This window comes from Flavobacterium hercynium, from assembly GCF_002217285.1.
GTDB lineage: Bacteria > Bacteroidota > Bacteroidia > Flavobacteriales > Flavobacteriaceae > Flavobacterium > Flavobacterium hercynium.
In genome coordinates this window covers 1-57,671 of record NZ_MUGW01000010.1, presented here as the reverse complement: position 1 = coordinate 57,671, position 57,671 = coordinate 1, and the positions used below count along the sequence as shown (strand labels likewise).

The window sequence follows — 57,671 nt, the reverse complement described above, 5'->3', positions numbered from 1 at the left end:
CCTGATGTTCGTTGTCTATTATTTCTTGAGACGATAATAGATAATACGGATATTCGTGCATATCTGATCCGAGAAAAAAGAAAGTGATCTCCTCACCGGCGTATTCTCTCCAATACGTTCCGTCTACATATTCAAGCAGACTAATTAGAGCTGGTGGAATTTCTGGATATATTTTTTTAAGTTCTTCAATGTTTTTTTCTGCTAAGCCATGTTTTATTGTCTCAAAATGTTCCCATAACTCTTTTCCATCATTATCAAAATAAGCCTTCTTAAGACCTGTTATGTAATTTTCTGTCGTCAGATTCATTTATCTATTATTTGTTTTGTTTTTTCTTAGCTAATATAAAAAAACTTTGTTTAAAACAAGGACGTAGAAATACGCGTTAATATTCAAAAAAAAAGATTTCCAATAATTATTAATTATCGGAAATCTAATTTAAAAATTTTATTTATGTTGGAGATTATAGTAACTTTTACTTTTACTTTTTCCAGTAAGGATGAATTATTTTATTTTGTTTTTTGCTTACAACTAATAATATAATGGTTGCAACTAAGAGAATGATGCTTGCCTGAATACTGCCTTCAGGACCAAATGCACCACCTGTTATATATTCGGAACCGTGTAATTTTGCTTCTATCAAACTGCTTGTTTTTTCATTTCCAGATGTGATTGCGCCATAAATTCCCGATTGTGTAAAATTCCATGCAAAATGTAAAGCGATAGGCAACCATAAATTACGGCTATAAATATAAGCTGTACCTAATAAAAAACCAGCCATTGTAATACATAAAACTGATAAAAAACTACTATGCGGATTGGCTAAATGTAAAGCTCCGAATAATAGCCCAGATAATGCAAGAGAAAGATAGCTTCCAAGCTTTTCTTCTATAATTCTAAATATAATACCGCGCACTAAAATTTCTTCAATAATAGCAACAGTAAACATAAGGGCAAACGGAATAAGAATATGTGATATAGGATTTACAGTAACAATGGTATAACTTCCGTTTAGGTAAATGATTAAAATGATCAATGATTGTAAGACGAAACCAACTAAAATCCCCAAAATTAGATTTTTTGCAAGTCCATTTGCTGAAAATTCAGTTACAGCTCTTTTTTCATAGTTTCTAAAGAATAAAATATAACTGATTACCGCCGCAGAGGATACAAAGAGTCCCTTAAGTAAATTTCTTAAATTTTTATCCAGAGGAGTTAACCCAAGTAATTTTGAAGCAATCTGTTGTCCTATAACAACAACTGCCATGAAAACAAGTAAGGCAAGTATTATTTTTGTGATAGGTGAATTGAATATTTTTTGTTTGGTAGTTAAGGTTTCCATTTCGATTTGGTTTAAAGATTAATTTAAAGCAAATGTAGAAGGGATGAAAAACAAAAAATAGAATGAAATTTGCCTTCTTTATAATTTTTGAAATTGTTTTGGCAAAAATCCCGTCTGATTTTTAAAAGTTCTGATAAAATGACTTTGATCTGCGAATCCGCATTCTAGGCCTATTTCGGTTAAATTAGTATGGTTCGATTGAATAAGCGAGAGCGATCGGTTTATTTTGATACGGCGCATGTATTCACCCAAAGTGCATCCAAAGTATTTTGGAAAATGTTTTGAGATAGTAATAGGATTAAGTTGCAATACCTGAGCCAAATCATGCAGATTAGGATTTTCATTCCAGCAATCATTTAATAATTCCTGTAGACTTTTTACCCAAAAGGGACTTTTTTCTAATTTCGATAAATGTTGATGTGAGTTGGATAATTGTGAAAAAAGCATAGTTATGGTGTCGTTAGAAAAAGTATCAGCAACAAATGTTTCCTTATAAATTTTCAGAATCAAAAATTTGGTCAAGGCTTCATTTTGTAATGATTTCTCAATTACCGCTTCAGATATTTGAAGTTCTTTTAATAGATTTTCTTCAATTTCGATGTTAATATTTTTTGATGGAAAGAGTGTATTCTGATTTAAATGTAGTTCATCACTATGATAAAATAGTAACGAACCGGCACCAACTGTTTCGCTAAAATTTTTACGTTTTTCCGTCGTTCCTCCTTTTAAGAAAAGTGTAATATGTGCATTATTATGCGAATGCCAGCCCTCATATACCTTGTTTTGGTACTCGGTTTCTATAACCGAAATTCCTTGTGTGGTGTTAAAGTTGTTTTTAGTATTACCTAAGTATTTCTCTTTTTCAAGTTCGTACATTCAGAGATTAATTGTGTGGTATTGGAAGAACCAAAGTACTAATTTATTTCGCAATGTAAAGTCAAAATAGGAATATAATTCAGGGAAGTTTTCAGAGCTCTAACTGTAGTATTTTATTAGTCATTTGCAATAAGTCTTGCTATGATTCCTCTGTTTTTCTTTAAAAAACAAATTAGATTATCTATTCTCCTTAAGAATATTTACTTTTATGAATGCAAAAGAGTTGGTTATTTCTGAATCGACAGTTAAAGTATTTTTAAATGAAGTGTAAAATAGGATTCGTTGTGCTGGCAATCATTCATTTGTTTGTATTTGAAACGGCAAAAGCGCAACAAAAAATTACAATTGTAGCGGCGGCTAATCTTAAAGTAGCTTTAGATTCTGTGAATACTATTTTTAAGAAAGACAATCCAGGAGTAAATCCTCAAATTATATATGGTGCTTCGGGTAAATTGTTTGAACAGATAAGAAAAGGTGCTCCGTTTGATGTATTCTTTTCAGCCGATATGGAATACCCTGAGAAACTGCAGGAGAAAAAAATGACAGCTTCTAAAACTAAAATGTATGCGGTTGGAAAACTAGTGATCTGGAGTAAAAAAACAGATCCTAATGTAAAAAAAATGAACAGTTTTCTAGATGCCGGAATTAATAAAATAGCCATTGGAAACCCAACGACAGCACCTTACGGTGAAAAGGCTGTAGAAAGTTTGAAATTCTATAAAATATATGATAAAGTAAAAAGCAAACTTGTGTTTGGCGAAAACATTACACAAGCCACTCAGTTTGTAACCACAGGAAATGCCGATATCGGAATTACAGCTTTATCGCTTGTTTTAACGCCCAATATGAAGAAAGAAGGCGGTAAGTATTACATTATTCCTCAGCAAAGTCATTCTTCGTTAAAACAAGGCTGTGTGATTCTGAAAAAGGCGAAGGGAAATGCAAATGCATTGAAATTTTATAATTTTATAGCTTCGAAAAAAGCAACAGCAATTTTAAAATATTACGGATACGACACCAAAACAAAATGAATGTACTACAAGGAATTATAACCGAAATTAAGTCACACGAAGGTTTGTCACTGGTGAAAGTAAAAGCGAATGATTTTGTTTTTTCGTCGATTGTTTTAGATACGCCTGAAACTGCGGGTTATTTGAAATTGGATAATGTCGTTAAAATTATTTTTAAAGAAACGGAGGTCATTATTTCAACAGCTTTAAATCCAAATATTAGTATTCAAAATCAACTGCTTTGTCGTGTTGAATCCATTAAAAAAGGTGTTATTTTGAGTCAGGTTACTTTAATGGCTGGTAAACAAACAATAGAATCGATCATCACAACGAATGCTTGCGAGCAATTAGCATTACACGAAAATGACAACGTAATGGCATTAATAAAAACCAATGAAGTAAGCTTATCTGCTCATGATTAATTTAAATCCTTTATGGCTCACCGCAAAACTGGCTCTGATTACAACGGTAATTCTGTTTGTCGTTGCTATTCCGTTGAGTTATTGGCTGGCATACAGCCGTTTTAGATTCAAAGCTGTCATTGAGGCATTAATTAGTTTGCCCTTGGTTTTACCGCCTTCTGTTTTAGGATTTTATCTTTTAATCGCTTTTAGTCCGGAGAATAGTTTTGGAAAGTTTTTAGCAGATTACTTAGACCTGCGACTGGTTTTTACGTTTCAGGGATTAATTATCGCCTCGATTTTATACAGTTTGCCTTTTATGGTCAATCCTATTTTATCGGGTTTTAAAAATCTTTCGCCAGCTTTGCAGGAAGCTTCTTTTACTTTAGGGAAATCAAGATTGACAACCATTACCAAAATCCTGCTTCCTAATATTCGCGCTTCACTTTTTACAGGAATCATCATGACATTTGCGCATACTTTAGGAGAATTTGGCGTTGTTTTGATGGTTGGGGGAAGCATTCCGGAAGAAACTAAAGTTGTCTCCATTGCGATTTATGAAGAAGTAGAAGCCATGAATTATCATAATGCGAATGTATATGCTGGAATATTGTTTGTGTTCTCCTTCGTTATTTTGTTAGCGGTACATTTAATTAATAATAAATCCAGAAAAACCACTCTTTACTAATGATACAGTTTAGTGCCTATAAAATGTTGCAAACGGCTGATGGTGAACTTCCTTTAGATGTAAATTTTACTATCGAAAAAGGAAAGTTTATTGCTGTCTATGGAAATTCGGGAGCCGGAAAAACTACCATTTTGCGCATTTTAGGGGGATTAACAGCTGCAGAACAAGTCAACATAAAAGTAGATGATGTGACTTGGGATGATGCTGAAAAAAAGCTTCACTTGGCTGTTCAAAAACGATCTATTGGTTTTGTGTTTCAGGATTTTGCTTTGTTTCCTAATTTAACGGTAAGAGAAAATCTGGAGTTTGCATTATCTAAAGGAGATTCCAAAGAAATCGTTTCGGAATTAATTGATTTGATGGAATTGCAATCCCTTCAGGATAATAAACCGGAACGTTTATCGGGCGGACAAAAACAGCGTGTAGCGTTGGCAAGAGCAATTGTTCGCAGACCGAAAATTCTATTGTTAGACGAACCTTTATCGGCTTTGGATGATGCGATGCGATTCAAGCTTCAGGATTATATTCTCAAAATTCATCAAAAATATGAGTTGACTACTATTATGATTAGTCATTCTATAGCTGAGATTTTTAAACTTTCAGATCATGTTTTGGTGATCGACAAGGGAAGAATTACGAAAGAAGGAACACCGGAGAATGTATTCTCAGAACAAAAAATAAGTAGTAAATTTCAGTTAACAGGTGAAATAATCAGTATCAAAAAAAGTGATATTGTTTATGTCGTTCAGGTTTCTTCAGGAAATACTATTGTAAAAGTAATTGCGACGGAAGAAGAGGTAGCAAATTATACAATAGGACAAAAGGTTCTGGTGGCTTCAAAAGCATTTAATCCGATAATTCAGATTTTATCTTAAAAAGCATTCTAATATTTTGCTATATTTATGCTCTGCGAAAGCTTTTTTCTTAGCATATGATCCAAATCATAAAATTTATTATGGAATAGCGCTTTTTTTGCAGAAAATAACCAAGAACATTTTTTTTAACTAGCAGTATTCATTTTAAAACATACTGAAAATACCTGAAAAATATGAAAGTAAAATTTGCAGTATTTATGTTGTTTCCGTTACTCGGATTTTCACAGCAAACTCCAACAAGTGCAAACGATTCTTTAAAAGCCTCTAATGTTTTTATGCTCGGTGAAGTAATTGTAACACATCATCAAAACAAGGATACTTTGAACAGAGTAACTTCTGCAAAAATGGAATCTCAAAATAGGGTAGATGTTTCCAGAGCTTTGAATATGCTTCCCGGAGTTACGCTTACAGCATCAGGACCCAGAAATGAATCTATGGTTTCGATACGCGGATTTGATTTAAGACAGGTTCCGGTTTATATGGATGGTATTCCGGTTTATGTTCCGTATGATGGTTATATAGATTTGGCACGATTTACGACTTCTGATTTGGCTGCCATTGATGTTTCAAAAGGTTTTTCATCGGTGTTGTATGGACCAAATTCTTTGGGAGGAGCCATTAACCTTATTTCAAGAAAACCTTCAAAAAAACTCGAATACGATGGCACTTTGGGAGCCATAAATGGTAATGGTTATCGAGGAAATATTAATATCGGTTCTAAGTTGGGCGATTTTTATGTTCAGGGAGGTTATTCGTATTTAGACAGAAAATCTACCAGAATGTCATCGGATTTTATTCCTGTAAAAAATGAAGACGGCGGACAACGTGATAATTCGTATCGGAATGATCAAAAAATAAGTTTTAAAGTAGGATGGACGCCAAGCAAAAAAAGTGAATATGCAATAGGCTACATCAATCAGCAAGGCGAAAAAGGAAATCCTGTTTATGCTGGAAATGATGCTAAAAATTCTCTTCTGGCAAATCCTCGTTTTTGGCAATGGCCGGTCTGGAATAAAGAGAGTTACTATTTTATTTCGAATTCTAACCTTGATGATCAGAATAGTTTTAAAACAAGAATCTACTACGATAATTTTAAAAACACGCTTAATAGTTTTGATGATAATACGTATTCAACGCGAACAAAAGGATATGCTTTTCAGAGTCTTTACGACGATTATACGTATGGAGGAAATGTAGAATACAATACGCAGCTTATTCCCAAAAATGATTTAAAAATTGCGGTACATTTTAAAGAAGATGTGCATCGTGAACACAATCTGGGAGAGCCTGTTCGTCATTTTAATGATAATACCATTTTATTTGGTATCGAGGATATTTTTAAAATTTCAGATAAACTAACTGTAATTCCCGGAGTGAGTTACAATATTAGAAAAAACCTTCAGGCAGAAGATTATAACAGTACGACCAAACTGATTTCTGATTATCCTGCTGCCGGAGCAAGTGATGCGTACAATATGCAAATTGGTGCTTTTTATCAGCTGAATACGCTTCAAAAATTAGGGGCAACAGTTTCGCAAAAGACACGATTCGCCACCATCAAAGATCGTTATTCGTACCGAATGGGAACCGCGATTCCAAATCCGGATTTAAAACCGGAAACAGCATTGAATTATGAAGTAAATTATACCGCTCAGTTTTTTGAAAAAGTAACTTTCCAGACTGCTTTGTTTTACAGTTCTCTGACTGATGCTATTTTAAGCGTCAGCAATGTGCAACCCGGAAAAGCACAGATGCAGAATTTTGGTAAAGCAGAATATCGCGGCGTCGAAGCCCAAGTGAATTATTCCATTTTAGAAAATCTGTCTTTCAATGTTAATTATACTTATTTAGAAAGAAAAAATGTGACTAATCCGAGTATTTATTTTACGGATGTTCCCAATACAAAAGTAATGGGAACACTAGAATATGCGCCTGTTTCTATTGTGAAGTTAATAGCAAACACAGAATTCAATTCGTCCAGATTTAGTACCAGTTATGGTACCCGAGTTGCGGATTATACCTTGTTAAACCTGTATGCTTCAGCAAAAATCTTGAAAAACTTTAGCCTTGATGCGGGAATAAGCAATATATTCGACAGAAATTATAGCCTTGTTGAAGGATTTCCAGAAGAAGGCCGTAATTTTTTTGTAACGCTTCGTTTTTTTAATCGATAAATCGCATGCAACTCTTTCATTATAAAAAGATAATCTTGTTTTTAGTTCTAGCAACTGCGGGAATACTTATTGCAGCTGCAGACATTAATCCGTTTTATACGGATCCGTACAAACTGGAATATCCCGATTATTTTGGTAATAGAATTAGTATTCCAGCCGATAATCCCACTACGAAACAAGGTGTTTATTTAGGGAGAATGTTGTTTTACGAAACCAAATTATCGTCGAGCAAAACAATTTCCTGTGCCAGTTGCCATCAGCAGAAATTAGCTTTTGCAGATTCAAAAGCTTTTAGTTCCGGTATAAACGATATGCCGACCAAGCGTAACTCGATGTCGTTGTCGAATCTTTTGTGGGTGAGAAACTTTTTCTGGGACGGCAGAGCAAAAGGTTTAGAACAACAAGCTACTTTTCCGCTAAATGATCCGCACGAAATGGGTAATTATTTGGAACAGGCTGTTAAGGATCTTCAGAGAACTAAAGAATACCCGCCACTTTTTAAAGCCGCTTTTGGTACAACAGAAATTACAGTAGATCGTTTGACAAAAGCAATTGCACAGTTCGAACGTACGTTGATTTCAGCGAATGCGCCATATGATAAATACCTTAGGGGAGAATACAAACCGACTCCAGAAGAATTAAACGGAATGGAGTTGTTTATGAATTCGCCGGTACCAAGTAAAAATAGTCGAGGTGCTAATTGTGCACAATGTCACGGTACGCCAAAAATGTACATGGAATTGTTTCACAATAATGGTCTTGATTCTATTCCCAAAGATATAGGACGCGAAGAAATTACGGGAATGGAAAATGACAGAGGAAGATTTCGTGTGGCAACACTTCGGAATATTGAACTCACAGCGCCATACATGCACGATGGAAGATTTAAAACGCTTGAAGAAGTTCTGGATCATTATAACGAACACATTCTTTCTAGCAGAACATTAAGCTTATCTTTACAAGATCGGTCTAATGTCGAAAAAGGAAAAACGCTGGGATTAACAGCTCAGGAGAAATCAAACATTATTAGTTTTTTAAAAATGCTGACCGATACTGATTTTGTTAACGACCCTAGATTTGCTAATCCGCATTTGAAGAAAGTAAAGTGAAGAAGTAAAATTAAGAGGTACTACTAATTATTGATGTAAAAGTTCCGTAGGAACGACATATTTTGTAGCGGCGGATTTTAATCCGTCAATTGTATGGCGATCATAATTAAAGTTCCATAGGAACGACCGATTTTTTCCAATAGGAAACCTAACAGGTTTTTAAAACCTGTTAGGTCTGATGTTTAAATAAACTGACAACTTTAATTATAAAAAATAAATCAAAATGAAGAAAAATATTTTTGCACTAACTCTATTATTATCAATGTTTTTTACAACCTTTTCAACCACTTTATGGGCACAAAAAGCAACTAAAGAAGCAGCTGTAAAAGTAGAAGGAGAAGTGCTCAAAACATTATCATTAACTCTTTCGGATTTAGCGAAGTTACCGCATGTAGAAGCGATTATGAAGGACCGTGACGGACAGTTACAGCATTATTCTGGAGTTCCTGTATTTGAAATATTAAAACAAGCCGGAGTTACTTTGGGCAAAGAACTCAAAGGAGAAAATTTAACGAAATACATGCTGGTAAGAAGCAGTGATGGTTACGAAGTTGTATTTTCGTTAGCTGAATTAGATCCTGTTTTTACCAACAGAGTTATAATTTTGGCCGATCAAAAAGACGGAAAGCCTTTGGCGGATCGAGTTGGTCCATTTCGTTTAGTTGTTCCGGATGAAAACAGACCTGCGAGAAGTGTACTTGAAGTCTCGAATTTAATCATTCGCTTTGCGAAAGAATAAGGAATCAGATTAAAAACTAAGAGCAATTTTTACACCTTCAATCTTAATTTAGTAGGCGGATATCCAAATATCCGCTTAAAAGCAATACTAAAATTAGAAACATTCTGGTAACCGGATAAATGACTTATTTCCTGAATAGAAAGCGAAGTATCAGTCAAATAATGTCTTGCCTTATTCATTCTGATTTCCTGTAAATACCCAAAAACAGTATCTCCAAAAACAGTTTTAAAACCTTCTTTCAATTTGGTTTGATTTACGCCAACTTTGCGTGCAAGATCTACAATCGTAAACGGATTATCAATGTTTTCTCTAATTAACGATGCCGCAAATTTTATCTTTTCGATATCATTTCCTGCAAGTTGCGCAACTTCTTTTTTGCTATCCAGACCATGATGGCTTAAAGCAATAAGCTCGTAAACCTTGGATTCCATGTAGATTTTTCGGGTAAGACCTTTGTAAAAACAGTTTTTAATATCCTGAATTACGCCAAAAATTTTAGCACTGATTTTAATCTCTCCTTTGGCTAATGTAGTACTGGTATTGTTGTGAATGTTATCAATAAATTGATCCATTGCTTTAGATTCTCCTTCATACTTGGTAAGTACATCAAGCGGAAGGTGAACATCAAACGTATTATAGATGATGTTTTTTTTGAAGTCAATTTTAGCGTGGTTATCTTCTTGAGACAGAAATGTAATGTTTCCAGACATGGGTGCTGCAAAACCAGTAATCGAACTCGGATTGATGTACCCAATTTTTTGATCGGAAAGATTAAAATGCATTTCTAATAACGAAGTTTCTCCTCTTCCGGAAATGGCAACATCATCATGCAATTGATAATTTCCCTGCAAAATTGATAACTCGTCAGTAATAGTGTGTTCGTGATAAAGAATATCGCCTTTTGGAGTAACAAACCGGATATCTTTTTCGCCTTCAATTTGTATTTCTGAAAGTCCTGTTTGAAGCTTTTCATTAGTTTCCAGAAAGTCGGCAAAATCATTTGAATCTATTTTAAATGCCATTTCTTATACTTCTAAATTCATAATTAATACTTCCACTTTCATAAATGCATCCATTACTAATCAAATACTTTTGCAGTTGCAAATATAATTTATAATAAGTTTAAATAAAAACAGCTTGACACTTAAATTGAATCTTATTTTTATGTTCCTGACTGGTTTTTTCTACGGAAATGCCTGCCCGGTATACATTCATGTCGAGGACAATCTCGGAAACTCATTATCAAATATAACAATTCTTGTAGATAATAAAGCTATTGGAGTGAGTAATAGTGCCGGTATTCTTGAACTTTCACTGGAAGAAGGAATCCACCATATAGAAGTACTAAAAAACGATGGACTAAAAACATTTCAGACTGTTTCTGTTGTTTGTGGTGAAAAGAACCATTTCAAATTTACTTTAAATACATCCAATGCTGATTCAGCTAAGCTAAGCGAAGTTCTCGTACAAAGCAAAACTGTAAAAAAACAGATTGAAGAATCTCCTTTTTCTGTTCAGGTTATTGATTTTAAAAAGCAATATGACAAAGCAGGTGATGTTGGTGATTTTTTAAACAGAGCTTCGGGTGTTAAATTAAGAACAGAAGGAAATATTGGTTCTCAGGTACAAATCAATTTGGGAGGTCTGCAAGGAAAAGCAGTACGTATTTTTAAAGATGGAATTCCGATTGAATTGTTCGGACATGGTTTTAGCCTTGGCACAATTCCGGTAAACATGCTCGACAGAGTTGAAATTTACAAAGGTGTAATGCCTATTTATCTGGCTTCTGATGCTTTGGGAGGCGGTGTAAATATGGTAACCCGAACATCTAATAAAGATTTTGCAGAGGTGTCGTATGAGATGGCTTCATTTAACACACACAGAGTGACGGCAAACTTATATCTTCAGAATAAAAAGAATTTCTACGGAGGATTTAACGGATCGTTTAATTTTTCGGATAACAATTATAAAGTAAATGTGCCAGTACAGAATAGCACTAACGAAGAGTTTAAAAATGTCAAACGTTTTAACGACATGACGAGATCGAGTTACGGTGAAGCTTTTGTGGGATTAAAAGACAAATCTTGGGCAGATGATCTTCGTTTGACTTTAATCTATTCTAATTTTTACAAGCAGATTCAAAATGATGCTCAAATGGTTAATGTTTATGGAGAGGCATTTTCTAAGGAGCAGAATTATACCGGAATGATCAATTACCGTAAAAAGTTTTTTGATGATAAACTAAAGGTTAGTTTCTTAACCAATTACAGTCACTTTAACACCAGATTCATTGATACAGCAAGAGTTCGCTACAATTGGGATGGCGAAATTATTGGAGAAAATTTACAGCCGGGTGAAATTAGAACTGGAAATAATCAGCGAATGAAATACAATTTTGTTTCATCGAGATTGAATATGGAGTACCAACTTTCAGATCGTAATTTCTTAGAATTTAGCGAATTGTTTTATTCTCAAAGAAGAAAGGGAAGTGATCCGCTGGGAGCTATTTCGGTAATAGAAGGTGTCGATGTGTTAACCGTTCCTGCTACGTACAGAAAAGATAATATGGCTTTGGCATGGCGTTCTCTATGGCTGGAAAATAAATTAGAAAGTATTGTTGCAGGTAAATACTATCATTACAATACACAAGGTTACACAACAGATAATTACGGATTTGCCTGGAAAGCTTCTAAAGATGATAGTCAGTTTGGGTATTTAAGCGGATTGAAATGGGCTGAGAAAAATTATTTAGTGAAGTTGTCTTATGAATATGCAACGCGTCTTCCTGATGAATTTGAAGTTTTTGGTGATGCCAGAATGGTAAAAGAAAACCTGGATCTTGATCCGGAGAAAAGTCATAACTTAAATCTAAACGGACAATATACTATTGATAAAGAAAACAGCAGTCTGGTATTTTCTGCTAATTTGTTTTACAGAAAAGTAAAAGATATTATTTTCCTGCAGCTTGATATTCCGTTTAGCCGATACATCAATTATGAAAGTTCTGAAATAAAAGGTTTTGAGTTTGAAACTAATTATACACCTGTAAAATGGCTTACAACAGGATTCAACGCAACGTATCAGGATATTAGAAGAGTTGGAATCCAGGAAACAACTTTTAAATATTTAAACGATTCGAGAGTTCCTAATATTCCGTTTTTGTTTGGAAATTTTTGGGCAAACACTTATTTCAGAAATACGTTTAAAGACGGTGATAATTTAAATTTCACATGGAATGCCAATTACACACACCGCTTTTTTCTGGTAGCCATTCCAAAAAGTCAGGAACCTTCTTTATTTGAACCTGTAAAAGATTTTCAGACTTCATTGACCATTCCAAAAGACGGCAGGTTAGGTCAGTTTTCTAATGATATTGGTGTTTCCTATCATTTTGCGGATCAGAAAACAACTGTTTCAGCAGAATGCCGAAATATTGGAGACGTAAGATTGTATGACAATTTTAATGTTCAAAGACCCGGAAGATCCTTCCACCTCAAACTAGTTTATAATTTTTTTTAAATCAACCCTATAATTCACATTAAATATGAAAAGAAGCAACTCACTTCGTTCAGTAATGGCAGGAATAGCCGCTACGATGCTTTTATTTTCTTGCAGCAGCAATGACGATAACAAAGAAGAAATTGAGCAACCAGAAGAACCAGGTACAGAGCAACCGGTAGATGTTTTACCAAAAGATGAAACTTGGGTTATTTACAATGGTTCACCTGATTGGTCTGGTGGTATCTATGCATTAAACGACAATAAATCAAGAGTAATCAACCTTTCAGGATTGTCATTTTTACAATTGAAATCTTCATTAGGAGGAAGAGCACTTGGTAAAACTTTGTATAAAGTAAACGATGTTTCGAACACGAAACAGGGAATCAACAAAATGGGATTCAATGCAGCTGGAAACATTGTTGATCAGGGATTTTTACCGTCTCTTTCTAATGCTTACGAAAGTAACTTCTTAGTAGTAAGTGAAACAGAAGGATACTACTGGGATAAAGTAAGAGGTGGATTGAAATTGCAAAAATTCAATCCAACCACAATGGAAAGAACAGGCGAAATTGATTTTTCTTCTTTATCAGAAGGACAACCTTTAGAATCTGTTGGTCAATTGATTATTGCAAAAAGAGACAACAAATTATACCTTGACTTACTGTTAGGAGACAAAGCTGCTGGAAACTGGCAGGTAACTCCTGTTGTTAAAGAAGTAGCTATTGCAGTTTATGACTTAACAACTGAGAAAATCGAAAACGTTACTAAAATTGGTGGAACAACTAATCTTGGTGTGTTTATTGACCACATTTTATGGAGTTTAGACGAAGTTACCGGAGATTTATACTTTGGAACTGTTGCTGACATGAAAACACAGCCTTCTGACTTTTCTTCTAAAATTCTTAGAATTAAAAAAGGAGAAACTACATTTGATACGACTTTCGCACTTGATATGAAAACGTACCAATTTCCAGCTGAGTTCAACAGAATTTTTGCTCACAACGGAAAAATTTACACTACTATTCCATCAAGAGCAGTTTCTTACTACGGTGGTGGACAACACGGTGTTCGATACAGAGATGATGTTTGGTTCTGGAACGAAATCGATGCTACAACTAAAAAAGCAACTCGTTTGAATATTCCACCAGATAATTTTTACTGTACACAAAATCCATTCTTCCACAATGGAGAAATTTATTTTGTGTCTAACAGCACAGGAGACGGTTTTTCAGGTGTTAATCAATACAATCCTGCTACAGGAGTAATTAAAGAAACTTTCCGTTTAAAAGAAAGTGGAAGACTTCAAGGATTCAATATCATTAAGAATTAATTCTTTATAAGATAATAAAAGAGACCTGCTTATTTAGATAAGCAGGTTTTTTTATGTAAAAATCGCAGTAAAAAACAAATTCGTTTTTATACAACTTCAATTCGTTTATTAGTAGCTGCCGTTTCTTTTCCCCATTGCGCAATAGATTTTAGTAATGGAATTAGCGTCTGACCAAATTCAGTTAATTCGTAATCTACTTTCAAAGGAGGTTTGCTGGTGTGTACCGTTCGTATAATCAAACCGTCTTCTTCTAATTCTTTGAGCTGTAAGCTTATGGTGCGTTCTGTAACCATTGGAAGTTCTTTTCTTAACTCATTATAACGCTTTTTTTGAATTAAGTGAATAAGAATTACTGACTTCCATTTACCACCTATGTATTTCATTGTCAGGCTCGTGCTGCAAGGAAATTGTTTGTTGTCTATACAATACATCTGTTACTATCATTTTTGACCGTTATTGCAAAGATAAAATACTATACTTAGTTTTGCAACTATAAAAAGTATAGTAACTTAAATTTTAGAAAAAATGAATTTTTTAGACCTTGCAAAAAGCAGATACACAGCCAAAAAGTACAATGAAACCGAAAAAATTGCTGACGAAAAAATACAGCAGTTAAAAGAGATTTTATGGTTAAGTCCATCATCAATTAACAGTCAGCCTTGGAAGTTTGTATTTGTTTCAGACGAAAAAACAAAAAAACAATTGGCAGGAGTTTCCTGTTTTAATGAACAAAAAATCAATGAGGCAAGCCACTTAGTTGTGTTTAGCGCAATTGATAATGTAGAAAAATTTGAAGAACAAATCAATCAAAACTTACCCGAAGGTTCAATCGGCTATTACAATCAGTTTTTGAAACCATTGCCGGAACCAGAAATAAAATCATGGTTACAGCATCAGGTATATCTTGCTCTTGGTTTTTTCCTTTCGGCTTGTGCCAGTTTAGAAATTGACAGCACACCAATGGAAGGTATCAAAAAAGAAGAGTATGACAAAATACTAGCATTAAATGGATATAAATCACTTTTTGCAGTTGCAATTGGTTACAGAAATCCGGAAGACAGCAATCAGCCAGCTTTAAAACCAAAATCAAGATTAGCCTTAGAAAAAACGATTCATTCTATTTAATCGAAGCTACAATTAACATAAAAACTGACATTAAAATGATACTAAGAAAAGCCGTTATTGCTAGCTTTTTTGTGCTGTTAACCATTACGGTTGCAGCACAAAAAGCAAAACAATTTGATACAAAGGAATTGCCGCTAAAACCGGAAGTTTTTGCAACTGTTCATGAATCAGTTGGCAACATTGCTTTTACTAAGCAGGGAGATTTAGTTTACAGTCATCATCCTTTTTTCAATCCAAAATTCAGAGTCGTAAAATACGATGCGAAAACCAAAACGACCGCACCATTTCCTAACGAACGATGGAATACACCACGCACATCAGACGATCATTATCTAAGTAATGTGTTGGGAATTAGAAATGATGAAAAGGGTATTGTCTGGATGCTCGATATGGGACAACGAAATGCTGTTACACCAAAAATTGTAGGTTGGAACACCATTACAAACCAATTAGAAAGAATTTACTACCTGCCGGAAAGCTCGGTGGTTACAACTTCACAACCCAATGATATGGTAGTAGATACCAAACACGGTGTTTTTGTAATTGCAGATGAAGGTATTGGAAATGGTGGCGATGGAAGTACAGCAGCGCTCATTATTGTCGATATGAAAACGGGCAAAACCAGACGATTATTACAAGGTACAAGAACTACATTGCCTGAAAATTTACCAACGATCATTAACGGAAAACCATTAGCCGTAAACGGAAAAAACCTTTTAGTAGGCTGTGATGGAATTACTGCCGATAAAAACTTTGAATGGCTGTATTTTGCACCCTTAAACGGAAGTAAACTTTATCGTGTACAATTTACCGATTTACTCAATGAAAAATTATCAGAAACCCAATTGGATCGAAAAATCGAAACCTATTCAAAAAAACCAAACAATGGCGGACTAAGTATTGATAGTGAAAACAATATTTACCTAACCGCAATGGAAAGTAATAGTGTTGCAGTTGTTCTTGCCAAAGATAAAAGCGTACACAATTTGATTACCGATGAAAAATTGCTTTGGGCAGATGGTGTTAGTTACAATGTTGTAGATGGTTACATGTACGTTTCGGCAGCACAAGTTCATTTAGGAGCCGTTTTCAATGATGGTAAAAATTTAGCAACAGCACCTTTTTACATTTTCAGATTCAAACCAGTCGCAAAAGGAGTTCCATTTAGATAGTTGTTTAAGCGTTTATTTGTTTAATCGTTTTGGCTGTTTATTGTTTTAGGTTTTAACAAACAGCCAATTTTTAATTTTTAATTCTCAATTTTTAATTGTTTTTAATTGTTTTTAAATCTTTCAATCTTTCAATCCTTCAATCTTTCAATCAAAAAATCAAAAATTCAAATCTTAACGTACAATTTATGTTGGAGTAAACTTGCGGTCGTATCCTTGTGAGTTAAAAGACAAACTAATGATAAGGGCACTATTTTTATTCTTCCTTTTTGCAGGATCTTCCTTTGGACAACAGATAAAATTTGAAAACTTTACAACCAATCAGGGACTTTCTAATAATTCAGTAGCCGATATAGAAAGTGACCAGGATGGAGGATTGTGGATTGCAACCTGGGACGGTTTAAATTATTTTGATGGTTATAATTTCAAGGTTTTCAAAAACAGTTTTAGTAATCGAAAGTCTATTTCAGGTAATTACATTACGAATTTAGAGAAAGATGCTAAAGGACAAATCTGGCTCATTACTAAAGAAGGACATGTAAACCGATATTTGGGAAATGATGAATTTGAGGAGTTTAAATTTAAAAGGATTCCAAAAGAAATTCACTTGTCTCAAAAAGGAAACCTTGTCGTAGAAACGGCTTCAGAATATTATGAATTTAGAGATAAGACTTTTGTTGAAGCACCGCATTATATAGTAAAAACAAAAGATGTTAGTACTCTTAAAAATATCCTGCTTAGAAAATATCCTAAAGTAATTATCAAAGATATTCTAAAAGACAAAGCAGGAAATATATGGTTTGCTACTCGTGAGGACGGATTGTATATGATTACAAACGAATCGAATGAAAACAATATAGTACATTATACAGCTGATATATATTCGTCGTACGCTATTAAGAGTAATGAAATAGAAACAATACATGAAGACGATTTTGGCAATATTTGGTTAGGACAAAAAGATGGAGGTCTGAGTATGGCTTACAAAGGTTCTGAAAAAATAAATTGTGTAGTGCCACATCCTGTCAAAGAACCTTATTTACCGGCAGAAACTATTCGGGCGATTACCAAAGACAATCACGGTACAATCTGGCTGGGTTATTATACCAAAGGACTTTACCGCTACAACGACAAAACTCATTTTTTTGAAAAATTTAAAACAGACAAAGCCGGCTTACACCCCGATTGGGAGCGTATCCGGTCTTTGTTTACGGCAAGCGACGGAACAATCTGGGCAGGAACGTATAATGGAATTATACGTATTTCAGGAACTAATTACACCAGTTATGAAACCAATGCGATAGAAGGAATTGCTATTGACAGATGTTATTCGATGTACGAAGATCAAAACAAGCAGATTTGGATGGGCTGTTGGAATGGTCTGGCTAAATTTAATTTGACAACGAATAAGTTCGAGAAATTTAAAGGACAGGAATTAGTAAATAAATTTCATATTCGATGTGTTAAAAAAAACAATCAGAATCTTATTCTGGCAACAGAAAATAATGGAGTAGTAGTATTTGATTTAACAACCGGAACTTTAAAAAAAATCACTACCAAAGAAGGCGTTTTAGGCAATAGTATTTATTCTGTTTTAGTAGACAACAGATCCGATAATTATTGGATTGCTTCTTTGGGAGGAGTTACCGTTTATAATAAAAAAAGTGGCGTAGTAAAAAACATTACAGAATTACAAGGATTACCAAGCCACATGGTATACGGATTGATAGACAATGGCGATAAAGTTTGGGTGAGCACAACAAAGGGAATCGCTTCTGTAGATAAAAAAAGTTATACCGTTACGGCGTACAATCCTAATTACGGCTGGCAGGCAACAGAGTTTTCTGAAGGTGCTTATTATCAGGATTCCAAAGATAATTTGTTTTTTGGAGGTGTAGACGGACTCAATTATTTTAATCCAAACGCTATATACACCAACAATTCCAAAGCTAAAATAAAATTGAAAGTGGACGGTAGCGAAAATTATCTGACTGTATTAGAAAAAAGTTTTAGTGATAATGCGATAGAAATCGAAGTCATTCCGATCCTATTTCCAAAGAAAAAGAAAACAGATCTTTATTATAAATTAGAAGGAAAAGATGAAAACTGGAAGCTCTTAGCGCCCAACAATAAAATAGAATATTCCCGTTTATCTTCCGGAGATTATACGTTTTTGATAAAAGAAGGTAAAAACGGAACTCCGCAACCTGCATTTTTCAACCTTCATATTACCAAAGCATTCTACGAAACGGTTTTGTTCTACATTTTGTTATCCGGTCTTATAATCTTAGTATGTGGAGTTGTCGTTTACATTAAAAATAAAAAAGCGCTTGAAGAGCAAAAGTATCTCGAAGAACTGGTAAAAGCGAGAACGGCTGTTATCGAAAATCAGAAAAAAAATCTCGAAGAAATTAATGCTGAACTTGATCTAAAAAACAAAAAGATTGAAGAACAGAAAGAAAAACTTTTAAAGCTTCACAGTAATTTTAAAGATCAGAATTTTGAAATAGAAAAGTTTAAAACTTTTATGCTGACGGAGTTTCAGGAACCCATTTCGGCTATAATCAAAATTTCCAACTCCATTAAAAAAGATGCTGAAACCCAACGCGTTCTGACCATACAGTCGGGTAAGCTGGTGAATCTTATCTCGGAATGGAATTATTTGGAGCATGTAAAAGATCTTGGACCGATAAAAAAATCGGCAGCCTATTTATTTCCCGTTTTGAAAAATAATGTAGAGAAGCTAAAAAAGAGTTTGCAGCTCAATGAAGTTAACTTTAATTGTGAAATTGATAATTCGGATCGTTTTGCTGTAGTAGATGTGTTACGTTTAAAATTAGCATTACAGTATTTGTTTAATGATATCTGCAAATATTCCGATAAAGACAGTACGCTGAACATCGAAATTAGATATGCAAATAATGCAGTAGTTATCAAAGCTGTTTCAGATAGTGAAATCTTAAAAAACAATTGGAATACTATTTCGAATTACAGTCCTTATTTTAGAGCTTTTCAGGTTTTATTACACGATTTAGGAGGAACATTTACACCAACTACAGCAGAATTTTTTCAGGCGATATTACAAATCCCTATAGAAGTCGTTGAACCGGAATCCAATTCTAAAGAAACCATTTCGTGGAAAAATTTTACCTACGAAGATCAGTTTTCTTCCGATAAAAAATGCCTGCTTGTTTTTGGAGATCCTTACAACAGCCCGGCGGCCAATCAGGTTTTAGAAAGCGAAAATTACAATTTGATTTATGAAAGTACCGTTTCCAATTTAAATGCGGTTATCAAACAAATAGATGTAGCGGCTTTTGTGTTTTATCAGGCAACATTTACTAAGGAACTCATGAACTTTTTGAGATTAAATAAAGAAAACACCAGTCTGAAAATACCAATGATTTATATCTCCGAAGATATTAATTACGAACTCGACGAGCAATTATTAGAAATTGGTATCGATACACATATTAAATTACCGGCCAGCACATCATTTGTCAGAAAGAAAGTAGACAGTCTCATTGATCAGAATAGAGAGCCTGTACGGGAACATAAAATTCAGCAAAAAATATTCGAGATTCTTACCGAAGACAATGAACATATTACGCCAAATGAAAAGCTTTTAAAAAAATCATTAGAGATCATAAAAGAGGAATTACAGAACCCATCTTTTAATGTTGAGATGCTCGTGGAGCAATTGGGGATATCAAGAGTAAAATGCTACCGTTTGTTTAAAGAAACCTTAAATCAGTCTCCTTCGGATATTTTAGTATCACTTCGACTTCAAAAAGCAGAAGTATTGCTAAAAACAAAGCGACTGAACATTTCTGAGATTAGTTTTGAGTGCGGATATAACGATCCCAAATACTTTGGACGTTCGTTTAAAAAGTATTTTGGTAAAAGTCCGAAGGAATACAAAGAGTATTCTGCATAGAATTTCTGTTAGGGCTGTATTTACGCAAGGTTAGGATAATGTTAATGAACAAAATTACCCCATTTTCACCGTTAATTATGTCCTAAATTGACGCAAAAGTCCTCTTTCGAGAAACAAAATTACCCCTATTAGCAAGTTGCATAAAATACTTTTGGCTAAACGAAAAAACGTATTTAAATGAAAAAATTTTATGCATTGTTAATTCTTGCTTTAGGATGTATGTCATATTCCTATTCGCAGACATCGGTATCAGGAATAATACTTTCTGGCACGGATAAAATACCATTACCAGGAGTTTCAGTCCATTTAAAAGGACAGGCAAAAGGAGCAGTTACTACAGATTTTGACGGAAAGTTTTCAATTAAGTCACAGCAAAACGCAGGTATTGTAGTAGTGTCTTATGTGGGATTTCAAACAAAAGAAGTTTCTTATTCAGGTCAGGAAAAATTGACCATTTCTCTTACTGAAGAGGTTAGTACTTTAAATGAAGTTGTTGTTGTAGGTTACGGATCTCAAAAAAGATCAGATGTAACAGGAGCAATTTCTTCTGTAAAAAGCGAAAGTTTTAACAAAGGAGTGGTAGCCAATGCAGGACAGCTTATTCAGGGTAAAGTTGCAGGGGTAAACATTGTAGCGGCAAGTGGGGAACCAGGAGCTAATCAGGATATTATTATTCGTGGAGTAGGTAGTTTACGTTCCGGAACAACACCGCTTTATGTAGTAGACGGATTTGCTTTAGACAATACTACAAATGGTGTTGCTTCGAATCCTCTTAACTTTATCAATCCGCAGGATATCGAAAGTATAGACGTACTTAAAGATGCATCTGCTGCTGCGATTTACGGTTCAAGAGCTGCTAATGGAGTTGTTGTAATTACAACTAAAAAAGGATCAAAAGGAAGAACACAAATAAACCTTTCGATGACTACCGGAATTTCTACATTAGCCAATAAAGTTGATGTTTTTAGTGCTAGCGATTTTAGAACACAAGTAGGCGCTATCAACGGAAAATTATTGGATGGCGGAGCTAATACAGATTGGCAGGATCAATTAACACGCACGGCAATTTCTCAAAATGTTAACTTATCGATGAGCGGAGGAACTGATAAATCTACATATGCGGCATCGTTAGGTGCAGATAATCAAGAAGGAGTTTTGAGAAACAGTGATTTAAAACGTTATTCAGGGCGTTTAAATTTAACTCAAAAAGCATTAGATGATAAGTTGAATGTTGCTTTTAATATGACAGCAACTAAACTTGAAAATTCAAGACCGGATGCAAGAACAGTTGTTGGAAATATGCTGACAATGAATCCTACAGACGCACCTTATGTAAACGGAGAACCAAACGTTAATTTAAGTAATGATGTTTTGAATCCTTTTATCAGTGAGAGTATTTATTCTGACGAAGCAAACAACAATCGTATTTTGGCTAATATTTCACCATCTTACGAAATTGTAAAAGGATTGACATATAAATTCAATCTAGGAGTAGATTATTCATCTTCTGACAGAGACATTCAGGTTTTACCGTACAGAACAGCAACACAAACGACTTTAGGATCTTTGAATACTGTTTTTACCAGAAACAGCAACGTTTTAACGGAAAATACTTTAACGTATACCTTCAACAAAAACGCACACAACTTTACCGTTTTAGGAGGTCAGTCTTTCCAAAAAACACAAGTAAGTCAAAAAGGATTTAATTTAAGAGGATTCCCAACAAATGGGGTTGAGCCAAAATATCAGACACAAACAGCTAGTGAACCAACAACACAATCTGCGTTTGCTACAGAAAATGAGCTTCAGTCATTCTTTGGAAGAGTAAACTACGGATATGATAATAAATACATGCTTACAGCAACAATGCGTGCTGACGGTTCTTCTAAATTTGGTAAAAACAACAGATATGGTTATTTTCCATCAGTTGCTTTAGGATGGAACATCAGCAAAGAAAGTTTCTTAAGTGATTCAGAAGTGGTAAACAATCTTAAGTTAAGAGCAAGCTGGGGACAAACAGGTTCTCAGGAGATTCCTTCTAAAATTACAAAAGCAAGTTATACAGAAAGTAATACAGGAAACGATACGTACCCGTTAGACCCATCTGCTACAGATTTAAGCGGATATCCTTACGGTTCAATTTATACACGTTTGGCTAATCCGGATATTCAATGGGAAGTTTCAACACAGGCAAACGTTGGTTTAGATTTTAGTTTATTCAACAACAGATTATCTGGAACAATTGACTATTTCAACAAAACAACAGATAATATCTTATTAGAAGTAGCACCGCCGGATCCTATTCAGCCTACAGCAAAATACTGGACAAACATTCCAAACATGGAAATTGTAAACAATGGTATCGAGTTAGCTTTAGATTACAGCAGTGATAAAAGCAAAGACTTCTCGTATAGTATTGGAGGAAACATTTCTTTCACAAAAAACAAAGTACAAAACTCACCTTATCAAATCCTGACAACAGGAGGAGCACAAGGAGGAGGACAATCCGGAGCAACGATAAACGGAGTGCTTAATGGTGAGTCTATTGGTTCTTTCTACATGTACAACTTTAAAGGTATTAATGCAGCGGGTGAAAATGATTTTGCTGACACTAATGGAGACGGAGAAATTCTTGACAATGACCGTATCGTTGCAGGAAGCGCATTACCGGATTATGTGTATGCATTCTATTTGAACTTTAGATACAAGAATTTTGATTTAGGTTTAAACTTTAACGGAGTTGGTGGAAACAAAATTTACAATCACGTAGCGATGACATCATTCAACAGAGGAAGTTTAGCAAACTCTTTCAACACTACAGACAGAGCTTCACAATTTCCAAACGAATTGTCTACAAATTCTAATACAGTTTCTACAAGATACTTAGAAGATGGTGATTTCTTACGATTAAATAATGCAACGCTAGGATACAATATTAGCCCAAAAACTATTGGACTTGATAATGTAATGGACAATTTACGTCTTTCGCTAACAGGACAAAACTTGTTCTTAATCACAAAATACAGTGGTTTTGATCCTGAAATAAACACAGGAACTTCAGTTGGTGATATCCAGTCTTTTGGTATCGACTACTTCAGCTACCCACGAAGCAGAACTATTTTATTGGGCTTAAACGTAGCATTTTAATCAAAAACAACATAACATGAAAAATAAAATAATAGTAGCAACCCTTGCATTGAGTTTATTATTCAATTGGAGTTGTACTGATCTAGAAGAGAATGTATTAGATGAATCTCTTAACGGTAGCGGACAAGGAGATGCAGTGAGCGGTGCAATTGCTCCGGCTTACGGTCAGGTAATATCAACATGGTACCACACCAATAATTTTGGTTTGCAGTTAATTGCCAGCGACGAAGGTATTTTGCCTTACAGAGGAGGAACAGACTGGTTTGATGGCGGAAAATATTTAGCCGTTCATGCTCATACTACGACACCAACAAATGATCTGGTTACTACAACATGGAATGCACTTACTAAAAATATTTCCAGAACATTATCAGCTATCGAAGTATTAACGCCTCTTGCAGAAGCAGGAAATGCAGAAGCACAAGGAGCACTTTACGAAATGAAAGCATTAAGAGCATATCTTAACATGCTTACATTAGACAGCTGGGGAATTGTGTTTAAAAAAGAAATATCAAAATCTACTTCAGAAGTACTTCGCGGAGCAGAAGCTGTTTCTTATATCGAAAGCGAATTATTATCTGTTGCAGATGTGATCAATAAAGACAAAGGACCTGGTAGAATGACACAATCAGCAGTTTGGGGGCTTTTGGCGAGATTATACCTAAATGCAGGTGTATATCGTGATCCGTACGGTGCAGCAAAATTTGCAGCAACAGACATGGATAATGTTATTAAATATACAGACAACATCATAAACTCAGGTAAATTTAACTTATCACCGGAATATTTTGATTTGTTTGATGATAATAACAATTCAAATAAAGAAATCATTTTTGCATTGGATCAGCGTGGTGTTTTAAAAGACGAAAACAACCGTTGGGCATACTGGTCTATTCCGGGATCAATGTTTCCAAGACCTGAAAAAATTGATGCAGACGGAACAGATGGTCCTGCTATTACATCAGATTTTTATCAAACATGGATTAATGCGTATGGCAGCGTAGATCCGGCCGATGCAGATTCAAGATTCTACAAAGACAATGCAAAAGTACCAGCACACCTAAAAGATCTTACAGGACTTAATCCGACAAATGATCAAAATCATTACTACTGTGTAAAAGCAGAAGATTTTGAAATCGACAGAGGAATCATGAGAGGAATTCCGTGGGCTGCAAGAAAAGATGCCAGTGGTGCATTTTTTAAATGTGATGGCGGATACAGAATTTATCCTGTGAAACAAATTAAAGGAAACGGACCAGATAAAAACGTTGGGTATGTTGATCTTAAATTGAAAGTCGATTTTACGAACGAAGGAAGTTTGCACTCATCAGGATACAGAGTTTCTAAATACCAATTTAGTCATACTTCTCCTGACGGAAACACCTACAGTAGTGTAGATATCGTATTACTTCGTTATGCTGAAATTTTTATGATGCGTGCTGAGGCTAAATTAAGAAAAGGAGATAATGGTGGTGCTTTAGCAGATATGAATACAGTAAGAACGTCAAGAACAGCACGTGCTCCAATTCCAGCTGCTTTACCGGCAATAAACTTAGATATTTTGTATAGAGAATATGGATTCGAATTTTACTGGGAAGGTATAAGAAGAACTACTCAAATTCGTTTTGGACATTTTGAAGATGTTTGGACTGAAAAAACAGATACTGATGTAAACAAGAGATTGTTCCCAATTCCGCAAGTAGCAATTGACGGAGCCTCTAACATCGCTGGATATTTAGTACAAAATAAAGGATATTAAGAAAGTTTGTTTATTTGTGTTTAATCAGAAGGCTGCTATTCACAGCAGTCTTCTTGTTTTTTATTTTTTTAAGAGAGGGTAGTTTTAAAATTTTTGAAACACCCTGTTTTACTTTTTTATTCTTTTTAACCTACACAAAAAAAGCTGTTTTGCGGCTTCATTTTAAGTATAAAAACAAGCTATAAATCTGTTTTTATTTTAACGACCTTTTTGCCCCAATCCTAAAGTTTGTTACCGTTTTCTCAAAATTCATTAATTTATTTCAAATGAAAAATTCATTTTTAGTCATTACAATGTTCCTGTCTTTTATAGGAGCAGGTACCCTGTATTCTCAGGATTTACTTAAAATACATTCGCATAACGATTACAATCAGACAATTCCTTTTTGGGATGCTTATGCCAATGGAGCATCGTCTATAGAAGCCGACATTTTTTTGAAAGATAATGCCTTGTATGTTTCGCATGATCAGGAAAATATCACTGCTTCCCGAACATTAGAAACATTGTATTTGAAGCCTTTAGAAACTGCTTTAAAAATGAAATATAAAAAAGAGCAACAGCTATTTTTTTTAATCGATATAAAAACAAATGCCGAAGCAACACTTAATAAATTAATTTCAGTTTTAAAAAAGTATGAAACCTTAACCAGTGATAAAAATTTAAAAATAATCATATCCGGAAACCGACCAAATCTGGAAACTTACACTAAATATCCATCTTTTATATATTTTGATTTTCAGGAATTAGGGACATCAATTTCAAAAGAAAATTGGGAAAAAGTAGCAATGGTTAGTGTTGATTTCAAAAAATATTCCGTCTGGAATGGTTTAGGAAGACTAACGCATGAAGATCTTGATAAAGTAAGTGCTGTTATTGCAACCGGAAAAAATACTGGAAAACCTTTTAGATTCTGGGGATGTCCTGATACAAAATCAGCTTGGAAAGCTTTTACAGAATTAGGCGTTGATATCATTAATACCGATACACCATACAATTGCGCGCAGTATATAAAATCATTACCTAAAAGATTGGTAACCGCTACTAATTTTTCAAATGTTTATAAGCCGAGTTATAAAACAGACCAGAAAGACCTTCCGGTAAAAAATGTAATTCTTTTAATTGGCGACGGAAATGGATTGTCACAAATTTCATCAGCCGCTTTGGCTAATAGCGGAGCATTGTCTGTAACACAATTAAAAAGTATCGGCTTTATAAAAACACAATCAGCAGATGATTTTATAACCGACTCTGCAGCTGCCGGAACCGCTCTGGCAACAGGTCAAAAAACAAACAACAGAGCCATTGGAACAGATTCTTTAAAAAAGCCAATGGTAAATATTATGGAGCTGTTGCAAAAAAGAAATTTCGCTACAGGTGTAATTACTACAGATGAGGTTACAGGTGCAACGCCAGCTTCATTCTACGCACACAAGGTAGAAAGATCAGATACAGAAGGAATTGCAAAGGATTTACTGAAAAGTAAATTGAATCTGTTTGTTGGAGGCGGAGGCAATACATTTAAAAATGCCACTTTAGAAACTAAGTTTAAAGTTTTGAAGAATATAAATGAAATGCAAACCACAACTGCTGATACCGTTGGTGTTTTTATAGCTCCCGGCAGAGTACCATCTGTTTTAGAAGGTCGAGGAAATGCTTTAGCAGATGCTACAAAAAACAGTCTTGAATTTTTAAGTAAAAAGAACAAACCTTTTTTCTTAATGGTTGAAGGAGCACAGATTGACAGTTTTGGACACATTAATAATGCTGCCGGAATCGTAGCCGAGACTATAGATTTTGATACAGCCATAACAGAGGCACTTATGTTTGCAGACAAAAACGAAGGCACTTTAGTCGTAATTACAGCAGATCACGAAACATCAGGTTTTGGTATTCCACAGGGAGACCTGAAAAGCCACAAAATAGAAGGCGATTTTATAACCAATGATCATACTGCGACAATGGTACCTATTTTTTCATACGGACCACATTCGCAGGATTTTCAAGGTGTTTACGAAAATACAGAAGTGTTTCATAAAATACTTTCGCTATTAAAGTAAGGCGAATTACAGAGGTTATAAAATGAGCTTTTAAAAAATAGAAAAATGAAAATAAATGCCAAAACAATCCTTTTTTTAAGCATCTCGTTATTTTTAGAAATGACGGTAATTGCTCAGGAAAAAGTACATACTTACGTCGACCCGATGATTGGTTCTGAAGGAGTGGGAAGAGTTTTTGTCGGGCCTTCATGTCCGTACGGAATGGTAAAACCAAGTCCAGATTGTACAGCAGGACCTAACAGCGGTTGGTTGCCAATTCCCAAAGAAGTAACCGGTTTTAGTCAGGTGCATGTAAGTGGAACAGGAGGAGGTCCAAAATACGGAAACATTCAGATAATGCCTTTTTCAGGAGGATTAGACAAACTCGATCAGACATCTTTTAGAGCCGAAGAAAATGTAAAGCTGGGGTATTACGAAACTGTTTTTAAAGAAAACGGAATAAAAACCGAAATAACAACAGGCGAAAAAGTTTCCTTTTATCGTATTACATATCCCAAAGATCAGGTCAAAGCTTTAAAGATTGATCCCGGATTTTTCTTAGGAGAACAAGAAGAGCCTGACGGAAGAGAAGCACAGCAATTTGTTGGTTCACAAATAGAAATAGTTTCTGATACAGAAATTCGTGGATACAGCAGAATTCGAGGCGGATGGAATAATGGTCGTGCGTATACGGTTTATTTCTGGGCCGTTTTTGATCAGCCTATTGCGAAACACGTTACTTACAAAGACGGGAAATTTTATCCGAATGACAGAGCACAATTTGATTCTGGAAAAAAAACAGCGGCATTGGTTTCTTTTGGAAACGAAGGCAAACAAGAGCTTAATGTAAAAATTGGAATTTCATTTTTGAGTGAATTAAAAGCAAAAAACAATATAAAAGTAGAAATTCCACATTGGGATTTTAATGCCGTTTTAGCGACTTTAGAAAACAAATGGGAACAGTTATTAAACCGAATCAGACTTTCGGCAGATACTTCTGTCGATTATAAAAAAATGTTTTACACAGGTTTGTATCATACGATGATTATGCCTGTAGACCGAACAAATGAAAATCCGTTATGGACGAATAACGAACCGTATTATGATGACTTCTATACGATTTGGGATACATTTAGAACTTCAAGTCCGTTAATCACCTTAATTGATAGTAAACGTAAGGTAGAAATCATTAATGCAATGCTGAATATCTACAAACGAGAAGGTTATTTGCCGGAAGGCAGAAGTGGTAATGATAACGGAAGAACACAAGGCGGTTCGAATGCTGAGGTAGTTTTAGCCGATGCTTTTGTAAAAAACTTAACCGGTATCGATTATGAATTAGCTTTAAAAGCGATGCTCAAAGATGCTACCGTACCACCAGGAGGAAATGAAGAAAAAGAAGGTCGAGGCGGTTTACTGGATTATATACGATTAGGATATGTACCATACGGAACGGATCGTGCAGGAAACAGAACTATCGATTATTCGTATAACGATTACAACATTGCAGTTGTTGCGAAAGGGCTCAATAAAATGGAACTTTATGAGCGCTACATGAAACAGGCAGACAGCTGGCAGAACTTATGGCGCGCAGATTATACGGACAAAGGAGCAACAGGATTTATAATGCCCAAAGATGCTAATGGAAAGTGGTTAGACGATATTGTTTTTGGAGAATCAAAAATTCAGAAACCAACTTTTAAATATACACCTGTAATTATCGAATCGCCTTGGTACGTTTGTCATTGGTGTGTATTCTTTTACGAAGGTACTTCATGGGAATATTCATTTAGCATTCCGCATGATGTTCCGGAGCTTGTTCGCAAATCAGGTGGTGAAAAAGCCTTTGAAACCCGATTAGATACTTTTTTCAATTCAAATTTATATAACGTAGCGAATGAACCTTCGTTTTTAACACCATGTTTGTATCACTGGATCGGAAAACCGTATTTAAGCAGTGACCGAATAAGTACTATCATCAAGAATAATTTTAATACATCACACAAAGGTTTACCCGGCAATGATGATTCCGGAGCCATGTCGTCTTGGTTGGCGTTTCACATGATGGGATTGTATCCTAACGCAGGACAGCCATATTATTTACTGAATACACCTTTGATAAAACAAACAACCATGACATTAGAAAATGGTAAGAGTTTTACAATCAGTACTAAAAAAAGGAGTGATAAAAACAAATACATAAAAGCTGCTTTTTTAAACGGAAAGCCACACAACAAGGCATGGATTTCACATGATGATATTATGAATGGAGGTGAACTCCTTTTCGAAATGGATTCGAAACCTTCGGCTTGGGGAACAACAATTTTACCACCAACAAAATAAAGATACAGCAAATGAAAAATGCACTTTTATCCCTTCTTCTTTGTGCCTTTTATCAGTTCGCAGGAGCGCAGAGAAGTGTACCGGAACTCAAAAACAATACAACCTTGCATTACGAATGCAAACTGCATGGTCAGACAAGAGCCTTGAAGCTAACCGCAAACGTAAGTTCAGATACGCTGGTTTTTCACTTGGAAACCAGAGGAGTAAAAAGCGATATCGTAATTGCACAACAAGCTTTAAAAAACGGAACAGCATTAAGTTTTAATCAAGGCGAAAATACAGCTGTTTTGCATCTAAAACCAACCGAGACTTTTTTTATGATTTCGCGTTCAGCTTATCAGGATTTAGTACAAAACAATAAATTTGTATACAACAATACAACCTATGATGTGGTAAATCCAAAACCAAATGATGAGGTTTTCATAGAAGGAAAAGCAATAGATGTGCTGCATGTAAAAGCACAAATTGACAACACAGCATTATGGATTATAAAAAATCCTGATTTTCCGATAATCTGTAAAGTCGATAAAAATCCGCTGGGAATAGATTTTACTTTAATGAAAATAGAATAGAAGTAATTAAAGTTATTGTTTATCGTTATCCTAACAGGTTTTCAAAACCTGTTAGGTATTTCATGTAAGATTTAAGATAAAGCCATTGGCTTAACAAATTTTTGTAGCGCCGGATTTTAGTCAGGCGTTATAATTATGTATAAAAAAAGTCCCACCGAAGCAGGACTAAAGATTTTCATCTACGGCATATAGCCTTATTGTGATAAGATTAAAGATTAGAAATTTTAATCAGTTACAAATGTATAGAAAAAATAAATTGATTCTAATGAGGAAAACCGTTTTTTGATATATTTTTTTTATGTTACATTTCGTACGTAATAAATTTTAAGAGATATGGCAAAGATTTTAGGATTAGATTTAGGTACAAATAGTATTGGTTGGGCATTAATAGATGATACATTAAATAAAGTATTAGGTATTGGAAGTAGAATATTCCCTATGGGAGTTGAAAATCTTGGAGATGGCGATAATGAAATGTCTAAAAATGCAAGTAGAACCGGAGCAAGAGGAGTTCGACGTCAATTTTTTAGAAGAAGACTAAGAAAGAAAATTTTACTTCAAAAACTTTCTGAAAATAGTATGTGTCCAATGGATTCTAAAGATTTTGAAAACTGGAATAAAACAAAATTATTTCCAACAGTTAAGTTAGCAAAATGGTTTGCATTAAATCCTTATGAGCTTAGACAAAAAGCTCTAAATGAAAAATTATCATTAGAAGAAATAGGTAGAATTTTTTATCATTTAATTCAAAGACGAGGATTTTTAAGCAATAGTAGAAAAGGAGGTAATGATGATGGTGCTATTTTTAAAGGAAATCCAAAAGAAGGAAAAATTGGAATTGATGATACATTAGAAAGCATTGAAGGTAAAACACTGGGTTCTTATCTATTCGAAATATATCCAAAAGAAAATCAACCTTTTCAGGATGGCTTGGAGAGAATTAGGAATAGGTATACAACTCGTAAAATGTATGTTGATGAATTTGAATTGATTTGGAATAAACAAGCGCAGTTTTATTCGAATTTAGATTTAGAATTAAAAACACTATTTGGAGGAAGAAAATTAGACGGATATAAAGAAGATGGAATTTTGTTTCATCAACGCCCTTTACGTTCACAAAAACATTTGGTTGGTAATTGTACTTTTGAACCAACAAAAACTAAATGTCCAATAAGTGCTATTCCTTTTGAAATGTTCCGAATTTATCAGTGGGTAAATACAGTAGAATACAATGGAAAGAAAATTTCTCAAGAAGAAAAAGAAAAAATAATTGAACTATTGTTATCTTTTGATAAGATTGAGTTTAAGAAATTACGAAAAGCAATTGGTAAAGAAAGCGCCGAATTTAAATTCAATTATAAAGATGATGATAAAATAGTAGGAACATACACTATATCTAATTTATCAAGTAAAAAATTCTTCGGTAAGAGATGGTTTGATTTTTCGGAGAAGGAACAAGAAGATATTTGGCATGTTTTGTATTTTTTTGACAGCAAATCAAATCTTAAAGAATATGCTATTAAGAATTGGAATTTTACCGAAGACCAAGCCATTGCGATATCAAAATTTAATGTAAAAGATGGCTATGCAAGTTTAAGCAGAAAAGCAATTGGAAATATTTTACCTTTTATGCAGCAAGGATATACCTATGATGTTGCTGTTGTAATGGGCGGAATTAAAAACGCTTTTGGAGATAAGTGGCAGAATGATACCTTTAAAAATAATCAAAAGCAGTTGGAACTAATTGATAATATTGAAGATATTATTAGATCAAAAATTTCAGGAGGTTTTATCGATAGTATTAAAAATATAATTTGTAAAGAATTTGGATTTGAGGATAAGCAATTAAAAAAACTTTACCATCATTCTATAGTTATTGATGTAAAAAGGCTACTGGACAAATTACCAACTGATAAAGAAGCTGATAAAGAAATTCAAGCTATTAGAAATCCTATTGTCATTACAGCGTTGTTTGAATTACGTAAACTCGTTAACGAATTAATAGATGAACATGGACAGTTTGATGAAATAAAAGTTGAAATGGCTCGTGACTTGAAAATATCTAAATCACAACGAAATAAGATTCGCAGAGATCAAAAACGATTAGAAAGAGAAAATGACAGAGTTAAAACTGAAGTTGAAAAATATAGCAGAGTTTCTCACGATACTATTTTAAAATTTAAACTTTGGGAAGAGTGTAAACAAACTTGTCCATATACTGGAGCTTCAATTCCTATTGCTAAACTGTTTACAGGTGAAATCCAAATAGAACATATTCATCCATGGAGTCGTTCACTAAATGATAGTTTTAGTAATAAAACATTATGCTATGCGAATGAAAACAGACTAAAGGGAGATAGAACGCCGTTTGAATTTTATGGAAACGATGAATCGAATTGGTCAAGTATTAAAGAAAGAGCATTAAAATTATTTTCAGATACAAAAGAATATCCGAATGCATACCAGAAATTTAAAAGATTTGTGCAGTTAAAATATGACGACGATTTTACATCGAGACAACTCAATGATACTAGATTTATAAGTAAAGAAGCGAAAAATTATTTAGCACAAATTTGTAATAAAGTAGTTGTTTCGCCAGGTCAAATGACTGCAAATCTCCGTCAGAAATGGGGCTTAAATAATGTTTTAAATGAAGAGAATATTAAAACGCGTGCAGATCACCGTCATCATGCGATAGATGCTTTAGTACTGGCTTGTGGCAAAACGAGTTATTTGCAAGAGTTATCGAGATGGAATCGTTACAACAGAAACTATGATTTAAAAAAGTTTCCTCTGCCTTGGGAAACCTTTAGGTATGATGCAGAAAAAGCTGTGGATAAAATATTAATTTCACATAAAAGACTTAAAAACATTGTAACTGTTAGAACAAATAAAACCGAAAAAAATGGAAATACTCATAAAAATACAGGAGTAGCAGCGAGAGGACAATTGCATAAAGAAACTGTTTTTGGAAAAAGAAACTTTAATGGAGAAGAAGCATTTCATATTAGAAAAGCAATAGATAGTTTAACGACTGAAAAACAACTAGAAAAAGTAGTAGACGAAACAATAAAAAAAATAATACATAAAAGGATTCAGGAATTGGGAGGATTTGTAAAAGGAACAATTCCTTTAAAGACTTTTTTTATAGTTGATCCAAACGGAGTTAAACAACCACAGATTTTTTTACCTAATAAAAATGGGAATCCTGTTCCTATTTTAAAAGTAAGATTGAAAGAAAATATAGGAAAAGCCGAGCAGCTAAAAGATGATTTAAATCAATGGGTAAATCCAAGAAACAATCATCATGTACTTATCTACAAAGATGAGAAAGGAAATTTAAAAGAAGAAGTAGTTACGTTTTGGACGGTTGTGGAAAGAAAAAGAAAAGGTTTTCCTGTTTATCAATTACCAATAGATGGGATAGAGATAATTACTACTTTACATATAAATGATATGTTTTTACTTAATTTAGATGAAGATGAAATAAACTGGAGTGATTTAGATTATGAAAGGTTAAACAATAATTTGTTTAGAGTACAGAAGTTGTCGTCTAAATTTTATGAATTTAGATTAAGTTCTGAGTCATCGATACAAAATAATTTTCAGCCTTTTTATATTCGAATTAACAGTTTTGGTGATGGTAAAACAGGTTGGAAAACTTTTAAACCAATTAAAGTTAAAGTTTCTGTAAGTGGAAAAATTCAAAAAATGTAATTTCATTTCAAAAATTTGGTATGATTTTATATCTACTTAAATTGTTGATATGACATGACATGACAAAGTATATTCTTAACTACTCCTTATGAAGAGTGATTGAAAATCAGATTGAGGCAGAAGAATTTATTATCAAATTAATGTAGATAAAAAGAAAGAAGTGATTAAAAGTATTTGAAGGTAATATTATAACGGTTCTTTGACATAAATTTCCGAAATTTTAATTTCTAAAAAACAACTTAAAGATTAATAAAAAAAATATTTTTAGATTCGTATGGTAGGAGCATTTTCATGTTGTGGTTTGATTAAAGATTAGAAAACATGATATTTTTGTACCAACAATCTCACCGTTCCAATTAGTTGTGGTTTGATTAAAGATTAGAAAACACGATATTTATATTCTTTCTATTTATTGAAGCTGAGTAGTTGTGGTTTGATTAAAGATTAGAAAACACGATATTCCTTATCCAACAAGTTCAACATTCGAATTGTTGTGGTTTGATTAAAGATTAGAAAACACGATATTAAATGCTCGTCTGTTTTAGTGTTCCAAATAGTTGTGGTTTGATTAAAGATTAGAAAACACGATATTACGTTATGGAAAAGAATATTTATCAGATATGTTGTGGTTTGATTAAAGATTAGAAAACACGATATTATTGGGGCGAAATAAAAGAAAACTCTATACGTTGTGGTTTGATTAAAGATTAGAAAACACGATATTACTTAGTTTGGATAAACTCAGGTAAACAGAGTTGTGGTTTGATTAAAGATTAGAAAACACGATATTGTCTGGTTTTTCCGGATCGACGTAAGGCTTGTTGTGGTTTGATTAAAGATTAGAAAACACGATATTACTTTAGCCCTGTTCGGTTTAAACAGTTTCGTTGTGGTTTGATTAAAGATTAGAAAACACGATATTCTACTTCAAACCTTATCCATTGCAAGCCCTGTTGTGGTTTGATTAAAGATTAGAAAACACGATATTCCTGAATTCCAATTGCTACATTATAAGCCCGTTGTGGTTTGATTAAAGATTAGAAAACACGATATTTCCAAAAAACATTTATTTTACCAGGCAGGAGTTGTGGTTTGATTAAAGATTAGAAAACACGATATTTAACATATCCAGTTTTATTGCAATAAACTAGTTGTGGTTTGATTAAAGATTAGAAAACACGATATTTTTGGCAATAGATCATACGGCGTACATTGAGTTGTGGTTTGATTAAAGATTAGAAAACACGATATTTATTCAGAATGGATTGAATTTACATTCTTTGTTGTGGTTTGATTAAAGATTAGAAAACACGATATTATTTGATGGAGAAACCTATTACAAGTACGTGTTGTGGTTTGATTAAAGATTAGAAAACACGATATTCACCTGCTGCAAGATATAAGATAACCGGAAGTTGTGGTTTGATTAAAGATTAGAAAACACGATATTTCAAAACCAATTACTTTAAAATCTTCGCATGTTGTGGTTTGATTAAAGATTAGAAAACACGATATTCATTGGACGAAACGGAATTATTTAAGACCGGTTGTGGTTTGATTAAAGATTAGAAAACACGATATTTATATCTAACGAGGTTAATGCGTCTACTATGTTGTGGTTTGATTAAAGATTAGAAAACACGATATTACAAGTTATCTATTGGAAAGAGGAAACTAAGTTGTGGTTTGATTAAAGATTAGAAAACACGATATTTTATACTTCATTACATTTTATTTCTTTCATGTTGTGGTTTGATTAAAGATTAGAAAACACGATATTCTATATTACATTTATTTATATCTTATATTTGTTGTGGTTTGATTAAAGATTAGAAAACACGATATTATCAATCCTTCTTTAATATCTATCATTGCGTTGTGGTTTGATTAAAGATTAGAAAACACGATATTAAAAAGCTTCGCAGAAAGCCAGCGGGACCTGTTGTGGTTTGATTAAAGATTAGAAAACACGATATTAATAATCCTCCAACACCTCAGGGGTTTGGTGTTGTGGTTTGATTAAAGATTAGAAAACACGATATTTGTTCGGGATTGGCATTAGACCGGTCCCTAGTTGTGGTTTGATTAAAGATTAGAAAACACGATATTAGGGAAGAATGTCACGCCCGCATCAAGAAGTTGTGGTTTGATTAAAGATTAGAAAACACGATATTGTTGATACGGCAAACAGTGAGCCTTGGTATGTTGTGGTTTGATTAAAGATTAGAAAACACGATATTTCATTTTTTTTTACATTATATTCTTTTATTGTTGTGGTTTGATTAAAGATTAGAAAACACGATATTTTGCCTTGTTTTATTTTTATCCTTCATTACGTTGTGGTTTGATTAAAGATTAGAAAACACGATATTTATCCAAAAACAAAACCTTATCCCCACCGCGTTGTGGTTTGATTAAAGATTAGAAAACACGATATTTGATGTTTGGAATCAGTTAAAAGAAATGGTGTTGTGGTTTGATTAAAGATTAGAAAACACGATATTTACTTGACTCTATTGGAAAATGGGAGAACAGTTGTGGTTTGATTAAAGATTAGAAAACACGATATTTTGATTTGTTTACAACTACCGTAGTTTGTGTTGTGGTTTGATTAAAGATTAGAAAACACGATATTTTTGATCCTGCAAACTATTCAAAGCATCCTGTTGTGGTTTGATTAAAGATTAGAAAACACGATATTTTTCTGATCCGGATGCCATCAGGTATTTTAGTTGTGGTTTGATTAAAGATTAGAAAACACGATATTCCTTCCCAAAAATTAAGAGGTGCAAGCTGGTTGTGGTTTGATTAAAGATTAGAAAACACGATATTAGTTGGCTTGTTTGCTTCTCATATACAATGGTTTATATACGAATATCGTTTAGAAAAATGCCTCTTTTATGCTTTGATAATTCATAATTGAGGCATTTTTTCAATTGTAGCGTTTATTTTTTGAATGGAGACAGTAAATGTTGTTTAAATAATCAGTGTCAGAATAATTCAAGTTGCGTCGGTTGAGGAGCTGAGGGTTGAGCTGCTTTTCCCCAAAAATTCAAAATATTGCCAAATTGTTTATCGGTTATTCGCAGTACGCTTACTTTTCCTAGGGGAGGTAAAAGTTTATGAATTCGCTTTTCATGAACATCGGCACTTTCGCTGCTTGCACAATGACGCACATATACAGAATATTGCATCATCGAAAATCCATCTTTCAATAAATTGGTTCTAAACCCAGATGCATTTCGCCTGTCTTTTTTTGTTTCTGTGGGGAGATCAAAAAAAACAAACAACCACATTATTCGATATCCGTTAAGCTCCATAATGCTGGATATTTAATTTTTTTCCTATTTCCTGTAAAGCATTGTTGGAGAGAACTAGCAGTCTTTTGTAAAGCAATCATCAAAGGACTTTTTTCATCCTTAAAATAAACTGTTCTGGTGAGAATTTGTAATAATTCAGCCTTGATAACCGTGTTTAAATCTTGTTCATCAAAACGCTGCATAATTTCATAAACTTTTTCATCGACAATAGGACGAAACGGTTCCATAATATCATCGGCAAGGGCAAAAGCATTATACTTGCTTTTATGATGAATGCCTAAGGTGTTTAATAATCCACTTCCCGAAAGTGCCCTTGCAGTTGCGGCTCTTAAAATGGCATAACCATAATTCAAAAAATTATTAGGATAGTCACCATAGCGTTCTCGCTTAATACCATCAAATTGTAAATTAGGCTGAGGGAAATGTTTCCAATATTGCTGTGCCGCAACCCCTTCCATATTAGAGGAATCACCACTTAAAACTTTACTGGCAAGAAACACAAAAGTGTTTTGTTTTGATTTCGTTATTTTTTCGAGTAATTGACCCTGATTTTTAATCTTTTCAATAATAGTTTGTTGCCACAATTGTTTCTTTAGTGGTATAGAAGCTTCAATTTGATTCTTGAATATTTCCTGCTGAATGTGATGACTGTTAAGATTCAGTAACATTCCATTAGGTAAATGATTCTTTCCGCAGATTATAATAGAAGTGTTATTCTCAACAAGTAAATTCACCGCAGGAATACTGAGGTAAATTTCGTTATGATCTAGAACCAGAAAACCTATATCTTCAATCGGGATAGTACTTTCCTTGATTTCTGATTTTAATACTAGTTGGTTATTTTTTGCTGTAATAGAAAACTTGTTTTCAATTAAAATAGTTCTTTTTAGCATAACTTTAATTATTTGTTTAAAGTTCTAGTTTAAAGTTCTTATTTTTTTACGGTTTTCCTCAGTTCAAGAATTTAGTTATTTTTTATACTAAACTTTGTATGCAATCTCTAACACATTAAAATCTTTTACTACAATATCGATCGTTTGTACGGAATTTTCTATAATTATTTAAAAAAAAGCAGAAGTTGGAAACATATAATGATAGCGCCGGATATTAATCCGGCGCTATCATTATAAATTAGGTAATAAACATCCATCGGGTCGGTAGATATTTTAATTTCAAGACAATAAGAGTGTATAAACTGTCTTCATAGGTTATCGTATTACTTCTAATGGCGCACCTGGTTTTGGGCGATAAAGGAACATTTTGTATTCAATCGATTTACCACTTTGTGGATCTTCTCTCATTAATGTAGAAAGATTAATATAATATTTATCGGTTTTGACTAAAGCGACCATTTTACCGCGGCCATAAAAGCGTAACATATATTGATCGAAAACAAAAGGAGCAAGTTCATTAACATCTTTCACCCATGCGTCTACTACCATTTGAGATTCATACATTTTGGTAACGTAATGAGCTTGCTCCATTTCAAATTGTTTTTTGTAATATTTAAAAGCAAGTGCATTTACATCTTTGGTATTGTAGTATTCTATTAGTTCTTTATAAAAAGCTTCTACTTCTTTTAGAAGTTTATCTTTATCTTCTTTGGTTAAATCGGCTCCATTTTGCCAACCTTCAATATCATTTTCATAAGGAGCAATTGCATCAAACTCTAAATTTACTTCGTAATACGGTAGTTTGCCTTTTTGTGCAGGCAATTCATAACGTAAGGCTTCTTTAAATTCGTTTACTTTTTCCAATACATATTCCCCATAGTTAATGCTGAGTTTTAAAGCTATATTTCCCATGTCGATTTCATGTCCCATATTATATTCTTTATCTACAGGTGGTGTCATGCGAATGGTGAGTTTTTGCTTTCCTGATTTTAGTATCGCATGATTAATAGGTTTAGAACCTGACATAATGCGAGGATTGTATTCTTCAAAGACTGGAAAATCATTGATCAAGGCTTCAAAGCTAAAATTAGCAGCCTTTTCTATGTGCAAAGTATATGTTGGGTTATAGTCATATCTTTTTACTTCGTTATAAATGTTGGTTACTTTTTTTACGTTTTCTTCGTTCGTAATGTCTTCTTTATTTATTTCTTTTTGAGCACAAGAAAATAAAAAACCAAAACAGAATAGGAGGGTATAAACTGTCTTCATAGGTTTATCGTATTACTTCTAGTGGAGCACCTGGTTTTGGGCGATAGAGGTACATATGATACCAAGTAGCTTCACTGGTTTCAGGGTCTTCTCGCATAAGTGTAGAAAGATTAATATAGTATTTATCAGTTTTCACTAAAGCGACCATTTTACCGTTACCATAAAAGCGCAGCATGTAGTGATCAAAAATAAAAGGAGCTGTTTCATTAATATCTTTTACCCATTCATCTACTACTATTTGAGACTCATACATTTTGGTCATATAGTTAGTTTGTGCAATTTCAAACTGTTTTTTGTAGTATTTAGAAGCAAGCGAATTTACGTCCTGCTTTTCATAATCTTGTATGATGTTTTTATAAAAATCTTCTACCTCTTTGAGCAGTTTGTCTTTATCTTCTTTGGTTAAATCTACGCCGCTTTGCCAGCCCTCGATATCCTCTTGATAGGACGCTATGGCATCAAACTCTAAATTGACTTCATAATAAGGCAGTTTGCCTTTTTGTTGGGGCAATTCGTATCGTAGAGCTTCTTTAAAGTCTTTTACTTTTTCTAACACATATTCTCCGTAATTGATGCTGAGTTTTAAGGCTATATTTTCCATGTCAATTTCATGCTCCATATTGTAATCTTTATCTACAGGAGGTGTCATACGAATGGTGAGTTTTTGTTTACCGGGTTTTAGTATAGCATGATTGATAGGTTTAGAACCAGAGATAACGCGAGGGTTGTATTCGATAAACATAGGATAATCATTGACTAAGGCTTCAAAAGTAAAATTGGCAGCTTTTTCTATGTGTAGCGTATAACTCGGGTTGTATTTGTATGTTTTTACTTGGTTGTAAATATTAGTTACTTTTTTTACGTTTTCTTCGTTCATAATATCTTCTTTATTTATTTGTTTTTGTGCACCAGAAAATAAAAAAGTAAAACAGAATAGGAGGGTGTAAACTGTTTTCATAGGTTATCGTATTACTTCTAGTGGAGCACCTGGTTTTGGGCGATGCAAATACATGTGGTACCAAACTGATTTACCAGTTTTTGGGTCTTCTCGCATAAGTGTAGAAAGATTAATATAATATTTATCAGTTTTGACTAGAGCTACCATTTTTCCGTCACCATAAAATCGTAGCATGTATTGATCGAAAATAAATGGTCTAGTTTCATTGACGTCTTTTACCCATTCGTCTGCTACTATTTGTGAATCATATATTTTGGTTTGATAATTGGTTTGTGCAACTTCAAATTGTCTTTTATAGTATTTTGAAGCAAGGCTATTTACATTTTTGGCATCATAGTATCCTATCAGTTCTTTATAAAATTCTTCTACTTCTTTGAGGAGTTTATCTTTATCTTCTTTGGTTAAATCGGCTCCATTTTGCCAGCCCTCGATATCGTTTTGATATGGGGCAATGGCATCAAACTCTAAATTTACCTCATAATAAGGCAGTTTGCCTTTTTGTACAGGCAGTTCATAGCGCAATGCTTCTTTAAATTGGTCCACTTTTTCCAAGACATATTCACCGTAATTAATGCTTAGTTTTAAAGCTATATTTTCCATGTCGATTTCATGCCCTATATTGTAGTTTTTATCTACAGGTGGTGTCATGCGAATGGTGAGTTTTTGTTTGCCTGGTTTTAGTATCGCTTCGTTAATTGGCTTAGAACCTGACATAATGTGAGGATTGTATTCTATAAAAATGGGAAAATCATTGACTAAAGCTTCAAATGTAAAATTGGCAGCTTTTTCTATGTGCAAGGTATAGGTTGGTTATATTCATACATTTTTACTTGGTTATAAATGTTGGTTATTTTTTTTACGTGTTCTTCATTCATAATGTCTTCTTTATTGATTTGTTTTTGTGCACAAGAAAATAAAAAAGCAAAACAGAATAGGAGGTTGTAAACTGTCTTCATAGGTTATCGTATTACTTCTAGTGGTGCACCTGGTTTTGGGCGGTAGAGATATATTGGGTATGCAGAAGCTTTACCTGTTTCTGGATCTTCTCGCATAAGTGCAGTGAGATTAATATAGTATTTATCGGTCTTGACTAAAGCGACCATTTTTCCATTACCATAAAAACGTAGCATGTACCCATTAAAAATAAAAGGGCGGTCATCATTAACATTTTTTACCCATGCGTCTACGACCATTTCAGATTCATATATTTTGGTTATATAATGAGTTTGTTCCATTTCGAATTGTCTTTTGTAGTATTTAGAGGCAAGAGCATTTACATCCTGATTTTCATAGTCTTGTATGATGTTTTTATAAAATTCTTCTACCTCCTTAAGGAGTTTGTCTTTGTCTTCTTTGGTTAAATCTACACCGTTTTGCCAGCCCTCGATATCCTCTTGATAAGGCGCGATAGCATCAAACTCTAGATTGACCTCATAATAAGGCAATTTGCCTTTTTGTTGGGGAAGTTCGTAGCGCAGGGCTTCTTTAAACTCGCTAACTTTTTGTAACACATATTCTCCGTAATTGATACTGAGTTTTAAGGTTATATTTTCCATGTCGATTTCATGTCCCATATTATACTCTTTATCTACAGGTGGTGTCATACGAATGGTGAGTTTTTGTTTACCAGGTTTTAGTATAGCATGATTGATAGGTTTGGAACCAGACATAACATGAGGATTGTATTCAATAAACATTGGATAATCATTGACTAAGACTTCAAAAGTAAAGTTAGCAGCCTTTTCGATATGCAGGGTATAGCTTGGGTTGTATTTGTATCTTTTTACTTCGTTGTAAATGTTAGTTACTTTTTTTACGTTTTCTTCATTCATAATGTCTTCTTTATTGATTTGTTTTTGTGCACCAGAAAATAAAAAAGTAAAACAGAATAAGAGTGTATAAACTGTCTTCATCATTTATCGTATTACTTCTAATGGAGCACCTGGTTTTGGACGATGCAACATAAGTCCATAATAAGTATAATTTCCTTTGGCATCCTCTCTCATTAATGAAGAATAATTGATGTAATATTTATCTGTTTTGACTAGAGCAACCATTTTTCCATTGCCAAAAAATCGCATAACATATTGATTGAAAATAAATGGTTTAGTATCATTAACATTTTTCATCCATGCATCAACTACTATTTGAGAATCATATATTTTAGTTTGATAGTGGCTTTGTGCAATTTCAAATTGTCTTTTGTAGTATTTTGAAGCCAATGCATTTACATCTTTGGCATCATAATATTTGATCAGTTCTTTATAAAAATCTTCTACTTCTTTGAGCAGTTTGTCTTTATCTTCTTTGGTTAAATCAACCCCGTTTTGCCAGCCCTCAATATCATTTTGATACGGTGCAATAGCATCAAACTCTAGATTGACCTCATAATAAGGCAATTTGCCTTTTTGTTGGGGAAGTTCGTAGCGCAGGGCTTCTTTAAACTCGCTAACTTTTTGTAACACATATTCTCCGTAATTGATACTGAGTTTTAAGGTTATATTTTCCATGTCGATTTCATGTCCCATATTATACTCTTTATCTACAGGTGGTGTCATACGAATGGTGAGTTTTTGTTTACCAGGTTTTAGTATAGCATGATTGATAGGTTTGGAACCAGACATAACATGAGGATTGTATTCAATAAACATTGGATAATCATTGACTAAGACTTCAAAAGTAAAGTTAGCAGCCTTTTCGATATGTAGGGTATAGCTTGGGTTGTATTTGTATCTTTTTACTTGGTTGTAAATGTTGGTTACTTTTTTTATGCTTTCTTCGTTCATAATGTCTTCTTTATTGATTTGTTTTTTTTGAGCGCAAACCATCAGGCTGTAACTCAATAATAGTGTGGTTAGTAGTTTTTTCATGATAGTAAGTATATTTTATCGGTTTGATAGTCCCATTGCAAAAAAGTGATGTCACCTTTGTACTCTTTTTTAGCATCAAGTATTGGTTTGTTTTGTTTTTTATCATATTCGTCGTTTATAATAAATATAGTTCCTGTGGCTGAGAAGGAGAGTTTAATTCCTTCAAATTCTATTTTTGTTTTCACAAAAAAGCCATTTTCATCGATACCGTACCAGTCTTTTACCCCAATTACGGCTTCAGCGGTACCATTATATTCAAAAGATGCTATCGTTTCGTAGCCGAGTGTTTTGTATTTGTTGGATATGTTTATCTTAAATTCTATAGCTGTTCTAATACTCGATCTGCCCGCTTTATGAAACTCTTTAAAACCCGCCAGTTTGTTGTACTGAAAATCGATAGTGGTGTCTATTTGCCCTGATACAACAAAGTTCAGGTTTACGGCACTCTGGTCGTCAGCCAGTATGTAGGTAAGACCGTCAATCGCTTTTAATACCGCATAAGCAATAGGGTGGCGCCTACATAAAAGCTCCAGAAGATCCCATTGTATGGCAACGCCCAAAAGGGGAGTGGCTTTGAGTTGAAGATCAACACCCACACCTAATCTGCCTTTCAGTTCCGGATGTTTTTTACCATCTATAGGATCACACGACCAGGAAGCAGCAGCAGCGATTTTAGGATATAGCATTTTGTATTCAACCGGTTTGCGTTGCAGTCTTCCCATCAAACCGTCAATATCTTTCTCATCCTTTGGGTTAAACGGTTTTTGATCAAATGTGCCGTCAAAAATGCTAATCAGGTTTTTTACAAGATCAATGTTGCTTTTGTAGCATTCGTACATTTGTCTGGCAAATTTGTCTGTCAACTCATTTTGTACAGCACCACCGTAATGTTCTTCTCCAAAGGAAAGTGTCATTCTTCTCAGGATATCAAAAACTTCTTTAAAGCTCGTTCCTTCACTTACCGGAGCTACAGCTGTTTGTTTTGGTTTTAGCTGATATTCGTCTGTAAAATGTTTTGCGGCACGATCGAGCGTTTCTTTTCTCCTTTGGTTCTCGTTGTTTACTTTTGGGGAGTTGCTTTCATTTACCTCAAAGTTGGCTTTATCTTTTTCGTCGGCGACATGCTGAAAGGTTTTAAGCGGAGCAAAAGTACCGCCCTTTCTGTTGAGTTTTTCTATATCATTTGCTTCGACATTGAACCCCACCTTTAGCGTCCATTTAATATCAGGGTATATCGCTATATTAATATCCTGCTGAAAAGCACAGGTGTCGGTACGAATCGATATTTTTTTGATATAACTTTGGCTTAAATCAGAAAGACTGCAATACTGCATGGCTTTCATAAAAGTGCTCATAGGATTCTCATCTTGCGGAATATCATAATTAAAAAAAGCATCAAACTCAACCTGATTTTCTCTGATGGCTACAATACCGGTTTCTTTCGAAACAACTTCTTTTTGAGTAGAGTTAAAGCCAAACAGGCTGCTGCTATGACTTGATGATGAGGTAAACAGTGGTTTTTCTTCTTTTTTAAGCAGGTGTTCCAGTCGGGAACCTGCTTTTGGCTGCAGTTCATAATCTAATGGAATAGCCAGTACGGCAATTTCATTGTTATGATGCGTGGGCTCTGTGTTACAATCTAAACTGTGAAAATCAATATCTAAAATGTATTTTTCTTTTTTTCCGGCTATGATCTCAACATCAAAATTGGTTATTGCTCTTTGCTTGTTTATCGCCGAATCAAACAGAACAAGTCCGCCCGCTTTGCCTTGTTTTTTTAATTCGATTTTGTCGTAACGGCAAGGTCTGAAACTTGAAATAAAGGTTTCTACTTTCCCTATAAAAGCGACATTGTTTACCGGTTTTCTTTTTTGTTCGTATTTTTCGCCATCCCATGCGATTAGCAATTGCTTATGTTCAGGTACAGGATATTTTTTCTCCGTGTACATACATTCTGCCGTAAGTAAAATTCCCTGACATCTTCCTCCATCAAACATCCAGTCATGATCGATTAAAACTGGAATTTGTGCTTTTTGAACATGGGTTTGCGATTCTCCGTCTATCTTAATTCCGCCTGAAACGCCTTTTATACCTTCTTCATTCTCTTTTAATTCAGCCGTCAGCACTTCACATTCAAAGCTTTCCATTTTACCGTCTGGTTTGGTATCATTGGGCTTGTATTTATCCTTGTCCCATAAGGTCACCGTAAGATCGACTCCAAACATGTCTATGGTGTAAATGTTGAGCAGTATTTTTGAGCCAAATTTTACCGTTGTCGTAATGGGATTTCCTTTAAAATCTGTCCAGACGACATTTATAATTTGTGGTGTTCCTTTGGCGCAGACGTATAAACCGAACGGCGTGTCTCCAATCGCAGGATCATTATCGGTAAAGGCTTCAACCCATGCAAAACCGCCACCAACAAGAAGTTTAGGGAAATTAAAATCTTTTTGGTAATGCTTAGGTATTCCGATGCTTAAATTCGGGTTGTGCTTCATGATTTTATTCTTCATACCATTTCCCACTACTTCCCAGCACCAGCTTAGGGTTGCCAGTTCCTCTTTTATTTGTTTGTCGTAAGCAGCTACATCTTCTTCATATTTTTTTTCTGCCAGTTTTCTTTTTGTGTGTCTTTCTACATAATAAATTCTATCCCCCTTATCAGGCATATCAAGAACTTCTTCCGGAGTTAGTTCGCGAAAAGGAGGTAATGGTTTTGGAACATTTTCATGAAAACATTCCGAAGGAACAATTTCTACTGTAAAAGTTCCGCAGGAAGAGAGCGTTAAACAGCCCATACTTTCATCGTATGTTTGACCGGAAACCAAAGGCATTTTAGGGATTATACGTAATTTTTGGCTCATATATTTTTAGTTACTTATACTTTAATTTTCAATCATCAGGCTTTTGTTATTAAGATCGTAGAAGTCCACACAGGGAAAGATTTCATGCAATATTTCGGGATTGCTGTCTTCGATTTGTTCTGCCATTTCGGGGGTTTGTCCGTGATCTTTTACGACAATACAATTCGGGCCTCCAATCGCACAGCCGGCCATACTGCTTTCTAATAATATTTTACCCCCGTTGGACAAAACTGTTTTTTCGTAAAAACCGGTCCACTGGGTAATGACCGTTTGACAAGGTAAATTACCATTCGAGGAAGGCTGTAGGGTACAGTTCCCAAAAGTGTTTTTTTTCATTGTCTTACCAATATCCTTATCGGTAGCAATGGGTTTGTCTTTTCCTTGCAGATCGTTGGCGAAATGCTTCGACTGTGCTTTTACCTGTAATTCATCGGTTTGTGGTTTTTCACTAAACTTGCATTGACAGAGTGCACCTTGTATTAAGTAGTGGTTTTTTTCCATGGATTTTGTCTATATTCGATTATTTTTTTCTTTTTTTTGAAAATAGAGAAGATGCGTTTCCACAAGCTTTTTTTAACATCTGGCGGATAAGGCCCGGGAATGTACAATTGAATAACTTTCGGTGGGGATCCCAAAATCATTTGATCTGATTTTTGTTTTTTTTTCGGTACAGCAATTGTCGAAATATCAAAAATGTAATCCTCGTCTTCAACTGGTATGGATGTTGGCGTTACTGGCACAGCCTTTTCCGTTTTAGCGGGTCTGAAAGTGGCACTCTCCGGCAGGTGATAAAGTTCTATTTTAACAGTTTTTTGTTTTTCTTCCTGCAAAGTGATTTGGTATTCAGCCACGATCGAAAAAATACTATTGTCTTCACTGTACAATTGATATTCTACATTCATTTCAGAATGAACTGGTTTTACTTTAACTCCTGCTAAGGTGTTTTTTGGGAAAGTACGATGCTGTAAGATTTCCTGAATCGATCTTTTGTCAACGGCACTGCCTTTTAGCTTAATGACAATTTTATCGGTGGCAGTGTAGTTTTCTTCTAAAGACTGTTCGACTCCGTAACGAATGTGTTTATTTCCTAATACGGGTGATTTCCAAAAATAATCCAGCGATTCATTGTGCTGATAAGTGGTGTAAATAGGTCTAAAATAAAGATCGAAGAACCAGGTTTCGTAAAGAGAAGTTGTTAATACCGTTTTGTTGTATAGCAGTTTTTCGGTCTTCTGGAGAAGAGCAGATATTATTTTTCCTTTGTAATAAAGGGATAAGTTGTCCTTAATTTTCTTCCATCGCTGTTTGATGTCGGCATGATTAAGTATTTCCAGCAACAGATTTTCATCACTGACTTTTAGTTTCAGTGGGTAAAGTGCTTGTGAACATAAATCTGCTATCTGTTCTGTTTGAGAAGCAGCAATAGCATTGTCCAGATAAACTGTTTTTCTATCGACTTCAAAAATAAAACCGTCCTGAGCGTAACTGTGGGAACTGTCAACGGCTATTTCATAAGCTATAGTATGAACTAATTTGTTGTTCTCAAAAACCTGACAGGTATAACCGTAGGCTCTTGTTTCTTTAAAAGGAGTAAAATCTAGTGTAGTATCTTTTTCTAAGAAAACTTTTTTTAAATCTGACATAATTACTGTAATTAAGCAACTCTTAATTACCTGTAATACATGACCATAAAAAAAATAAAACCCACAAACGACCCGTTATTCGAGATTATAAAAATAGTCAGGAATTACGGGTAAATCGGGTTTGGAATTGCTGCAAGATAAGATGTTTTTCTTACTTTTTAGCTGTGGGATATAAAGAATTTTCTAGTTTTTTTATAATTTTCTGATTTCGAGTAAGTTGATTATGAGTTATGAATTATGAATTGTGAGTTGTGAAATGTGAATTGACAATTCTTGACTCTCAACAACAAACTCTCAACAACAAACCACAAACCCAAAACCACAAACTATTTTTTCCTGCCTAACCAGATTAAAAAACCGCTTATAGGTAAGGTTGCAGCAAAAAGACAAACTAAAAAGGCTAGTATTTTGGTTGGATATCCGTAAATACTTCCGGTGTGGATGGGGTAAATTAAGCGCCTTACTTTATCTCCTGTTGAGAACAATTCATAAGGTCTTGATTCTATATTTTTAGCTGTATAGCGATCAAAATAGGCAGCGCTGGCCTGATTAGGAACTGCTTTTTCCAGATTTTCTTTAATAACAAAAATACTATTGATGCTGTCATTAGGCATTCTGATTTGCGTATTGCCTTTGTACGGAAAGATACTATCAGTTGCTTTTAAAATACGATCATAAAAAGCGGTTTGATTTAGTTTAGGATCTTCTTTGGTTGGGTTTTTTACCTTCGTAGATGGTTTTTTGGTTGTACCGTCGGCAAGAAGGTAAATTCCACTTTCAAACCATTTAAAAGACCATGTTAAACCTGTTAAGCAAATGATGAGAAGTACCAGAAAGCTATAAAATCCAAAAGTAGAGTGAAAGTCCCAATTGACTCTTTTAAAAGAAGCATTCCATTTAACGGTCAAACGCTGTTTGAGATGTTTTATCTTTTTTGGCCACCATAGTATCATTCCGGAGATCAATAAGAAAACAAAAATCAATGCGGAACAACCGGTGATAAATTTTCCAAAATCACCCATAATCAAATGACGGTGCAGGTCTAAAACAACCGAAAAAAAGCGGCTCTTTTGAGGTACAGCTGCCAGGACTTTTCCGGTATAAGGATCAATAGAAAACAGTATCGATTTTCCTTTGGTATTTTTGCCTAGAATTCGGAGTGTACGATCAGGAGCATTAAAGGTGTAAATGCGGTTTATTTTTTCGACAGCATGCTGTTTTTGAAGAATAGCAACACAGTAATCAATTGTTTTTTTAGGTGCTGCAACAGTAGCGACAGTATAAAATTCAGGATTGACATACGCATCAATTTCATCTTCAAAAACCAAAAGACTACCTGTTAATGCTACAATAAAAACTACAAGCCCGGAACCAAGTCCGAGCCATAAATGTAGTTTTCCTATATTTTTTTTCAATGTTTTATTCATATAAATTCTTTGCTGGAATTCAAATATAGTAAAGTGTTTTTTAAAATGAATACCCAAGTGTCAGCATCCAGTTTTTTGGAGCACCCGGAAACAAACGAATATAATCATAACCACCAACCCAATAGGTTTTATTGGTAATATTGTTGGCATTAAGCTGTATTTTAAATTTATTGATGTTGTAGTACAAAGCTGCGTTAAACAAGGTGTAACCCGGAATAGTCTGCGTTGCATTGTTGCTTAAATTACGCGTGGTAACAAAATTAGATCCCATAGCAATTCCGAAGTCTTTTAAGGCTCCATAAGTAAAATTGTAGCGTGTCCAGATGTTTCCCTGTTGAACCGGAGTATTTGGTTTTTGTCTGCCAATTTCTTCTACTATCGGACTCTCTGTGATATGCGCTTCATTATACGAGTACGCTACAGATACGCTCCATTCGCGTGTAATGTTTCCGTTAACATCAATTTCAATTCCTTTTGATTCTTCTTTACCAATCGCTCTCAGTAAATCGATATTAGCTGGATCGTTAGCACTGTACAACGTGTTTTTTTGTTCAATTTTAAACAAAGCAAGCGTTACAAATAATTTTTCTTTAAACCAGGACGATTTACCTCCAAATTCAACCATATTACTTGTTAATGGATCAAAAGGTCCTCCCGCATTTGGATTCGATAAAGAAGAAGCTGTTTGAGGATTATATCCCTGAACATACGTACCATAAAGGTTAATGTTTGGATTTACGGTATATGTCAAACCAAAACGTGGTAAAAACGAATGTTGTTTTACTTTGTTTTCATTGTCTTTGGTGTAATTTTCTCTATCTGAGTACTCATCATAACGAATTCCCAATAAGGCTTGAAAAGCGCCAAATTTAATATGATCCTGAACATAAACGCCATACAATGAGTAATAGGTTGGGTCAAAAGGACGCGCCTGATAAAAATACTTACTCATGTCCTTCAATTGTTGTGATCCTGTTGGATTACTAAGATTAAAGTGTGCTACGTTAGGAACAGGATTTCCCTGAGCATCTAATAAGTAGGCACTTTTATTGTTAGGATTATAAGTCGCAATAGATCCTGTGTTGTCAGCATTTCTGTATCCTGTTGCCTGTAATTGAGAACCTCCTGCCGGAACTTGTTCTTGTGCATAATCATAACCTGCAATCAAATTATGGCTTAGTGCACCGGTTTTAGCTTCATACTTTAAAAAGCTCGAAAGATTGTCAATATAGCGCTTACGCTTACGCATAAAAACCTGCATTTCAATAGCTGTTGGAATAGTGGTTCCATCAGCATTTACAGCATATTTGTTTGCACCACGATGCTCTAACAGGTCTTCGTTGTAACCTGTACGAATATAAGAAGCAGAGAAAGATAAACGATCTGTAAATTGGTGATTTAAAGATGTTGTTACGATATACGTTTCCTCATTCAGGTAATCGTTGGTTGAGTTCAATGATTGAGATGTTTTCGTCGAATAAAGATTGTTCTCATAAGTAGACTGACCACGATCTAGTATACTTTTTGAGCTCGTATAAATTAAATCGAAATTTACACTTGTTTTATCATTAGGTAAAAACGAAAGAGAAGGAGCAAAGACAAGATTTTTATCAAATTGTAAATCTCTAAAACTATTCGCATTTTCGTAACCAAGATTCAAACGGTACAAAAGTGATTTATCTTCCGTTAGCGGTCCGGTAAAGTCAGCTAAAGCTCTTAAAGTATTAAAACTTCCTGTAGAAAAACTAACACTGTTTGCAGCCTGATCTAATGGTTTTTTAGTTACACGGTTTAACACTCCACCCGGAGAAGCATTACCAAACAAAGCCGATGACGGTCCTTTTAAAACTTCTACGCGTTCTAAGTAATTTGCTAATGGCTGTTTCCAGAATCCGGTTGAAGTTCTTAATCCGTTTAGCAATTGTGTGTTACTTCCTCCATTAATTCTAAATCCTCTAATCGAAATATCATCGTAAAAAGTAAATTGACTTACACCACTAAAGTTTTTAACGATTTCACCCACACGAATCGAGCCCTGATCTGCAATTAATTCCTTAGTTGCATACGAAACAGCCTGAGGCAAATCTTTTAAAGCTATTTCGGTTTTAGCTCCAATAAATGATTTTGTATTTCGGTATGATTTTTCTTTACGGCCTGTAATTTCAACCGTTTGCAGCGTATTAATGTTTTCTTTTAAAACAATGTTAAGTTCTAGTTTTTCATTCTCCTGTAAGTCAACTGTTTTTTCCTGAGTAGAAAATCCCATTCCAGTAAAAACTAATGTATAAGTTCCCGGAGTTAAATTGTTAAACTGAAAATAACCTTTTTCATCGGCAGTTGCGCCTTTTTTAAGATTTTTGACAGATACAGCAGCGAAAGAAACTGCTCCATTATTTTCGGAATTTATTGTTCCCGTAATTTGTGAATTTTGTGCATGCCCAATGCTAAAAAAAGCAAGCAGCACAAACAGATAAGTAAATTTCATGGCGGTTATTTAAATTTTAGTGGTGCAAATTTATCGTTATTTAGATTAAATACAAATAATAAAGATTAATCTCATTTTTTGAAATCGGATCATTGCAGAGCGATAATGTGCCAGAAATTGAAGTTAGATAAGATAAAATTTTCCATTTAAAAAAAAGTCACTTCTAGTTTTAAATGCTTTATTTTGTGTGTTTTATGTTTATTTTTTATTGTTTTGTTTTCTTCTGTATAATTGAAAAAAGGATATTAATTACAACGCACCAGAAGAAAAAAGCAGGGTGTAAACAACGAAAATTACTTACCTGAAAGTAACTTATTTTATTTCGTATGTAAGATAATTTTGTAAAATAGACTTTGAAAATCCATGTAAATAACTGTTTTTATTGCTTAATCATTCATTAAAATACCGTAAATTAGTGTAAAAAGCACTTTACAATTATCACTTTAAATCTTACTATGTACCTAAAATATTTAATTACGTTCTGCATTTTAATTTCGTTTAATGCTAATGCTCAATTATTCGAACACGATAAAGATTTTCGTGCAGCCGATTCTCTTTTAAAAGAAGCTAGTTTTTCTGTCCACCGCGACAATTATTTCTTATCCGGAGTACCCTTAAATGGTCCCATTACCAGAAACTCTGCCGATGTAAAATATCAGGTTAGTTTTAAACAGCGATTAAATTCAAAACCAATTTTAGGCGGTTTTTTTCCGTACTTAATGTATACACAAAAAGCATTTTGGGATATCTATGCCAATTCAAAACCCTTTGCAGAAATTAATTTTAATCCGGGTATTGCACTTGTTCGTCCTTTTTATCTTGCCGGTGGAAGATTAACGTATGGAACAATATCCTTTGAACACGAATCAAACGGAAGGGATTCTATTTATTCCCGAACGTGGAATATGCTTGCCTTTTCTTTAAAATCGCAAATTTCTCCACGCTGGACAGTGGGATTGCGAGGCTGGTTTCCGTTAGTAGATAAAGACGATAATCCCAATCTAACCAATTATGTTGGTTATGGTGAAGCAAGTGCTTCTTACCAGATCAAACCGGGGCGCTGGAGTGCAGATGTTTTGTTTAGAAAAGGAAGCGGATTACTGAATTATGGTTCGTTGCAAACACAGCTAAACTGGAAACCGTATGCAAACGAGAATTACTATCTTACACTTCAATGGTTTGTTGGTTATACCGAAAGTTTAATAGATTATCAGAGACAGGATAGTATGCTTCGTTTAGGATTTGTCATCAAGCCCGAAAATATGAGTATTTTTTAGAAAATTCAAAACGGAATATAAAAGAGCACGAAATAAAGACCAATTTTTTGGTGTCGTTCGTTTTTACTTATATTTACCACAAATAACCAGTACAAATGAAAATAAAAACCAACATAACGCGCTATAGTAATGTCATTCTTTTTTTAGGAATTTTTCTTTTTTCGATTCCATCAAAAGCGCAAAATGAAACTTACGCTGTTCCATCGAAACAAGATATTGCCGATACAACTTTTGTCAATTTAAAAGACTACAGTAGGGATTTTATTTATGACATGAAATATGCTACAGAAGATAATTTCTTAAAAGCAAAAGTATACGATTGTGCTGAGTGTTTTCTACGCCTAAAAACGGTTAAAGCTTTGATTGCAGCCAATAATGATTTTATGAAAAAAGGTTTTAAAATAAAGCTTTACGATTGTTATAGACCTTTATCTATTCAGAAAAAAATGTTTGTGCTTGTTCCAAAACCAGAGTATGTAGCAGATCCAAAAAAAGGCTCCATCCACAATAGAGGAGGAGCCGTTGATATTTCATTAGTCGATGCTAAAGGTAAAGAAGTTGAAATGGGCACTTCTTTTGATTTCTTCGGATTTCAGGCAAGTCACAATTATACTAATCTTCCTGATGCTGTAAAAGCAAACAGAAAATTTCTAAAAAAAGTGATGATCGAAAACGGATTCAATTCTTTTGATTCAGAATGGTGGCATTATAATTTAAAAACAGGTTTAAAAGATAAAGTCTCCAATCAAAAATGGAATTGCGAATAAACTATTCCACGCAACGAATATTGTCTATGAAGTATGTATTGGGCTTATACGTTTTTTTAGTAAGCTCAGAAACCAATTCACGCTTCACAATATAGTCCTCTGTATTCGTTAAATACTTTACTCTCATAATGCTGATAGGCGAATTTTTAAGTTCCTCAAAATTATCTTTCAGGAACATAAAAATCCCTGTTGTAATACGGTTGTCAGAACCTTTTTCGCCCTGAATAAACGTACCACAGTTTTCTTTATCGATATGAATTAAAGTAACAATTTTTCCGTTTTCTAATTGTAAAAAAATCTTTGAGTTTTTATCAAAACAATTTGCTTTTATAAACGTATTGCTTTTTTGAATAAGCTGTAGATTCAAAGTTGGTAAACCATCTGTTTGTGCCAATGAAAAGAAAAGATAATCAAATGTTCCCCCAAAGTTTTTCTCACTAATCATATATTCGTTAGTTACTTTGTAAGTTCCGATAGAGTCTTTTACGTTAGCACTGTATTCACATGGTTTTTGAGCAAATGCACAAAGATTTAATAGAAAAAAAGTTAATGTAATTAGTTGTTTCATTTTTAAGTAATTTTTCTGCAAATTAAAACTATTTTGTTATCATTTTTATCAGTTGTAAAAAAACAATAAACATTTCCGCCACTTTTTATTTTCCATTTTTTTCTAATGTTCTCTACAGTGTCCGGAAAATTTCGTGTTGTAACATTGGCCTGCTGATTCGCTAGTGCCGTTTTCATCTCATTTTTACTGTACGGAATGACCTGTTCAGTTTCAAAAGTTCTTCCCGGAAAATCAATTAAAACTTCAGATGTATATAAGTGCGAGTGCTTATGCAATTTATCTAAATTAAAAACTGCACTTACCTGATCAAATCCTCCCGATTTCATGATCGCTGCATTGGGTTCATAGACAAATTTTTGAGGAAGATCGAAAGTTGCAAAAGTGTTTTCGCTGTCTAAAACAAATTCAAAAGTTTCTGTTGTATCTTTTAGAATATTAGCCGTTTTGATAGTGATATCGCCTTGATACTGATTGTGAATTTCGAAAAGCAATTCTTTTACTTCATTCTCTAAGGCAACAATATGAATGTTTTTGACGAATTTTAATTCCGATAAGCCAGCAGAAATATCCAATAATGGTGCTGTTTTAATTAATACAGCATTCGCTTTTTCAAAATAGAAATCTAATAATTCAGGAACATTGGGTAAACAATCCCGGAGCATAAAGACTTTTCCTTTCGCATCATTTCTGCGTGAAGGATCAATATAGATCCAGTCAAAATTTTGATTGGTTTCGCTTAATACATCCGTAGAATCATTGTTGTGAAAAGTACAATTTTCTACTTTTAAACAATCAAAATTATGCTTTACAATGGCAGATAAATCAGAATTGATTTCGCAATGCGTAATGCTCTCGAACTTTTTGGAAAAGTAATAATCATCTACACCAAAACCTCCGGTAAGATCAATTAAGGTCTTTCCGGAAATAAGGGAGGCTTTATAGATTGCTGTTTTTTCAGAAGAAGTCTGTTCTACAGAAACTCTGCTGGGATAAATAATATTTTCTGTCGAAAACCACGTTGGCAATTTCTCTTTTGCTTTCGTTTTGGCTTCAATCTGATTTAGAATTGAAATCCATTCTACTTCTGGAAACGGATTCTTTTGAAGCGCTAATTTAGCAACGGAAATACCACAATTTTGAGTTATAAATTCTTGTATGTTTTTATTTAAAATCGATTCGTTCAATGCTAGATTCTTTCGGTTAATACGGAGACAATTTTGTTGTCAGGAAAAAATTCTTTTAAAATTACTTTTATCATCGTAAAAACCGGAATGGCGATAATCATTCCCACAATTCCAAAGGTAATTCCGCTTATTAAAATAATTAAGAAAATTTCTAACGGGTGCGAATTTACACTTTTTGACGAAATGATAGGTTGGCTAATGTTATTATCAATAGCCTGAACAATCAAAAATCCTATTACGACATAAATAGTTGTAGGTAAAATTTCAGTTCTGAAATCCTGACCAATTAAACTAATCATCGTTAATATAGCGGCTAATATGGTACCTATAATCGGACCCAAATAAGGAATGATATTTAGGATCGCACATAAAAAGGCAATTACAAAAGCGTTTTTATTTCCAAATATGATTAGTACAATAAGGTACAAAATAAAAACAACGGTTAGCTGCAGCAATAATCCGATAAAATAACGGGTTAAAAAATGGTTGATCTTAATTACTGAGTTTATGATCTTGTCTTCGTTGTGATCCGGCAAAATTTTTCTGGCATTTGATTTAAAGTTGTCCTGATCTTTTACAAGGAAAAAAGTAATAAAAAATACAGAAACTAATCCCATTCCCATATCGGCAACAAATATCATAATAGAATTAATGAAGTTGGTAAAATAGCTAAAATCCATCATTGACGTAACTTTAGGGTTGTTAAGTACTTTATTAAAATCTAAATGCTGAATATTAAAGTAAGCTTCGATACTGCGTTCTGTTTCAATAAATTGTTTCTGGAGGCTATTGGTGTCTAAAAGTGATAAGTTATTGGCTTGAGATATAATTAGAGGTACAAATAGCAATATAAAGCCAACGATTAATAATACAAACAGAATTATAGTGACGGATGCTGCTAAGGAATTTCCGAATTTGAGTTTGTTTTTTAAAAACTGAACCAGCGGATTAGCAATAAGGCATAACAATAAGGAAATGCATAAATAAACAATTACAGTTTGTATTTCGTATAAAAAATACAAAACAATTCCGACTACTAGTATAGTGGCTAAGGCTCTTAATATTCCGTTTGAAATGACTTTCGATGTGATCATAATTTAAGTTTAGAATATAAATGTAGTCAAAAGCTTTGGGAATTTTAGTATTGAGCACAAAAAAAGCGAGATGGTTAAATCTCGCTTTTAGTATTACAATTTTTATTTTTTAGATTCCAAATGCCGCTCTTGGACCACCTGTTGCGAAAATAGCTGCGATTCTGCTTTTTTGACCGTTTGTAAACATGTACATAGCGTTGTCATTTACATAATCCATATAGTTCATTGTCATTTCTACAGGAGTTCCTGAGCATGTGCTGTAATGTGGATATGCTGGCGCACCATAGTTTTCTTCATTATGTGTTGGAGTATCACTTACTAAATCACTTCCGCAAGTAGCATCTCCCCAAATATGGCGTAAATTCAACCAGTGACCCACTTCATGAGTACCTGTTCTTCCTAAGTTAAATGGCGCATTGGCAGAACCTGATAAACCAAAATATTTAGGGTCAATAACAACACCGTCAGTAGCAGCAGCTCCTCCTGGAAATTGCGCATAACCTAATATACCGCTACCAATAACCGCTGACCACATGTTAAGTTTCGTTGTTGGAGATGTTGGCGCAAGACCACCTTGAGCTACTTTTTTCATAGCATCATTATATCCCCATGAAGATTTTGTTGTAGATTTTCTAATTACCTGATCTAAAACAAATCTAATTCCTACGTTTGCTTTTACGCCAGAGAATAGTGCAGGAACATTTGCAAAATCAGGGTTTGTTGCATTAAAATCTTTGTTTAATACATCAATCTGAGATTGAATTTGTGTATTGGAGATGTTTTCTGCTGTAGTTCTGTACAATACATTTACTACAACCGGAATTTCAATAACACCGTTTACTAAACGGCCTGTTAGTAGGTTTTTGGCTGTAAAAGCCTCAATTTCATTCATTCTAATAGCAAGAGTAGGATCTGCTTTTAGTTGTGCAGCTAATACTTCCTGAGAAGCACATCCGCGATGTGCAGCAACAGCGCTTAAGTTAGAATCTGCAGATTCAGATTGATCATTTTGACAAGAAAACAGCAGTAAGGCTGCGATTGCAGAAAAAAGAACCTTTTTCATAATAGTTTGGGTTTTTTGTTAAAAAAATTACATTTGGTTAATAATTGAAACAATTTTATAACAAAAAAATTATGCGACAAAATATTTATATTAAAAATTTTGTGATAAATCTTACAATCCCTTGTGTTGTCTGGTTCTTAC

Annotated in this window: 41 protein-coding genes and 1 CRISPR repeat array (1 of these 42 running past the window's edge); of the genes, 20 read left to right on the top strand and 21 right to left on the bottom strand. The window is 34.0% G+C overall.

Annotated features, from left to right (window positions below):
- From B0A66_RS05420 to B0A66_RS05410, 3 genes are all read right to left on the bottom strand, one after another.
- On the bottom strand, positions 1-307 hold the 5' portion of the coding sequence (locus B0A66_RS05420) for an SMI1/KNR4 family protein (RefSeq protein WP_089048842.1). Its footprint begins 299 nt before the window's first position; the window shows 307 of its 606 coding nt (coding positions 1-307); the start codon lies at positions 305-307; the stop codon falls past the left edge of the window.
- Positions 308-479: 172 nt separating this feature from the next.
- Complete coding sequence (locus B0A66_RS05415; protein WP_089048841.1) at positions 480-1,340, bottom strand: CPBP family intramembrane glutamic endopeptidase; 861 nt, start codon at positions 1,338-1,340, stop codon at positions 480-482.
- A gap of 78 nt (positions 1,341-1,418) precedes the next feature.
- Positions 1,419-2,216 carry a helix-turn-helix domain-containing protein gene (locus B0A66_RS05410; RefSeq protein WP_089048840.1) on the bottom strand — a complete coding sequence of 266 codons (798 nt, stop codon included), beginning with the start codon at positions 2,214-2,216 and terminating at the stop codon, positions 1,419-1,421.
- A gap of 260 nt (positions 2,217-2,476) precedes the next feature.
- On the opposite strand from B0A66_RS05410, the gene modA reads away from it, so the two are divergent.
- From modA to B0A66_RS05375, 7 genes are all read left to right on the top strand, one after another.
- Positions 2,477-3,247: a molybdate ABC transporter substrate-binding protein gene (gene modA / locus B0A66_RS05405; protein WP_089048839.1), complete on the top strand. Its 771-nt coding sequence runs from the start codon at positions 2,477-2,479 to the stop codon at positions 3,245-3,247.
- Entirely contained in the window at positions 3,244-3,648 is a 405-nt protein-coding gene (locus B0A66_RS05400; RefSeq protein WP_089048838.1) for a TOBE domain-containing protein, read from the top strand. Before modA ends, B0A66_RS05400 begins: the two co-directional genes overlap by 4 nt.
- On the top strand, positions 3,641-4,315 hold the full coding sequence (gene modB / locus B0A66_RS05395; protein ID WP_089048837.1) for a molybdate ABC transporter permease subunit: 675 nt from the start codon (positions 3,641-3,643) through the stop codon (positions 4,313-4,315). The genes B0A66_RS05400 and modB overlap by 8 nt, the downstream gene beginning before the upstream one ends.
- On the top strand, positions 4,315-5,190 hold the full coding sequence (locus tag B0A66_RS05390; RefSeq protein ID WP_089048836.1) for an ATP-binding cassette domain-containing protein: 876 nt from the start codon (positions 4,315-4,317) through the stop codon (positions 5,188-5,190). Before modB ends, B0A66_RS05390 begins: the two co-directional genes overlap by 1 nt.
- 173 nt (positions 5,191-5,363) lie before the next feature.
- Entirely contained in the window at positions 5,364-7,364 is a 2,001-nt protein-coding gene (locus B0A66_RS05385; RefSeq protein WP_089048835.1) for a TonB-dependent receptor plug domain-containing protein, read from the top strand.
- Positions 7,365-7,399: 35 nt separating this feature from the next.
- Positions 7,400-8,473, top strand: a complete 1,074-nt coding sequence (locus B0A66_RS05380) for a cytochrome-c peroxidase (RefSeq protein ID WP_208862571.1) — start codon at positions 7,400-7,402, stop codon at positions 8,471-8,473.
- A gap of 223 nt (positions 8,474-8,696) precedes the next feature.
- Positions 8,697-9,212, top strand: a complete 516-nt coding sequence (locus B0A66_RS05375) for a molybdopterin-binding protein (protein ID WP_123868212.1) — start codon at positions 8,697-8,699, stop codon at positions 9,210-9,212.
- A gap of 29 nt (positions 9,213-9,241) precedes the next feature.
- Here the strand turns inward: B0A66_RS05375 and B0A66_RS05370 are convergent, their stop codons facing one another.
- A complete protein-coding gene (locus tag B0A66_RS05370; protein WP_089048832.1) occupies positions 9,242-10,234 on the bottom strand; it encodes a helix-turn-helix domain-containing protein in 993 nt (330 codons plus the stop codon).
- A gap of 115 nt (positions 10,235-10,349) precedes the next feature.
- Here B0A66_RS05370 and B0A66_RS05365 point away from each other — a divergent pair, with 115 nt between their 5' ends.
- Positions 10,350-12,731 (top strand): TonB-dependent receptor plug domain-containing protein, encoded by a 2,382-nt coding sequence (locus tag B0A66_RS05365; protein WP_244283392.1) that lies wholly within the window; start codon positions 10,350-10,352, stop codon positions 12,729-12,731.
- A gap of 25 nt (positions 12,732-12,756) precedes the next feature.
- On the top strand, positions 12,757-14,043 hold the full coding sequence (locus B0A66_RS05360; RefSeq protein WP_089048831.1) for a hypothetical protein: 1,287 nt from the start codon (positions 12,757-12,759) through the stop codon (positions 14,041-14,043).
- Positions 14,044-14,129: 86 nt separating this feature from the next.
- Here the strand turns inward: B0A66_RS05360 and B0A66_RS05355 are convergent, their stop codons facing one another.
- Complete coding sequence (locus tag B0A66_RS05355) at positions 14,130-14,474, bottom strand: winged helix-turn-helix transcriptional regulator (RefSeq protein ID WP_089048830.1); 345 nt, start codon at positions 14,472-14,474, stop codon at positions 14,130-14,132.
- Positions 14,475-14,568: 94 nt separating this feature from the next.
- Here B0A66_RS05355 and B0A66_RS05350 point away from each other — a divergent pair, with 94 nt between their 5' ends.
- The 9 genes from B0A66_RS05350 to cas9 all read left to right on the top strand — a co-directional run bounded on the left by B0A66_RS05350 (position 14,569) and on the right by cas9 (position 33,848).
- Positions 14,569-15,168, top strand: coding sequence for an NAD(P)H-dependent oxidoreductase (locus B0A66_RS05350; RefSeq protein WP_089048829.1), 600 nt, complete (start codon positions 14,569-14,571; stop codon positions 15,166-15,168).
- 35 nt (positions 15,169-15,203) lie between these two features.
- Entirely contained in the window at positions 15,204-16,340 is a 1,137-nt protein-coding gene (locus B0A66_RS05345; protein WP_089048828.1) for an L-dopachrome tautomerase-related protein, read from the top strand.
- Between the two features lie 235 nt (positions 16,341-16,575).
- Entirely contained in the window at positions 16,576-20,274 is a 3,699-nt protein-coding gene (locus B0A66_RS05340; RefSeq protein WP_089048827.1) for a two-component regulator propeller domain-containing protein, read from the top strand.
- A gap of 177 nt (positions 20,275-20,451) precedes the next feature.
- Positions 20,452-23,421 (top strand): SusC/RagA family TonB-linked outer membrane protein, encoded by a 2,970-nt coding sequence (locus tag B0A66_RS05335; protein WP_089048826.1) that lies wholly within the window; start codon positions 20,452-20,454, stop codon positions 23,419-23,421.
- Between the two features lie 16 nt (positions 23,422-23,437).
- On the top strand, positions 23,438-25,180 hold the full coding sequence (locus B0A66_RS05330) for a RagB/SusD family nutrient uptake outer membrane protein (protein ID WP_089048825.1): 1,743 nt from the start codon (positions 23,438-23,440) through the stop codon (positions 25,178-25,180).
- Positions 25,181-25,446: 266 nt separating this feature from the next.
- Positions 25,447-27,237 (top strand): alkaline phosphatase, encoded by a 1,791-nt coding sequence (locus tag B0A66_RS05325; protein ID WP_244283391.1) that lies wholly within the window; start codon positions 25,447-25,449, stop codon positions 27,235-27,237.
- Between the two features lie 45 nt (positions 27,238-27,282).
- The gene (locus B0A66_RS05320; protein WP_089048824.1) at positions 27,283-29,559 is read left to right on the top strand and encodes a GH92 family glycosyl hydrolase; all 2,277 of its coding nucleotides are present in this window, start codon (positions 27,283-27,285) and stop codon (positions 29,557-29,559) included.
- A gap of 11 nt (positions 29,560-29,570) precedes the next feature.
- Positions 29,571-30,131: a hypothetical protein gene (locus B0A66_RS05315; RefSeq protein WP_089048823.1), complete on the top strand. Its 561-nt coding sequence runs from the start codon at positions 29,571-29,573 to the stop codon at positions 30,129-30,131.
- 333 nt (positions 30,132-30,464) lie between these two features.
- The gene (gene cas9 / locus B0A66_RS05310) at positions 30,465-33,848 is read left to right on the top strand and encodes a type II CRISPR RNA-guided endonuclease Cas9 (protein ID WP_089048822.1); all 3,384 of its coding nucleotides are present in this window, start codon (positions 30,465-30,467) and stop codon (positions 33,846-33,848) included.
- 293 nt (positions 33,849-34,141) lie between these two features.
- A CRISPR array of direct repeats spans positions 34,142-36,680; the repeat unit is 36 nt; unit sequence GTTGTGGTTTGATTAAAGATTAGAAAACACGATATT.
- A gap of 158 nt (positions 36,681-36,838) precedes the next feature.
- On the opposite strand, the gene cas2 is transcribed toward cas9, so the two are convergent.
- The 12 genes from cas2 to B0A66_RS05250 all read right to left on the bottom strand — a co-directional run bounded on the left by cas2 (position 36,839) and on the right by B0A66_RS05250 (position 51,577).
- Positions 36,839-37,168, bottom strand: a complete 330-nt coding sequence (gene cas2 / locus B0A66_RS05305) for a CRISPR-associated endonuclease Cas2 (RefSeq protein ID WP_089048843.1) — start codon at positions 37,166-37,168, stop codon at positions 36,839-36,841.
- On the bottom strand, positions 37,144-38,061 hold the full coding sequence (gene cas1 / locus B0A66_RS05300; RefSeq protein WP_089048821.1) for a type II CRISPR-associated endonuclease Cas1: 918 nt from the start codon (positions 38,059-38,061) through the stop codon (positions 37,144-37,146). The genes cas2 and cas1 overlap by 25 nt, the downstream gene beginning before the upstream one ends.
- 315 nt (positions 38,062-38,376) lie before the next feature.
- The gene (locus B0A66_RS05295; RefSeq protein ID WP_089048820.1) at positions 38,377-39,330 is read right to left on the bottom strand and encodes a hypothetical protein; all 954 of its coding nucleotides are present in this window, start codon (positions 39,328-39,330) and stop codon (positions 38,377-38,379) included.
- Between the two features lie 4 nt (positions 39,331-39,334).
- Complete coding sequence (locus B0A66_RS05290; protein ID WP_089048819.1) at positions 39,335-40,207, bottom strand: hypothetical protein; 873 nt, start codon at positions 40,205-40,207, stop codon at positions 39,335-39,337.
- An 84-nt stretch (positions 40,208-40,291) separates the two neighbouring features.
- The gene (locus tag B0A66_RS05285; protein WP_123868210.1) at positions 40,292-41,086 is read right to left on the bottom strand and encodes a hypothetical protein; all 795 of its coding nucleotides are present in this window, start codon (positions 41,084-41,086) and stop codon (positions 40,292-40,294) included.
- A 161-nt stretch (positions 41,087-41,247) separates the two neighbouring features.
- A complete protein-coding gene (locus B0A66_RS05280) occupies positions 41,248-42,204 on the bottom strand; it encodes a hypothetical protein (RefSeq protein WP_089048817.1) in 957 nt (318 codons plus the stop codon).
- Positions 42,205-43,158, bottom strand: coding sequence for a hypothetical protein (locus tag B0A66_RS05275; protein WP_123868209.1), 954 nt, complete (start codon positions 43,156-43,158; stop codon positions 42,205-42,207).
- Positions 43,155-46,022: a hypothetical protein gene (locus B0A66_RS05270; RefSeq protein WP_089048815.1), complete on the bottom strand. Its 2,868-nt coding sequence runs from the start codon at positions 46,020-46,022 to the stop codon at positions 43,155-43,157. Before B0A66_RS05270 ends, B0A66_RS05275 begins: the two co-directional genes overlap by 4 nt.
- 21 nt (positions 46,023-46,043) lie before the next feature.
- Positions 46,044-46,523, bottom strand: a complete 480-nt coding sequence (locus tag B0A66_RS05265; protein ID WP_089048814.1) for a DUF4280 domain-containing protein — start codon at positions 46,521-46,523, stop codon at positions 46,044-46,046.
- On the bottom strand, positions 46,502-47,665 hold the full coding sequence (locus B0A66_RS05260; RefSeq protein ID WP_089048813.1) for a hypothetical protein: 1,164 nt from the start codon (positions 47,663-47,665) through the stop codon (positions 46,502-46,504). The genes B0A66_RS05265 and B0A66_RS05260 overlap by 22 nt, the downstream gene beginning before the upstream one ends.
- Before the next feature lie 326 nt (positions 47,666-47,991).
- On the bottom strand, positions 47,992-49,080 hold the full coding sequence (locus tag B0A66_RS05255) for a PepSY-associated TM helix domain-containing protein (protein ID WP_244283390.1): 1,089 nt from the start codon (positions 49,078-49,080) through the stop codon (positions 47,992-47,994).
- Between the two features lie 52 nt (positions 49,081-49,132).
- A complete protein-coding gene (locus B0A66_RS05250; protein WP_089048811.1) occupies positions 49,133-51,577 on the bottom strand; it encodes a TonB-dependent receptor in 2,445 nt (814 codons plus the stop codon).
- A 455-nt stretch (positions 51,578-52,032) separates the two neighbouring features.
- On the opposite strand from B0A66_RS05250, the gene B0A66_RS05245 reads away from it, so the two are divergent.
- Positions 52,033-52,854 (top strand): phospholipase A, encoded by an 822-nt coding sequence (locus B0A66_RS05245; protein ID WP_089048810.1) that lies wholly within the window; start codon positions 52,033-52,035, stop codon positions 52,852-52,854.
- Between the two features lie 95 nt (positions 52,855-52,949).
- On the top strand, positions 52,950-53,621 hold the full coding sequence (locus B0A66_RS05240) for a M15 family metallopeptidase (RefSeq protein ID WP_089048809.1): 672 nt from the start codon (positions 52,950-52,952) through the stop codon (positions 53,619-53,621).
- Position 53,622: 1 nt separating this feature from the next.
- Here the strand turns inward: B0A66_RS05240 and B0A66_RS05235 are convergent, their stop codons facing one another.
- From B0A66_RS05235 to B0A66_RS05220, 4 genes are all read right to left on the bottom strand, one after another.
- Positions 53,623-54,189: a hypothetical protein gene (locus B0A66_RS05235; protein ID WP_089048808.1), complete on the bottom strand. Its 567-nt coding sequence runs from the start codon at positions 54,187-54,189 to the stop codon at positions 53,623-53,625.
- Between the two features lie 2 nt (positions 54,190-54,191).
- On the bottom strand, positions 54,192-55,373 hold the full coding sequence (locus tag B0A66_RS05230; protein ID WP_089048807.1) for a class I SAM-dependent methyltransferase: 1,182 nt from the start codon (positions 55,371-55,373) through the stop codon (positions 54,192-54,194).
- A gap of 2 nt (positions 55,374-55,375) precedes the next feature.
- A complete protein-coding gene (locus tag B0A66_RS05225) occupies positions 55,376-56,467 on the bottom strand; it encodes an AI-2E family transporter (protein WP_089048806.1) in 1,092 nt (363 codons plus the stop codon).
- Between the two features lie 109 nt (positions 56,468-56,576).
- Positions 56,577-57,530 (bottom strand): zinc metalloprotease, encoded by a 954-nt coding sequence (locus tag B0A66_RS05220; RefSeq protein WP_089048805.1) that lies wholly within the window; start codon positions 57,528-57,530, stop codon positions 56,577-56,579.
- Between the last annotated feature and the right edge of the window lie 141 nt (positions 57,531-57,671).

Bases quoted from the DNA above. Each gene is read 5' to 3' on its own strand.
- B0A66_RS05410 (WP_089048840.1), bottom strand. From the start codon at position 2,216: ATGTACGAACTTGAAAAAGAGAAATACTTAGGTAATACTAAAAACAAC.
- B0A66_RS05245 (WP_089048810.1), top strand. From the start codon at position 52,033: ATGTACCTAAAATATTTAATTACGTTCTGCATTTTAATTTCGTTTAAT.
- B0A66_RS05320 (WP_089048824.1), top strand. From the start codon at position 27,283: ATGAAAATAAATGCCAAAACAATCCTTTTTTTAAGCATCTCGTTATTT.
- B0A66_RS05280 (WP_089048817.1), bottom strand. From the start codon at position 42,204: ATGATGAAGACAGTTTATACACTCTTATTCTGTTTTACTTTTTTATTT.
- B0A66_RS05265 (WP_089048814.1), bottom strand. From the start codon at position 46,523: ATGGAAAAAAACCACTACTTAATACAAGGTGCACTCTGTCAATGCAAG.
- B0A66_RS05240 (WP_089048809.1), top strand. From the start codon at position 52,950: ATGAAAATAAAAACCAACATAACGCGCTATAGTAATGTCATTCTTTTT.
- B0A66_RS05390 (WP_089048836.1), top strand. From the start codon at position 4,315: ATGATACAGTTTAGTGCCTATAAAATGTTGCAAACGGCTGATGGTGAA.
- B0A66_RS05350 (WP_089048829.1), top strand. From the start codon at position 14,569: ATGAATTTTTTAGACCTTGCAAAAAGCAGATACACAGCCAAAAAGTAC.
- B0A66_RS05220 (WP_089048805.1), bottom strand. From the start codon at position 57,530: ATGAAAAAGGTTCTTTTTTCTGCAATCGCAGCCTTACTGCTGTTTTCT.
- modB (WP_089048837.1), top strand. From the start codon at position 3,641: ATGATTAATTTAAATCCTTTATGGCTCACCGCAAAACTGGCTCTGATT.
- B0A66_RS05345 (WP_089048828.1), top strand. From the start codon at position 15,204: ATGATACTAAGAAAAGCCGTTATTGCTAGCTTTTTTGTGCTGTTAACC.
- B0A66_RS05330 (WP_089048825.1), top strand. From the start codon at position 23,438: ATGAAAAATAAAATAATAGTAGCAACCCTTGCATTGAGTTTATTATTC.
- B0A66_RS05235 (WP_089048808.1), bottom strand. From the start codon at position 54,189: ATGAAACAACTAATTACATTAACTTTTTTTCTATTAAATCTTTGTGCA.
- B0A66_RS05355 (WP_089048830.1), bottom strand. From the start codon at position 14,474: ATGTATTGTATAGACAACAAACAATTTCCTTGCAGCACGAGCCTGACA.
- B0A66_RS05250 (WP_089048811.1), bottom strand. From the start codon at position 51,577: ATGAAATTTACTTATCTGTTTGTGCTGCTTGCTTTTTTTAGCATTGGG.
- B0A66_RS05385 (WP_089048835.1), top strand. From the start codon at position 5,364: ATGAAAGTAAAATTTGCAGTATTTATGTTGTTTCCGTTACTCGGATTT.
- B0A66_RS05295 (WP_089048820.1), bottom strand. From the start codon at position 39,330: ATGAAGACAGTTTATACCCTCCTATTCTGTTTTGGTTTTTTATTTTCT.
- B0A66_RS05415 (WP_089048841.1), bottom strand. From the start codon at position 1,340: ATGGAAACCTTAACTACCAAACAAAAAATATTCAATTCACCTATCACA.
- B0A66_RS05375 (WP_123868212.1), top strand. From the start codon at position 8,697: ATGAAGAAAAATATTTTTGCACTAACTCTATTATTATCAATGTTTTTT.
- B0A66_RS05270 (WP_089048815.1), bottom strand. From the start codon at position 46,022: ATGAGCCAAAAATTACGTATAATCCCTAAAATGCCTTTGGTTTCCGGT.
- B0A66_RS05290 (WP_089048819.1), bottom strand. From the start codon at position 40,207: ATGAACGAAGAAAACGTAAAAAAAGTAACTAATATTTACAACCAAGTA.
- cas2 (WP_089048843.1), bottom strand. From the start codon at position 37,168: ATGGAGCTTAACGGATATCGAATAATGTGGTTGTTTGTTTTTTTTGAT.
- B0A66_RS05340 (WP_089048827.1), top strand. From the start codon at position 16,576: ATGATAAGGGCACTATTTTTATTCTTCCTTTTTGCAGGATCTTCCTTT.
- modA (WP_089048839.1), top strand. From the start codon at position 2,477: ATGAAGTGTAAAATAGGATTCGTTGTGCTGGCAATCATTCATTTGTTT.
- B0A66_RS05225 (WP_089048806.1), bottom strand. From the start codon at position 56,467: ATGATCACATCGAAAGTCATTTCAAACGGAATATTAAGAGCCTTAGCC.
- B0A66_RS05275 (WP_123868209.1), bottom strand. From the start codon at position 43,158: ATGAAAAAACTACTAACCACACTATTATTGAGTTACAGCCTGATGGTT.
- cas9 (WP_089048822.1), top strand. From the start codon at position 30,465: ATGGCAAAGATTTTAGGATTAGATTTAGGTACAAATAGTATTGGTTGG.
- B0A66_RS05370 (WP_089048832.1), bottom strand. From the start codon at position 10,234: ATGGCATTTAAAATAGATTCAAATGATTTTGCCGACTTTCTGGAAACT.
- cas1 (WP_089048821.1), bottom strand. From the start codon at position 38,061: ATGCTAAAAAGAACTATTTTAATTGAAAACAAGTTTTCTATTACAGCA.
- B0A66_RS05400 (WP_089048838.1), top strand. From the start codon at position 3,244: ATGAATGTACTACAAGGAATTATAACCGAAATTAAGTCACACGAAGGT.
- B0A66_RS05325 (WP_244283391.1), top strand. From the start codon at position 25,447: ATGAAAAATTCATTTTTAGTCATTACAATGTTCCTGTCTTTTATAGGA.
- B0A66_RS05335 (WP_089048826.1), top strand. From the start codon at position 20,452: ATGAAAAAATTTTATGCATTGTTAATTCTTGCTTTAGGATGTATGTCA.
- B0A66_RS05360 (WP_089048831.1), top strand. From the start codon at position 12,757: ATGAAAAGAAGCAACTCACTTCGTTCAGTAATGGCAGGAATAGCCGCT.
- B0A66_RS05260 (WP_089048813.1), bottom strand. From the start codon at position 47,665: ATGTCAGATTTAAAAAAAGTTTTCTTAGAAAAAGATACTACACTAGAT.
- B0A66_RS05315 (WP_089048823.1), top strand. From the start codon at position 29,571: ATGAAAAATGCACTTTTATCCCTTCTTCTTTGTGCCTTTTATCAGTTC.